The organism is Paracoccus sp. Z118 (assembly GCF_019061185.1).
GTDB lineage: Bacteria > Pseudomonadota > Alphaproteobacteria > Rhodobacterales > Rhodobacteraceae > Paracoccus.
The window spans coordinates 1-54,651 of the sequence record NZ_JAHQZU010000010.1; the positions used below are offsets into that span (position 1 = coordinate 1).

The following is a 54,651-nucleotide window of genomic DNA, read 5'->3' on the forward strand; positions in this document are numbered from 1 at the left end:
CTGAGAAACCGGCTGCCAGCGGATCGCTTCTCGCCCGTCCGACCGATCAAGCCGCCATCTCGGCGCAGCCGAACGCCTTAATCAGACGTTCCTTAGGAGCTTGCGAACAGATTATCAGAAACCCAAGCTGCTTCCCCTTGATGTGTTGTGTAACACTAGGGTGAGCAGCTGCTTGCAACAACTGCTCGCAGGCGTGCTTAACATTACATCCTTTAAGTTCCACCAGAACCGCCGAATCTTCATTTTAAACAAAGAAATCCGCCCGAATTCCTTCCGTAATCAAACAGTTATCGATGCGCCCGACGCTATGTGGCTGACGCGCGGGATTAGGAAAATTTGCGGACCTACCATGTTCTTTGACAGTTATGTTGCTGCCCTTCCGTATCTCGACACAACTCATCAAATAGTTTCCTCGACATCCAACAGCCGGCTATATTCCTCAGCCATTATATCAGAAATACCATCCAGATATTCCGAGTCTATCATCCCATCTTCATCGATAAGAGAGACAAATTCTCCGTCACGGATTGCCCACGCTGCAAGTTGATCACGGCCAATCCAGCAAGCCCGCGGAATAATATCATTTATCTCTTGATTCCTCTTTTTTCTGCGCGCAAGCTGCCCCGCTTTCAAGTACACATTCATTCTTGTCATCACATAAGGGCTGTGAGTGGTAAGAATTAGACGCCTAGATCTTCTCTCATTTAATACTGAGCTGATCAAAAAATCGAGCAGCCGGGCTTGTGCCCTCGGAAAAAGGTGCGCCTCTGGTTCTTCTATGTACACGAGATTAAATCCTGAAACCCGACGAGACCTGGCTCTGCTGTCAGGCCTTAAAGCATCATCCAGCATGATATTGTTCAGGTAGAATCAAATAGGAATAATTTCCTGCTGACCACTTGATAGAAAGGCAAATGGAACCTGCCGCCCATCTTCCATCTCGATCACTTCCGAGTCTCTCTTCGAAGAAATACTTCCTCCAAATAGATCCTTCATCGCTCGATCTCGTTCGGCATGAAAGCTCTCTCCCAGTCGGTCATAGATAAGCTGTGACCGATCACGCCAGCCTGCACACAGCCGCGCAAATCGGTGTGTAACCGGATCAAGCGCACTGCCTTGCTCAATTCCTGCCACCAATCTTCCGATGCTGGTAAAGAATGCTCGCCCCGCAGGAATAAAGGTCTGACCAGAGACAAAATCTCTACCAAGCTCCACTGTCATCTTGTTGCAAATGGTGCTTCCAATTCGCCAACCCACCTCTAACGAGTTAGCCATCCGCAGATCAAGTCCATCCTCCACGTTTGGGGCTAGCGGCTTGATATTATAAAATACCGAGAGCGCCTCTTCGTACATATCAGTGAACCAAGGAGACGTAGAAAACGAGACTTCGTCACTTAGCTCACCCGCCTTTACCCTCCTCATCACCCTGAATGTCGCGTCACCCGACCTGAAGGAAATTTGAAATTTATCCCCCCCCACGCCCCCGGCGGAAACCATGTCGTGAAACGTCTAGCAACTTCCTTTTTGTAATGCTCAAGTGGCGTCTGATCCTCTGCTGCCCGGATAAAGTCAGAAAACAAATCGCCGAAGAAGTAAATTAATTTCGTCGTGACACTTTTTCCTGAGCCCTGCTCACCAATTATGATATTGATATCAGCAATCTCCAAGTCAGCCTTTTTTATGCAGGAGAATCTTTGAATGGAGATGTACGGCACGTTTCATAAACCCTTGACTTAGGGCCTGGCTTCTCCAATCATGGAGTGCAGGCATTCGAATTTTAGACTTGCACCAGGAAGGGGTTACGATCAAGCGCTGTTACGAGCAGCAAGAGCACAGCAAGGTTTACCCTCCAATGGTGAGATTAATTCTCACCCTACCACACCATCGTATCCGCCCGCGCCGAGCACTTCTCCTCACCCAGCGGCACCCCCAGCTCGTGGCTCCTCAGCCGGGCGGCGTCGTGGCCGAGGTCCTCATATTCTTTCTGCGCCTCGCGTCAGCGCGGCTTGCGGCGCCCCCGCCCTCGGCTTCGCTTTCCCCTTCCCCGCCCCGGCCCCCCATGCCAGAACGCCCCCATGAACACCGACATCCTCATCATCGGCGGCGGCATCGCCGGGGTTTCCGCTGCCGCCGAACTGTCCGCTCACGCCTCCGTCGTGCTGCTGGAGGACGAGGAAGGCCTTGCTCATCACGCCTCGTCCCGCTCGGCGGCGCTTTATGAGCCCTATTACGGCCCGCCGCCGATCGTGGAGCTGTCGCTCGCCTCGCGCGAGGGGCTGGCGGGGGCGGATGTGCTGTCCCCGCGTGGGATCTTGCTGGTCGCCTCCCCCTCGCAGCAGGGTCTGTTCGCCGCCGAGGCGGACGCCATGCATCTTTCCCCCATCGACGCCGAGGAAGCCGCGGCGCTGTTCCCGCCTCTCGATCCTGCCAGAGTCGCGGCGGCGGCCAAGGGGGATCATGCCAGCGACATCGACACTGACCGGCTGGTCCAGCACTACGCCCGCACAGCGCGCGGCAATGGCGCCACGCTGCTGACCCGCGCGCCGGTGACGGCGATCCGGCGTCAGGGCGGTTGGGCGGTCACGACGCCGCAGGGCGAGTTCACCGCCGCCATGCTGGTCAACGCCGCCGGTCCTTGGGCTGACCGGGTCGCGGCGATGGCGGGGGTGACGCCGCTGGGGCTGCGGCCGCATCGCCGCTCGATGGCGCGGATACCGGCGCCGGACGGGATGGACCCGGCGGGGTGGCCGATGACGATGGGCGTGGGCGAGGGCTGGTATGCCAAGCCCGACGCGGGCGCCCTGATCGTCTCGCCGTGCGAGGCCGATCCGATGGACCCGCATGACGCCTGGCCCGACGACATGGTGCTGGCCGAGGGGCTGGCGCGCTACGAGGCGATGACCCGCTTTCCGGTCCAGCGGCTGCTGTCGAGCTGGGCCGGGCTGCGGACCTTCGCCCCCGATGGCGACCCGGTCTACGGCGCCGACCCGGACGCGCCGGACTTCGTGTGGTTCGCGGGACAGGGCGGCTATGGCTTCCAGTCGGCCCCCGCCGCCGCCCGCTTCATCGCCGACACGGTGCTGCGGCGCGGGACGGACGCAGCACTGGCGCGGGCGCTCTCGCCGGCGCGGTTCAGGGCCTGACCGCGCCGAGATAGGCCCGCAGCGCGGGGGGTGGATCGTCCAGCAGCGCCTGCGTGGGGCGGGGCGGATGCACCACGCCGCCATCGACGAGGATCGTCAGCTCGGCAAAGCCGCGGGCGTCCGCCGGATCATGCGTCACCATCAGCACCGTCGCGCCGCTGGCCGAGGCGATGCGGGCGACAAGCTCCAGCATCTCGGCCTTAAGCGCCGGGCCGAGGGCGGAGAACGGCTCGTCCAGCAGCAGCATCGGCCGGGCGCGCAGCAAGGCGCGGGCCAGCGCCACCCGGCCCTGCTGCCCGCCGGACAGCGAACCGGGGCGGCGCGCGCCCATCCCCGCCAGCCCCACCTCGGCCAGCGCGGTTTCGACCTGCCGGCGCTGCGGGCCGTTCAGCCGCAGGTCCGGGCGCAGGCCCAGCGCGACGTTCTGAAACACCGTCAGATGCGGAAAGAGGTTCTGGTCCTGGAACAGGACCGACAGCGGGCGGTCGCCCGGCGCCAGCGGGCCGAGGTCGCGCCCGTTCCAGCGGACCTGCCCGGCATCGGGGCGCAGGAACCCCTCGATCAGCGCCAGAAGCGTGGACTTGCCCGAGCCGGAGGGGCCGATCACCGCGACGCGCGCGCCCTTTGGCACCGTCAGGTCGGCGCTCAGGCTGAAATCGTCCTGCGTGAGGCGCAGGCTCCGCAGTTCAAGGCCGTTCTCACCTTCCGACAAGCCGCGCCCCCCGGTCGAAGACCCAGAACAGCGCGAAGCTGATCGCCATCAGCAGCACCGCCGCGCCGGCCGCGTCCTCGATCCGGTAGCGGCCCATGAGTTGCCAGATCAGCATCGGCAGGGTCGTGCGCTGGTCAGCGAACAATGTGATCACGCCCAGATCGCCCATCGCCAGCGCCGCCGAAAGACCGCCCGCGAAGCCCAACGGTCGGGCCATGCGCGGCAGGGTCAGCAGCCGCAGCCGGGCCGCGCCGCGCAGGCCGAGCGAGGCGGCGAGCCGTCCGTAATCCGCCTGAACGGTCCGCGCGGCGGGGATCAGGGCGCGCAACGCGAAGGGCAGCGCCATGACGCCGTTGATCAGGACCGTGACCGGCAGCGCGAGCGATTCCGGCCGCGCCCAGTCGCGCAGCAGCAGGTAAAGCCCGGTTCCCAGCACCAGCGGCGAGGCGACCAGCGGCAGCATCCCCGCCGCCTCGATCCAGCGGCGCGGCCGCTCGGCCAGCGCGAGCGACAGCGCCAGAGCCATCACCAGCGTCAACGCCGCCGAGGTCAGCGCCATCGACACGGACCGGGCCGTCGCCGCCCAGACCGAGCCGGGCAGACCGGCCAGCGCAGGCAGGCCGGGCAGGATCACGGCTACCATCGGCGCGATCAGGAAGGCCGCCGCCAGCCCGATCACCGCCGTATCCGCCACCACGCGCCAGCCGCGCGGGCCGGAAAGCTCGGCCGGGCGGTCCAGCCCCGCGCCGAAGCCCGCAGGCAGGGTGACGCGTGCGGCCATCGCCATCGCGGCAAGGCTGATCGCCACCTGCACCAGCCCGAGGCTCGCCGCGCGGCCCAGATCGGCGTCGAAGCGGAATGCCTGATAGATCGCCAGCTCGATCGTGGTGGCCTGCGGCCCGCCCCCCAGCGTCAGCGCGACGGCAAAGCTCGTCAAGCAGACGAGGAACGCGGCCAGCCAGACGCCCGGCAGCACCTCGACCAGCATCGGCCGCTCCAGATGGCGGGCGGTGTCGGCGGGGGCGAAGCCGAGCGAGCGGGCCAGCCGGAACCGCTCGGCCGGGATCGCCTGCCAGCCATGCAGGATCAGCCGCACCGCCAGTGGCAGGTTGAAGAATACATGGGCGAGGATCACGCCCTGCCAGCCATAGATCGACATCTGCGGCAATCCCAGCGCGCCAAGGCCCGCGTTCGCCAGCCCGGTGCGGCCGAAGATCGCGATCAGCCCCATGATCGCCACGATCACCGGCAGGATGAAGGGCGCGCCCAGCAACAGGATCAGCGCACCGCGTCCGGGGAACGCGCGGCGGGCCAGCGCGCGGGCGACCGGCACCGCCAGCGCCGCCGCCAGCGTGGCGGAAACCGTGGCCTGCCACAAAGTGAACCAGATCGCCCGCAGGTCCCAGCGGCCGAGGCCGGAAAGCCCCTCGGCCGCCCAGGCCACGGCGGCGAGCGTTCCCAGCACCAGCAGCGCCAGCCCGCCCGCGACGAGGGCGGCAAGCGCCGTGCCCGGACGCGCGGCCTTCAGCGCCGGAACGCGGTCAGCCATTCGTCCAGCGCGGGCTGGCGCAGCGCCTCGGCCTCGGCCTCTGAGTAAAGGAACGTCTTGTCCGGCCGGGGCAGGTCGCGGAACGCCTGCGGCAGCGCCTCGGGCGGCAGCTTCGCGGGCCACGCCCAGTTGGCTTCGGGGATGATCGACTGGAACTCGGGCGTCAGGATGTAGTCCATGAACGCCTGCGCCAGTTCGGGCTGGTCGCTGCCTTCCAGCTTCGCGGCGAGTTCCACCATCAGGTAATGCCCTTCCGGGAAGATCGCGGCGTGCTTGGTCAGGTCGTCCTCGGCCATGATGTGATAGGCGGGCGAGCTGGTGTAGGACAGCACCATGTCCGCCTCTCCGCTCGTGAACAGACCATAGCTTTCCGACCAGCCCGGCGTCACCGTCAGCACCTTGGGCGCAAGCTTCGCCCAGGCCTCGCCCGCGCCATCCCCATAGACCGACTTGACCCACAGCAGCAGCGCCAGCCCGCTGGCCGAGGCGCGCGGGTCCTGGATGACGATCCGCAGATCGTCCGGCGCGTCCAGCAGCGCCGCGAAGCTCTGCGGCGGGCTCGGCAGGCGCGTCTCGTCATAGACGAAGGCGAGTTCGCTGTAGTTGAAGGGCAGGAAGACATCGTCATCCCACGCGACCGGCATGGTCAGCGCCGACGTGTCCTGCCCGTGCGGCGCGAACAGGCCGGTTTCGCGGGCCCGCGCGGTCTGGTCGGTGTTGAGCCCGATCACCACGTCGGCGCGGGTGCGCCCCCGCTCGATCAGCAGGCGCGGCAGCACGTCGCCGGTGACGAAGACCAGATCGCAGCCGCAGGCCGCCTCGAACCCCTGCTCGATCTTGGGGCCGGGACCCCATTCGCTGGCGAAATAGTCGGGGGCGTAGATGGTAAGTTCGGGCCGGTCCTGCGCGGCGGCCGGCACGATCAGGAAGGGGGCCGCCAGCAGGGCGGCGGCCATGACAGTCACGGACGCTTTCATCGCGCTTCCTCCTTTGCGGGTTTCGGAAAGAAAGGAGGCGCGACCTTCCCTCCGCCGGTGTTGACCGGATCAGGTTCGACGGGTTCGCGGCTCTCCGCATCTCAGCCCGAAAGGGCACCCCGAGGTGGCGCGAAGCATACGCCGCCCCGCGCCCTTCGCAAGCGCCATCTATTGCCCGGCCCGCCCCCCCGCGCTATCCGCAACCAAAGGGCGGCAACCGGGACCAGAGAGATGAGCTTCAACACCTTCGGCCGGATGTTCCGCTTCACCTCGTGGGGCGAAAGCCACGGCCCCGCCCTTGGCGCAACGGTCGATGGCTGCCCGCCCGGCGTCGCGCTGGACGAGGCGTTCATCCAGCGCTTCCTCGACCGCCGCCGTCCCGGCCAGTCGAAGATGACCACCCAGCGGCAGGAAGCCGACGCGGTCCGCATCCTCTCGGGCGTGTTCGAGGGGCGGACCACCGGCACCCCGATCCAGCTGATGATCGAGAATACCGACCAGCGCAGCCGCGACTATGGCGACATCGCGCAGGCCTTCCGGCCCGGTCACGCCGACATCGCCTATCACCTGAAATACGGCACCCGCGACTATCGCGGCGGCGGCCGGTCCAGCGCGCGCGAGACGGCTGCGCGGGTCGCGGCCGGGGGCGTGGCGCAGGCGGTGCTGCGCGATCTGGCGCCGGACCTGCGGATCACCGGCTACATGGTGCAGATGGGCGACCGGCATATCGACCGCGCCCGCATCGACCTGGCCGAGATCGACCGCAACGACTTCTTCTGCCCCGACGCAGGTGCGGTTCAGGAATGGACCGACTACCTGACCGCCATCCGCAAGGATCAGGACAGCGTCGGCGCGGTGGTCGAGGTGGTGGTGCAGGGCTGCCCGCCGGGTCTGGGCGCGCCGGTCTATGCCAAGCTCGACACCGATCTGGCGGCGGCGATGATGTCGATCAACGCCGTCAAAGCCGTGGAGATCGGCGAGGGCATGGCGGCCGCGGCGCTGAAAGGCACCCAGAACGCCGACGAGATCCGCATGGGGCCGCACGGGCCGGAGTTCCTGTCGAACCACGCGGGCGGCATCCTCGGCGGGATTTCCACCGGACAGGACATCGTCGTCCGCTTCGCGGTGAAACCGACAAGCTCGATCCTGACCCCCCGCCGCACCATCAATGCAGCGGGCGAGGAGATCGACCTCATCACCAAGGGCCGGCACGATCCTTGCGTCGGCATCCGCGCCGTGCCGGTGGCCGAGGCGATGGCGGCCTGCGTGATCCTCGACCATCTGCTGCTGGATCGCGCCCAGACCGGCGGCGTTCGCGGCAGCATCGGCTGAAAGGCTGAAGTCCCCTAACTTGACACGCCCCCGGTGCCACGGCACCTGTGGTCGGTCACGATCGAAAGGCCTGTCCATGTCCATTCCCCAACAGGGCGGCGGCCCGATCGAGCGGCGCGAGCAACTGGCCGAGTATGTCGCCTCGGGCGAGAAGCCCGTGGCCGACTGGCGGATCGGCACCGAGCACGAGAAGTTCGGCTTCACCTGGGACGACCTGAAGCCCCTGCCCTATGACGGCCCCCGCTCGATCAACGCGATGCTGGAAGGGCTGCGCGACCGCTTCGGCTGGCGGCCAGTGCTGGAAGGCGAGCACCTGATCGGCCTGCAGCGGGGCGATGCGAATGTCAGCCTGGAGCCCGGCGGCCAGCTGGAGCTGTCCGGCGCGCCGCTGGAGACGATCCACCAGACCTGCGACGAGGTGAATGCCCATCTGGCCGAGGTCCGGCAGGTCGCGGACGATATCGGCGCGGGGTTCATCGGCCTTGGCGCGGCGCCGATCTGGTCGCAGGACCAGATGCCGATGATGCCCAAGGGCCGCTATCGGCTGATGACCGACTACATGGACCGCGTCGGCACCTTGGGAAAGCAGATGATGTATCGCACCTGCACCGTGCAGGTGAATCTCGACTTCGGGTCTGAGGCGGACATGGTCAAGAAGCTGCGCGTCGGCCTCGCCCTGCAGCCGGTGGCGACGGCGCTGTTCGCCAACTCGCCCTTCCTCGACGGCAAGCCGAACGGGATGAAGTCGTGGCGCGCCCATATCTGGCAGAACCTCGACGAGGCGCGCACCGGGATGCTGCCGTTCGTGTTCCAGGACGGCTTCGGTTACGACGCCTGGGTGGACTATATCCTCGATGTGCCGATGTATTTCGTCTATCGCGACGGCAAGTATATCGACGCGCTGGGACAGTCGTTCCGCGACTTCCTCAAGGGCCGCCTGCCCGCCCTGCCCGGCGAGGTGCCGACGCTGTCGGACTGGGCGGACCACATGACGACGGTGTTCCCGGAAGCGCGGGTCAAGAAATACATCGAGATGCGCGGCGCCGATGGCGGCCCGTGGCGGCGGCTCTGCGCCCTGCCCGCCGTGTGGGTCGGGCTGCTCTATGACGGCGGCGCTCTGGATGCGGCGTGGGATCTGGTCAAGGGCTGGGACGATGAGACGCGCGAAGGGCTGCGCCGCGCCGCCGCCCGCGACGGACTGGCCGGAGAGGCGGGGGGCGTTGCCCTGCGCGATCTGTCCCGGCAGGTGCTGGACATCGCCGAGGCCGGGCTGAAGGCCCGTGCCCGCCCCGGCGCGGGCGGGCTGATCGGGGACGAGACGCATTTCCTCGATGCGCTGCGCGAGACGGTGGAAACCGGCATCACCCCCGCGGACGAGCTTCTGGCGCGGTATCACGGCGACTGGCAGGGCGATCTGTCCCGCATCTACCGCGATTATTCCTACTGACGGAAAAAGGGCCGGGTTTCTCAGGCCCTTTCCGCAATCCGCAATGCGTCAGCCCTGCTTGCGCTCTTCCATGAACTGGTCGAACTCGGCCTTGTCGCGGGCCTCGCGGAGCTTCTGAAGGAAGTCCACGAAGGCGCGGTGCTCGTCCTCCAGCCGCTTCAGCGTCTCGTCCCGGTAAGCGTCGAAGGCCGCGTTGCCGGTGGTTTCCGGCTGGGCGAAACGGGTGCGCCGGTCGTTGAAGGAACGGGCGCGGGAATGGCAGCCTCCGAACATGCGATTGCTCCAGATCATGTAGCCGAGGATGAACAGGCCGAGCGGCCAGAACAGGACGAACCCGGCGATCATCGCCGCGATCCAGGCGAGCCGGCCGTGTTCGTCCAGCCAGTCGCGGGCGCGCAGGACAGCGCGCTTGACCTGCGAGCCGAAGCGGTTGTCGGGATAGGCGGGATAGGTGTTCAAGGTTGCCTCCGTGCTGGCGGTCTGCTGGATGTAAATGTTAATCACATTAACACAGGTTGGGGCCGGCAGGTCATCCGTCAATGCCATGCGACAAATTTTTTTTGGAGCCGGGTCAGGAGGGGATGACACCCAGCCCGCGCAGATAGATCAGCACGCCGCTTTCCAGCATATCGGCGGCGGTCACGGGCACCCTGCTGCCGGGACGGCCGCGGCCGAACAGCTCGACCACGCCATGCGACATCGCCCAGATGTGGTTCGCCACCATGATCGGCGGCGGTCGGCGATCTGCGGGGATGCGCGCGAACAGCGCCGTCGCGCCGGTCAGCAATGCCTCCTGCGCGCGGTCGGCGGCGGCGGAAAGCTCGGCATTTCCGGCGATCGACAGACCGGATTCGAACATCGCGATGTAGAAGCCGGGCTTTTCGCTGGCGAAGGTCAGATAGGCCTGCCCCATCCGCAGGAATGCCGACAGCGCCGAGGGCCGGCCGCCGCCGAACGCCGCCTCAAGCCGGGCGGCGAAGTCGAGATAGCCCTGCCGCGCCACCTCCTCCAGCAGCTGGTCGCGGCCCTCGAAATGGCGATAGGGCGCGGCGGCGCTGACGCCCGCCAGCCGGGCCGCCTCGGCAAGGGTGAAAGCGGCCGGACCCTTCTGCTCGATCAGCCCGACGGTCGCATCGACCAGCGCCTGCCGCAGATTGCCGTGGTGATAGCTGCCGCGGCTCAATGCGCCGCCCTACATGCCTTCGCCGAAGAAATCGGCGACCAGCGCCGACAGCGCCTCCATCAGTTCGGACGCCTGCGCCCCTTCGGTGGTGACCGAGATGACGCTGCCGCGCGGCGCGGTCAGCATCAGCAGGCCCATGATGGAATCGCCGCCCACCCGCTCGCCGTCCTTTTCCACCGTGGCGCTGGCGTCGAACCGCTCGACCGTCTCGACGAAGCGGGCCGAGGCGCGGGCGTGAAGCCCCTTCTCGTTGATGATCCGCAAGTCTCGGGTGATCGGGCTGGACGCCCCGGCGGGGGCGTCGTTCACCGGACCGCCTGACGAAGATCCTCGGGCTCTTCGTTCAGCGAAAGATCGTAGCTGTTGATGTATTTGCGGCCCGCGTCGCGGGCCAGCGCCACCGCCTGGGCGATGGGCAGGTGGCGGGACTTTGCCAGCTTGACCAGCATCGGCAGGTTCACGCCATAAAGGATCATCCCGTGCCGCTGCGCGCAGGCCGGGATCGACAGGTTCGACGGCGAACTGCCGAACAGGTCGGTGACGATCACGACGCCGTTGCCGTCATCGACGGCGTTGGCGGCATCGCAGATCTCGTTCTGCTTGTCGGCGCGGTCATGGTCCTCCTCCATGGTGATCGCGCGGACAGCGGTCTGCGGGCCGACCACATGCTCGACCGCAGATAGATATTCCCGCGCCAGCCCCCCATGCGCGACGATGACGATTCCGATCAAAGGTTCCTACCACATGCAGCCGCGAGCCTCATGCCGCGCCCTTCTGGCGGTCGGCTTGGGCCGACATCCACCGGGGCGCCTCGCGGCGTTCCAGTTCCCTATGCCGTTTAGACACTTGCCAGCCTGACTGTGCAAGCGCGTCGGCCATGTTTTCCGTCATTGTGACGGAACGGTGTTGCCCTCCGGTGCAGCCGAAGCCGATGGCGAGGTGGGATTTTCCCTCCTCGACCTGCGCCGGAAGGGCAAAAAGTATGAGATCGCGCACCCGCTCGAAGAATTCGGCATAGCGCGGGTCGGCCATCACGTAGTCGCGCACCGGGCGGTCGCGGCCGTCCAGGGGGCGCAGCGCATCGACCCAGTGCGGGTTCGCGAGGAAGCGGCAGTCGAACATCATGTCGATGCCGCGCGGCACCCCCCGCTTGTAGCTGAAGGATTCCACTGACAAGGTCAGCCCGGCGCCGGGCCGCGGATCGTAGAACTGCGCCAGCTCGGCCCGCAGGTCGTGGGGCGTGAGTTCGGTCGTGTCGATCAGCACGTCCGCGCGGGTGCGGATCTGTTCCAGCAGGTCACGCTCGACCCGAATGGCGGTGTCGGGCGGGCCCTCGTCCGACAGCGGATGGCGGCGGCGGGTTTCGTTGTAGCGCTGGACCAGCCGGTCCGGGCTGCAATCGATGAACAGCACCTCGCAGGCATAGGCCGGATCGCGGGTCAGCCGGTCGATCAGCTCCATCACGTTGGCGGCCGAGAAGTCGCGATTGCGCACGTCCAGCCCCAGCGCGACCGGCGTCGCCCGCGTCAGCCCGTCGAGAAGGCGCGGCACCAGCGACAGCGGCAGGTTGTCGATCACCTCGAATCCCATATCCTCCAGCGCGCGGATCGCGGTGGAGCGTCCGGCCCCCGAAGGACCGGTGACCAGCACCACCCGCTGCTGACGCTCGGCGGTGTGGTCCGGGAGATGAGGTTCGGCGTCCTTCCGCATCGTTCTGTCCTAATCGGCGCGTCCGGCCAGCAGATACTGCCGCAACGCAGCATGAAGATGTGGCCCTGCGGGCCCAAGAACAAGGGGCAGCGTCACCCCCAGCAATTCACGGCTGCGCCATGGCGGCAGCCGCCGGTCCTCGGCCATGTCGAGATCGACGATCAGCGCCACCGGCGTCGGCCCCGCGGCGGCTGCGCACAGGAGCCCGACCCCTCGCGCCTCGATCCGCCCATGCAGCGGCGCAGGCGCATCCGCCAACAGCCTTTTCCCTTCGCCTTCGCCGGCCCGCCACAGCCGCACCCGGTCGTCGGCCACCAGCAGCGCGCCGGACGCCATCAGCGCCAGGCACAGCGCCGACTTGCCCGACCCCGACGCCCCCAGCGCGAGCAGCGCCTTCCCGCCAAGCGCGACTGCCGACCCGTGCAGGATGATCGAATCATCGGCCATGCCCCAGCTTTACCCCATGATCCTTGCCGATCCATTACCCCCCGCTCGCGTCGGCGAAGATGGCGCTAACATTCTCTGGTTGCGCTAACTTGAGCTTCGTGGCGCTTCCTTCATCAAGGTGCCATGTTATAGGCAGGCGCACGGAACCCCGCCGACCAGGAGCAGCACCGATGGCCGAGACCCGCGTCAACCCCGATTTCCGCATTGAGGACCAGGGACTCGAGGGGCTGGGGCAAGTCCACTACAACCTGCTGGAGCCTGCACTGGTCGAGGCTGCCATCCGCCGCGGCGAAGGCACGCTGGGATTGGGCGGCGCGTTCCTCGTCAGCACCGGCGACAAGACCGGCCGCTCGCCCAAGGACAAGTTCGTCGTCAGCACCCCGTCGGTGCAGGACAGCATCTGGTGGGAAAACAACCCGCCGATGGAGCCGGAGGCGTTCGACCGGCTCTACGACGACATGCTCGCCCACATGCAGGGCGGCGAATATTTCGTGCAGGATCTCTATGGCGGGGCCGACCCCGAGCAGCGGCTGGACGTGCGGGTGGTCAGCGAACTCGCCTGGCACAGCCTGTTCATCCGCCACCTGCTGCGCCGGCCCGAGCCTTCGGAACTGGCCACGTTCAAAGCCGACTGGACGATCATCAACTGCCCGTCCTTCAAGGCCGATCCCGCCCGCCACGGCTGCCGGTCGGAAACGGTGATCGCCCTCAACTTCAAGCGCAAGCTGATCCTGATCGCCAACACCGAATATGCGGGCGAGAACAAGAAGGGCGTGTTCTCGCTGCTCAACTATCTCCTGCCCGAGCGGGGCGTGATGCCGATGCACTGCTCGGCCAACCACGCGCCGGACGATCCCAACGACGTGGCAATCTTCTTCGGCCTGTCGGGGACCGGCAAGACGACGCTCTCGGCCGATCCCTCGCGCACGCTGATCGGCGATGACGAGCATGGCTGGTCGGACAAGGGCGTCTTCAACTTCGAGGGCGGCTGCTACGCCAAAACCATCGACCTCTCGCCCGTGGCCGAGCCCGAGATCTACGCCACCACCTCGCGCTTCGCGACCGTGGTCGAGAACATGGTCTTCAACCCCGAGACGCTGGAGCTGGACTTCGCCGACAGCTCCATCACCGAGAACATGCGCTGCGCCTATCCGCTGGAGGCGATTTCCAACGCGTCCGAAACCGGGATGGCGGGCCAGCCGAAGAACGTCATCATGCTGACCTCGGACGCGTTCGGCGTGATGCCGCCGATCTCGCGGCTGACGCCGCAGCAGGCGATGTATCACTTCCTGTCGGGCTTCACGTCCAAGACGCCGGGAACCGAGGATGGCGTGACCGAGCCGGTGCCGACCTTCTCCACCTGCTTCGGCGCCCCCTTCATGCCCCGTCGCCCCGAAGTTTACGGGCGCCTGCTGGCCGAGCGGATCGAGAAGTCGGGCGCGACCTGCTGGCTGGTCAACACCGGCTGGACCGGCGGCCCGTTCGGAACCGGCAAGCGGATGCCTATCAAGGCGACCCGCGCCCTGCTGACGGCGGCGCTGGACGGCTCGCTCAACAATGCCGAGTTCCGCTGCGACCCGAATTTCGGCTTCGAGGTGCCGGTGTCGGTGCCGGGCGTCGATGACAAGCTGCTGGACCCGCGCCAGACCTGGGCCGACGGCGCAGCCTATGACGCGCAGGCCGAGAAGCTGAAGGGCATGTTCCGCGAGAACTTCCGCAAATACGAGGACAAGGTGACGGACGACGTCTGCGCCGCCGCCGTCTGACCGGCCTTTGCCGCGCATTATCCGGCCGCCCTTCCGGGGGCGGCCTTTTTTGCTCGTCACGCCGCAGTGCAGCGAATTGACGGCGCATCATTGTTGCGGATAGAACGGGACCAAAGGAATAATATTGCGAGACGGATTCCGATGACCGAACGCGACAAACCCTGGCTTTTCCGCACCTATGCGGGCCATTCGACGGCGAAGAAGTCGAACGAGCTTTACCGCAGCAACCTGTCCAAGGGGCAGACCGGCCTGTCGGTCGCCTTCGACCTGCCGACCCAGACCGGCTATGACAGCGACCACGTCCTCGCCCGTGGCGAGGTCGGCAAGGTCGGCGTGCCGGTCGGGCATCTGGGCGATATGCGGGCACTGTTCGACCAGATCCCGCTGGAACAGATGAACACCTCGATGACGATCAACGCGACGGCCCCCTGGCTGCTGGCGCTGTATGTCGCGGTGGCCGAGGAGCAGGGGGCGGATGTCGCCAGGCTGCAGGGGACGGTGCAGAACGACATCATCAAGGAATACCTCTCGCGCGGGACGTATATCTGCCCGCCGAAGCCCAGCTTGCGGATGATCACGGATGTTGCGGCCTACACGGCGCGGCACCTGCCGAAATGGAACCCGATGAACGTCTGCTCCTATCACCTCCAGGAAGCTGGGGCGACGCCGGAGCAGGAACTCGCCTATGCGCTGGCGACAGGGATCGCCGTGCTGGACGACCTCAAGGGCAAGGTCGCGCCGCAGGATTTCCCGGCGATGGTCGGGCGGATCAGCTTCTTCGTCAACGCTGGCATCCGCTTCGTGACCGAGCTCTGCAAGATGCGCGCCTTCACCGAGCTCTGGGACGAGATCTGCCGCGACCGCTATGGCATCGAGGAGGAGAAATACCGCCGCTTCCGCTACGGCGTGCAGGTGAACAGCCTTGGGCTGACCGAACAGCAGCCGGAAAACAACGTCTATCGCATCCTGATCGAGATGCTGGCGGTCACGCTGTCCAAGAACGCCCGCGCCCGCGCCGTGCAGCTGCCGGCGTGGAACGAGGCGCTGGGACTGCCGCGTCCCTGGGACCAGCAGTGGTCGCTCAGGATGCAGCAGATCATGGCCTATGAGACCGATTTGCTGGAATATGGCGACCTGTTCGACGGCAACCCGGCCGTCGCGCGGAAGGTCGAGGAACTGAAGGACGGCGCGCGGGCCGAACTCAAGCTGCTGGACGAGATGGGCGGCGCCATCGCCGCCATCGACTACATGAAGTCGCGGCTGGTCGAATCGAACGCCGCCCGGCTGAACCGGGTGGAAGCGGGCGAGACGGTCGTCGTCGGGGTGAACCGCTGGCAGCAGGGCGAACCCTCGCCCCTGACCGCGGGCGACGGCGGGATCATGGTGGTTGATCCTGCGGTCGAGGCCGATCAGGTGGCCCGCCTGAACCAGTGGCGCGAGGATCGCGACAGCGCGGCGGTCGCAGCGGCGCTGGACCGACTGCGCGAGGACGCGGCCGCCGGGCGCAACATCATGCCCGCTTCCATCACCGCCGCGAAGGCGGGCGCCACGACCGGCGAATGGGCCGGCGTCATGCGGCAGGTTCATGGCGAATACCGGGGGCCTACGGGGGTTTCGGCCAACCCGTCGAACCGCACCGAGGGGCTGGAGCCGATCCGCGAGGCGGTCGATGCGGTCAGCGGGCGGCTCGGCCGCCGGATGAAGCTGGTGGTCGGCAAGCCGGGGCTCGACGGCCATTCCAACGGGGCGGAACAGATCGCCTTCCGCGCCCGCGACTGCGGCATCGACATCACCTATGACGGCATCCGCCTGACGCCCGAGCAGATCGTGACGGCGGTGCGCGATCAGGATGCGCATGTGGTCGGCCTGTCGATCCTGTCGGGCAGCCACCTGCCGCTGGTGAAGGACGTGATGGAGCGGATGCGCGGCGCGGGCCTCGGCCACATCCCGGTGATCGTCGGCGGCATCATCCCCGAAGACGACGCCAGACGGCTGGCCGAGATGGGCGTGATCCGCGTCTATACGCCCAAGGATTTCGAGCTGAACCGGATCATGATGGACCTCGTGGCGCTGGTCGATCCCGCCGAACAGGCGGCGTAAGAACGGGGCGCGCGCCAGCCGCGCCCCTGCCTTGCCCCGCCTCGCCATACCGGGCACGGTGGCGCGACCGTCACAGCCGAGAGCGCCATGCCCGCACCGCACAACCCCTTCAAGTCCCGCCTCGCCGCCGGTGAGGCGCTCATGGGCGCATGGGTCGGCCTTGCCGATTCCTACGCCGCCGAGATCACCGCCTCCGCCGGGTTCGACTGGCTGCTGATCGACGGCGAGCATGCGCCGAACGACCTGCGGTCGATCATGGCGCAGCTTCGCGTGGTGCAGGCGTCGGGCAGCCACCCGGTCGTGCGCCTGCCGATGGACGAGACCTGGGCGATCAAGCAGGTGCTGGATATCGGCGCGCAGTCGATCCTGATCCCGATGGTGGAATCGAGGAGCCAGGCCGAGCGGCTGGTCCGCGCCACCCGCTATGCCCCGCAGGGCAATCGCGGGGTCGGCGCGGCGCTGGCCCGCGCGTCGGGCTTTGCCGCGGTGACGGACTACATCGCCACGGCGGGCGAGCAGATCTGGCTGGGCGTGCAGGTGGAAACCCGCGCCGGGCTGGCGGCGCTAGACGACATCCTCGCGGTCGAAGGCGTGGACGGCGTCTTCATCGGCCCCGCCGACCTTGCCGCCGACATGGGCTTCGGCGCCGATCTCGGCGCGGCCCCCGTGGTCGAGGCGGTGCTGGACGCCATCCGCCGCATCGCGGCCTCCGGCAAGGCGCCGGGCATCCTCATGACCGATCCGGCGCTGGCGCAGCAATGCCTCGATGCGGGGGCCCGGTTCGTGGCGACCTCGATCGACGTGATCACCTATGCGCTGGCGATCCGCGCCGCGGGCGAGGCGGCGCGGGCGCTGCGGGACGGCTGATCACGCCTGCCGGGGCAACCGGCCGAGCAGATAGAATTCTTCGTTGGGCGGGATCTCGGCCATGTTCACCAGCCGGTTGGACATGCCGAAGAACGCGGCGATGGCGCCGATGTCCCAGATCTCGTCGTCGGTGAAGCCGGCGGCGCGCAGATCCTCGTGGTCCTCGGGCGTCACGTTCTCGGCGTCCAGCGACACCGCCTCGGCATATTCCAGCATGGCGTATTGCCGCTCGCTGAGCGGCGCCTTGCGCCAGTTGATCGCCACCTGATCGGCGATCCGGGGGTTCTTCGCCCGGATCCGCAGGATCGCGCCATGCGCCACCACGCAGTATTGGCAGTGGTTCAGACCCGAGGTGGCGACGACGATCATCTCGCGTTCCGCCTTGGTCAGCCCCTCGTCCTTTTCCATCAGCGCGTCGTGATAGGCGAAGAAGGCCCGGAACTCGGCCGGGCGATGGGCGAGCGCCAGGAAGATGTTGGGGATGAAGCCCGATTTCTCCTGCACCGCCGCCATCATGTCCTGCATGTCCTGCGGCAGCGTGGCGACCTCCGGCACTGAAAAGCGGCTGATCGCCTGGCCAGTCCTGATTCCCTCCAAGACAGTCATGGTTCCCTCCAGAATATTGACACCTGCGCCGTGCGTGATATTGACCTTCCGATTCCCGGAAGGCCAGCCTTCCGGTCCCCGGCTGCCGGGGATCGCCCCCCGTCAGCGCGTTGCGCCCACGGGGGCGTCACTTGTTTGCTGCGGCCCAGCGATGGAGGACCCGCGATGTTCGAGAGCCTTTCCGACCGTCTTGGCGGCGTCTTCGACCGGCTGACCAAGCAGGGCGCGCTGTCACCCGAGGACGTGACCGCCGCCATGCGCGAGGTCCGGCAGGCGCTGCTGGACGCCGACGTGTCGCTGCCGGTGGTGCGCAACTTCGTCCGTTCGGTCACGTCCAAGGCTACCGGCGCCGCCGTCACCAAGTCCATCACCCCCGGCCAGCAGGTCGTCAAGATCGTCCATGACGAGCTGATCGCCATGCTGCAGGGCGAGGACGAACCCGACGCGCTGCGCATCGACAGCCCGCCCGCGCCGATCCTGATGGTCGGGCTTCAGGGCTCGGGGAAAACGACGACCACCGCCAAGATCGCCAAGCGCCTCAAGGACCGCGAGAAGAAGCGCGTGCTGATGGCCAGCCTCGACACAAACCGCCCGGCGGCGATGGAGCAGCTGGCGATCCTCGGCAGTCAGGTCGGCGTGGACACGCTGCCTATCGTGCCGGGCGAGAACGCCGTGCAGATCGCCAAGCGCGCGAAGCAGCAGGCGACGCTGGGCGGTTATGACGTCTACATGCTCGACACAGCGGGCCGCCTGCATATCGACGAAGTGCTGATGGACGAGGTGCAGGCCGTCCGCGACGTCGCCAACCCGCGCGAGACCCTGCTGGTCGTCGATGGCCTGACCGGACAGGACGCCGTCAACGTCGCGACCGAGTTCGACGGCAAGGTCGGCGTGTCCGGCGTGGTGCTGACCCGGATGGACGGCGACGGGCGCGGCGGCGCGGCGCTGTCGATGCGCGCCGTCACCGGCAAGCCGATCCGCTTCGTCGGCGTCGGCGAAAAGATGGACGCGCTGGAAGGCTTCGATGCCGAGCGCGTCGCGGGCCGCATCCTCGGCATGGGCGACATCGTCGCGCTGGTCGAGAAGGCGCAGGAAACGCTGGAGATCGAGCAGGCCGAGCGCATGATGAAGCGCTTCGCCAAGGGCCTGTTCAACATGAACGACCTGAAAGGCCAGCTTGAGCAGATGCTCAAGATGGGCGGGATGCAGTCGATCATGGGGATGATGCCCGGCATGGGCAAGATGGCCAAGCAGGCCGAGGCGGCGGGCATGGACGACAGCGCCATCCGCCGGCAGATCGCGCTCATCAACTCGATGACCAAGAAGGAACGGGCCAACCCCGAACTGCTGCAGGCGAGCCGGAAGAAGCGGATCGCGGCGGGCGCCGGGATGGAGGTGTCGGAGCTGAACAAGCTGCTGAAGATGCAGCGGCAGATGGCCGACACGATGAAGAAGGTCAGCAAGATGGGCAAGGGCGCGATGCTCAAGCAGGCGATGCGCGCCATGACCGGCAAGGGCGGCGGGCTGCCCGACATGGGCGACGTCGATCCGGCGAAGATGGCCGAGGCGACGAAGATGCTTCAGGACCCGCGCGGGCTGGGCGGGCAGCTGGGCGGGATGAACCTGCCCGGCGGGCTTTCGGGGCTGTTCGGCAAGAAATGAACGCGCCCGTGACCGAAGACATCGTGACCGACGACATCACCCGCGCCGCCAGCCTGCTCAAGGAGCATCGCGCCAGCATCGACCGGCTGGACGCGGTGCTGGTCTTCACGCTGGCCGAGCGGTTCAAGCACACGCAATCGGTCGGCCGCCTGAAGGCCGAACACGACCTTCCCGCCTCCGACCCGGCGCGTGAAGCCGCGCAGATCGAGCGGCTGGAACGCCTCGCGCGCGAGGCCGATCTCGACCCGGAATTCGCGCGCAAGTTCCTCAACTTCGTGATCGCCGAGGTCATCCGGCATCACGAGCATTTCCAATCCTGACCTCAATCCTGAACGGCGGGTTTCCCGCCAATCCCGCCATTTCACAAGGAGAACACCGAATGGCAATGAAGATCCGTCTGGCCCGCGGCGGCAGCAAGAAGCGCCCGCACTACGCCATCGTGGCGACCGACTCGCGCATGCCGCGCGACGGCCGCTTCCTGGAGAAGCTGGGCACCTACAACCCCCTGCTGCCCCGCGACAGCGAGGACCGCATCAAGATGGACATGGAGCGGGTGCAGTACTGGCTGGGCCAGGGCGCGCAGCCGACCGACCGCGTGACCCGCTTCCTGGAAGCTGCCGGCGTCAAGGAAAAGACCGAGCGCGCGAACCTCAAGAAGGGCGAGCCCGGCAAGAACGCGAAGGACCGCGCCGAGAAGCGCGCCGCCCGCGAAGCGGCTGCGGCGGAAGCCGCCAACGCTCCGGCCGAGACGACCGACGAGACCGCGCTCGACGCATCCGAAGCGACCAGCGGCACCGAGTCGCCCTGATCGCCACCACCCGGCCGGGCGGCCCCTCGCCCGGCCATCCGCAGCGTGACGGAGGAAGCGCATGACCGACCGCGTCTGTGTGGGCGCCATCGCCGGCGCCTTCGGGGTGCGCGGCGAGGTGCGGCTGAAAAGCTTCTGCACCCGGGCCGAGGACATCGCGACCTACGGCGCGCTGACCACCGAGGACGGAAAGCGCAGCTTCACCGTGCGCCTGACCCGGCCCGTCAATGGCGGGCTGGGCGCGCGGCTTTCGGATGTCGAGACGAAGGAGCAGGCGGACGCGCTGAAGGGCGTGACCCTCTGGGCCGACCGCAGCGCCCTGCCCGCCCTGCCCGACGACGAATTCTACCATGCCGACCTGATCGGGCTGGAAGTCGCGGACCCCGGCGGCGTGGTGCTGGGCCGCGTGCGGGCGATCCATGACCACGGCGCGGGGGACATCCTCGAAGTGGCGGGGCCGAAGGGTTTGCAGCTGATCCCCTTCACCCGCGTGGCGGTGCCGACCGTCGATCTGGCCGCGGGCCGGATCGTGGCCGACCCGCCCGCAACCGACGAATAGGGACCGCATGTCCGCGACGTTCAGCCCGGCCCTGATCCTGCTGACGGTCAGCATCGCAGCCGCCCTGCTCGCCGTGCGGCCCGCCCTCGTGCGCCGATGACCGACGCGCCGCGCTCTCATGGCCGCCTGCGGGTCACGCCCAGCCTCAAGCCCCGCGACATGATGGCCGAGCCGCAGGTGGCCGGCGCATGGACCGCGCAGATCATCACCCTGTTCCCCGAGGCGTTCCCCGGCACGCTGGGCCTGTCGCTGACCGGCCGGGCGCTGGCCGAAGGGCTGTGGAACCTGCGAACGATCCCGCTGCGCGAGTTCGGGGAAGGCCGCCACCGCAATGTGGACGACACCCCCACCGGCGGCGGCGCGGGGATGGTGCTGCGACCGGACGTGATGGCGGCGGCCCTGCGCGAGGCGCAGGGCGCGACGCCCGGCCTGCCGGTGGTCTATCTGTCCCCGCGCGGAAAGCCGCTGACGCAGGCCATCGCTCGCCGCCTCGCCCAGGGCCCCGGCGTCACCCTGATCTGCGGGCGGTTCGAGGGCGTGGATCAGCGCGTGCTGGATGCCTTCGACGTGACGGAAATCAGCATCGGCGACTATGTCCTGACGGGCGGAGAGATCGCCGCTCAGGTCTTGATCGACGCGGCGGTGCGGCTTATACCGCGCGTGCTGGGGAATCAGGATTCGCTGGCCGAGGAATCCTTTTCCCACGGCCTTCTTGAACATCCGCAGTATACGAAGCCCGCCCTCTGGGAAGGCCGCGCGACGCCCGAGGTTCTTCTTTCGGGCAACCACGCGGCCATTTCGCGGTGGCGGGCCGAGCAGGCCGAAAGCCTGACCAAGGAACGCCGCCCCGACCTGTGGCGGGCATATGCCGAAGGGCATGTGGACCCGACAAAGGACCGACAGCTCTCGGGCGCATCAGACCAATCGCGGGACCACCGCGAGCATGACAAGGATTGATTGCGATGAACCTGATCGCCCAGATCGAAGCCGAGCAGATCGCCGAGCTTGGCAAGACCATCCCCGACTTCAAGGCCGGCGACACCGTGCGCGTCGGCTACAAAGTGACCGAGGGCACCCGCACCCGCGTCCAGAACTACGAAGGCGTCTGCATCAGCCGCCGGGGCGGCCAGACGATCGGCGCGTCGTTCACCGTTCGCAAGATCTCGTTCGGCGAGGGCGTGGAGCGCGTGTTCCCGCTGTATTCGACCAACATCGACTCGATCGAGGTCGTGCGCCGTGGCCGCGTCCGCCGCGCCAAGCTGTATTACCTCCGCGACCGCCGCGGCAAATCCGCCCGCATCGCCGAAGTCACCAACTACAAGCCGAAGGCCGACAAGGCCCCCGATTCGGCCAGTGCCAACCAGAACGCCTGAGGGTCGCCATGAAAGCCGATATCCACCCCGACTATCACCTCATCACCGTCAAGATGACGGACGGGACGACCTACCAGACCTATTCCACCTGGGGAAAAGAGGGCGAGACCATGACCCTCGACATCGATCCCACCGTGCACCCGGCCTGGACGGGCGGTTCGTCCAAGCTGATGGACACCGGCGGGCGCGTCTCGAAGTTCAAGAACAAATACGCCGGCCTGGGCTTCTGATCCCAGCCGACGAGCCGGATACGAACGCCGCCCTTCGGGGCGGCGTTTTGCGTTCAGGCGGCGGACGGCGCCGGGAACCTGTTGGCCGGGATCTTCAGATAGCAGTTGCCGTCGGATTCCGGTTCCGGCAGCCGCCCGCCGCGCAGGTTCACCTGAAGGGCGTATAGCATCCGGTCGGGCAGGCTCAGCGTTTTGTCGCGCCCCTCGCGGGTGGCGATGAACTGCTCGCGCGTGATCCCGTCGCGGACATGGATGTTCGACTCGCGCTGCTCGGCCACCGTGGCCATGAAACCGGGCCCGGCGTCCTTGTCCGGGTAGCTATGGCCGACGAACAGCCGCGTCTGCGCCGGCAGGGCGAGGATCGCGCGGATCGATTCCCAAAGCTGCGCCGCGCTGCCGCCGGGAAAATCGGCGCGGCTCGTGCCCGATTGCGGCACCATCAGCGTGTCATGCACGAAGGCCGCGTCCCCCGCGACATAGGTGACGGAGGCCAGCGTATGCCCCGGCGACAGCATCACCCGCACCGGGATCGAGCCGACCATGAAGCTGTCGCCATCCTCAAACAGCCGATCCCATTGGCTGCCGTCGGTCCTCAGGCCGTCGTGGTAGAGTTCCTTCCACAGCCGCTGAATCCCGACCACCTTCGCGCCGATCCCGCGCGGAACGCCACCGAGCCGGTCCGACATATAAGCGGCCGCCGTGAAGTGATCCGCATGGGGATGGGTGTCGAGGACCCACTCGACCGTGATCCCCTTCTCGCGCACGAAGCGCAGAATTTCGTCCGCCGAACGAGTGCTGGTCGCGGCGGCTTTCGGGCAGAAGTTCCAGACCGGATCGACGATGGCGCCCTTCATCGTGGCGGGGTCGTGGAAGACATATTGCAGGCTGCCGGTTGCACGGTCGAAAAAATGATCGACGACGGGGCTCGGGGGCATGGCGGCGTCCTCTGCTGCGTGCGGGAAAGCATATCAAGAAGTTGCGGGCCGCGATACTCCCTGTCACGGTCGGCCGCGCCACTTCCAAGCCGGGGCGGCGGTGGCTAAACACGGGATCGCAAGGGGAATCGCGTGGCGCATATCATCGTCGTCGGCAATGAGAAGGGCGGGTCGGGCAAGTCCACGACCTCGATGCACGTGGCGACCGCGCTCGCGCGGATGGGCCATCGCGTCGGCGCGCTGGATCTGGACGTGCGCCAGCGCAGCTTCGGCCGCTATCTGGAAAACCGCGCCGCGTTCCTCGTCCGCGAGGGGATGGACCTGCCCACCCCGCAGCTCGGCGCCCTGCCGCGCGAGGCCGACGGCGATCCGCTGTCCGCCGCCGTCGCCGCGCTGGACGAGGCCAGCGATTTCGTCGTGATCGACTGCCCCGGCTCGCACACGAAACTCAGCCAGATGGCCCACGCGCTGGCCGACACCCTCATCACGCCGATGAACGACAGCTTCATCGACTTCGACCTGCTGGCCCGCATGTCGCCCGAGGGCAAGGTGCTGGGCCCGTCGATCTATGCCGAGATGGTCTGGAACGCCCGTCAGCTGCGCGGACAGGCCGGCGCGGGGCCGATCGACTGGATCGTGCTGCGCAACCGCCTCGGCACGCAGGAGATGCACAACAAGCGCAAGGTCGGCACGGCGCTGACCTCGTTGTCCAAGCGCATCGGCTTCCGCGTCGCAGCGGGGTTCGCCGAGCGGGTGATCTTCCGCGAGCTGTTCCCGCGCGGGCTGACGCTGCTGGACCTGCGCGACATCGGCACGACGCAACTGTCCATGTCGAACATCGCCGCGCGGCAGGAATTGCGCGACCTCATCACCGAACTGCGCCTGCCGGGGGTGGACGCCAAGTTCTGAAGCGCCGTCACGTCAGTTTGCGGCAGGCCTCACTGCGCCGGATTGTCGCATCGCGGCCTTGCTGCTAAACAAGATCGTCGATTCACGGGCGGTCCAGCAATGCAAGCCTCGATCCGTGTGGCGGCCCTTCTGCTCGGCACGATGCTGCCGGCCCTCGCCACCAGCCTTCCAACCGCCACCCGCGCCGAGACGGCCTCCCCCGCCCCGACGACCGGCGAAATCGTGCCCACCGTCACCGTCGCCCCGGCGCGGCGCAGCATGGTCCAGCAGCGCGAGCCTGTCTCCGGCTCGCTGGTCGCCCGGCAGGAGGTGCAGATCTATCCGCAGGTCGCGGGGTTCGAGATCACCGAAATCCTCGCCGAGATCGGCGATCGGGTCGAGGCGGGCCAACCGCTCGCCCGCCTGTCCGACGCGACGCTGCGCGCGCAACTGGCGCAGGCCGAGGCGGAACACGCACGCGCCGGCGCCAGTATCAGCCAGGCCGAAAGCCAGATCGAAAGCGCCGAGGCCGCCGCGACGCAGGCAAACTCGGTCCTGACCCGCACCCGCCAGCTGAACCAGAGCGGCAACACCGCGCAGGCCGCGCTGGACGAGGCGGTGGCCGCGCAGATCGGGGCCGAGGCTGACGCCGCCTCGGCCCGCGACGGGCTGCTGGTGGCGCGGGCGAACCTTGCGCAGGCCGATGCGGCGCTGGAGATCGCCCGGCTGAACCTCCGCCGCACCACCATCACCGCCCCGCTGGCGGGCATCGTGACCGAACGCAGCGCCGAGCTTGGCGCGCTGTCGGGCGGCTCGGCCGAGCCGATGTTCCGGGTGATCGCGAATGGCGAGATCGAGCTTCAGGGTCGGATCCTCGAAACCGCCCTGCCGGGGCTGAAAGTCGGCGATCCGGCCGAGGTCGTGGTCGCCGGGCTGGGCCAGATCGCCGGCAAGGTGCGGCTGATCCCGGCCAGTGTCGATCCGGTCACGCGACTGGGCGACATCCGCATCTCGCTTCAGCCCCGCGCCGGTCTGCGGCCGGGGCTGTTCGCCAGCGGCTCGGTGATCCTCGACGAGCGCGAGGCGATCACCGTCCCGGCGACCGCCGTGCTGGCCGATGGCAGCGGCGAGCGGGTGCAGGTGATCCGCGACGGCCGGGTGGAAACCCGGCCCGTGACGGCGGGCGTCCTGTGGGACGGCCAGCGCGAAATCCTCGACGGTCTGGCGCCGGGCGAGGTCGTGATGCAGCGGGCGGGCGCCTTCTTCCGCGATGGCGATCCGGTGAAGCCGGTGACGGCCTCCGAAGCGGAGCCGGCGGCCCCCGCCCCGCAGGGCACCGCCGCGCTGGGAACAACCCCGGCCAGCGGGGGATAGGGGAGCGCGACCATGAACCTGTCCACCTGGTCGATCCGCAATCCCGTTCCCCCCATCGCGATCTTTCTCGTGCTGCTGATCGCCGGGATGGTCAGCTTCGCCCGGCTGCCAGTCACGGCAATGCCGAACATCGACCTGCCGCTGATCGACGTGTCCATCGCGCAGCAGGGCGCGGGGCCGAGCGAGCTCATCTCGCAGGTCGCCCGCCCGATCGAGGATGCCGTCGCGTCGATTGCCGATGTCCGCCACATCACGACGACGGCCACGGACGGCTCGCTCAAGCTGACGGTGGAGTTCGAGCTGGAAACCGACAGCGATCGCGCGCTGAACGACGTGCGGGACGCGCTGTCCAGCGTCCGCTCCGACCTGCCGGCGACGATCGAGGAGCCGATCGTCCAGCGCATCGACGTCACCGGCATGCCGATCCTGACCTATGCGGTGGCCGACCGGACCCGCACAGTCGGCGCGCTGTCGAAGTTCGTGGACGACGTGATCGGGCGCGAGCTGTCCACCGTGGACGGCGTGGCCGAGATCGCCCGGATCGGCGGGGCCGATCTGGAAATCACCGTGGAACTCGACCCCGACCGGCTTCTGGCGCTGGGGCTGACGGCGGCCGAAGTCTCGCAGCAGCTTCGCGCCCGCAATATCGACATGGGCGGCGGGCGCGAGGATGTGTCGGGGCGCGAATACTCCATCCGCGCCCTCGGCTCCGCCGCCGACGTGGCGCAGCTTGCGGCGACACCGATCAGCCTGACGACCGGCAACACCGTGCGGCTGGACCAGCTCGGCACCGTGACCGAGGCCGCGAGCGAGCAGCGCAGCTTCGCCCTGCTGGACGGGCGTCCCGTGGTGGCCTTCGGCGTCTATCGGGCGATGGGCGCATCCGACCTGCTGGCGGGCGACGGCACCAAGGAAAAGCTGGCCGAGATCGCGGCCCGCGACCCGAACGTGCAGATCACGCTGATCGACGACGCCACCACCTACACGCTGCAAAGCTACCATTCCGCGATGGAGACGCTCTACGAAGGGGCCGCGCTGGCGGTCATCGTCGTGCTGCTGTTCCTGCGCAACTGGCGCGCGACGCTGATCGCCGCGACCGCCCTGCCCCTGTCGGTGATCCCGACCTTCCTCGTGATGGACCTGCTGGGCTTCTCGCTCAACGGCATCAGCCTGCTGGGGATCACGCTGGTGACGGGCATCCTCGTGGACGACGCCATTGTCGAGATCGAGAATATCGTCCGCCATATCCACACGGGCACCAGCGCCTACGAGGCCGCCGAGGAAGCCGCGACCGAGATCGGCACCACGGTCATCGCCATCAGCCTGTCCATCGTCGCGGTCTTCGCGCCGGTCAGCTTCATGGGCGGGATCGCGGGCGAGTATTTCAAGCAGTTCGGCCTGACGGTCGCCGTGGCGGTGCTGTTCTCGCTGCTGACCGCCCGCATCATCACCCCGATGCTGGCCGCCTATCTGCTGCGCAGCCGCGGCCATGCCGCCGAGCCGAAGGACGGGCGCGTCATGCGGCTGCTGATGACGGTGCTGCGCTGGACGATGCGCCACCGCGTCCTGACGCTGCTGCTGGGGATCGGCGTCTTCGCCGTCTCGATCTACTCGGCCACGCTGCTGCCGACCGAGTTCATCGCGCCGTCCGATCAGGGCCGCAGCCAGATCAAGATGGAGCTTCCCCCCGGCTCGACCGTCGAGCAGACCGAGGATGCCGGCCGCCGCCTGACCGCCCGCATCGAGGAAGTGCCCGAGGTGCAGTCGGTCTTCGTCTATGGCGACGGACAGGACGTGACCGAGGCGCGGGTCATGGTGAACTACGGCAAGAAGCACACCCGCGAACGCTCGCAGTTCGAGATCGAGGAACAGCTCAAGCACGGGCTGGCCGACGTGCCCGACATGCGGCTGAACTTCCAGAACGAGGAGGGCGCGAACGATCTGGAGGTCAGCGTGCTGGCCGACACCGAGGAAGCCGCGTCAGTTGGGGCCGACCGGCTGCTGACGGCCCTGCGGGAGCTGGACACGCTGGAGGGCGTGACCTCATCCTCGGCCATGCGCCGCCCGGAAATCCAGATCCATCCCCGGCCCGAGCTTGCCGCGCAGCTCGGCATCTCGGCCAGCACGATGGCGCAGACGCTGCTGGTGGCGACGATCGGCGATACCGAGGCGAACCTCGCCAAGTTCAACACGGGCGACGAGCAGATTCCCATCGTGGTGCGGCTGAACGACGCCACGCGGCAGGACCTGCAGCAGATCCAGAACCTGCGCGTGCCGTCGGACGCCGGGCCGATCCCGCTGGCGGCGGTGGCCGAGGTGACGCTGTCCGCCGGGCCGACGCAGATCGAGCGCTACGACCGCCGCTATCGCACCACCGTCTCGGCCAACCTCGCCGATGGCGCGGTGCTGGGCCCGGTCGCGGCGCAGGTGCAGGGCTTGCAGGGCAGCATCGACCTGCCCCCCGGAACCGAGTTCCAGAACGCCGGCGACGCCGAGATCATGGGCGAGGTGTTTTCCGCCTTCGCCCTGGCGATGGGGTCGGGCGTGCTGCTGGTCTATGTCGTGCTGGTGCTGCTGTTCCAGAGCTTCATCACGCCGGTCTCGATCCTGCTGTCGCTGCCGCTGGCGATCGGCGGCGCTATCCTTGCGCTGTTTTTCACCGGCTTCGCCATCGGGATGCCAGTGGTGATCGGCTTCCTGATGCTGATGGGCATCGTGACCAAGAACGCGATCATGCTGGTCGAGTTCGCCAATTCCGCCATGCAGCGCGGCACCCCGAAGCGCGAAGCGATCCTCGACGCCGTCCACAAGCGCGCCCGCCCGATCATCATGACCACCATCGCCATGGCGGCGGGGATGCTGCCCTCGGCCCTGTCGCAGGCGGATGGCAGCGAGTTCCGCTCGCCCATGTCGGTCGCGGTGATCGGCGGGCTGCTGCTGTCCACCATGCTGTCGATGCTGTTCGTCCCGGCGCTGTTCTCGCTGCTGGACGGGCTGCAGCAATGGCTGGGACGGGTGTTCGCGCGGTGGATCGGGCTCAACCGGAAACGCGAAACGCCCGCCGAGTAGGCGGGCGTTTGAAAGCGTGGGGTCGGACCGGATCAGGCCAGCATCGCCACCGGATGCTCAAGGTTCGACACGATGGCGTCCAGCAGCTTCGCCCCCAGAGCGCCGTCGATGACGCGGTGATCGACCGACAGCGTCATCGACATCATGTTGCGGATGACGATCTCGCCATGCTCGACTACCGGCGTCTCGATCCCCGCGCCCACGGCGAGGATCGCGCCGTGCGGGGGGTTGATGACGGCGTCGAAATTCTCGATCCCGAACATGCCGAGGTTGGAGATGGCGAAGCTGCCGCCCTGGTATTCATGCGGGGCGAGCTTCTTCGTCTTGGCGCGGCTGGCAAGGTCCTTCATCTCGGCCGAGAGCGCCGAGAGCGTCTTCACATGCGCGTCCTTCAGGACCGGCGTGAACAACCCGCCTTCGATCGCCACGGCCACCGCCACGTCCGAGGGCGTGAGCTTGAAGATGCGGTCGCCGGCCCAGACGGCGTTCGCGTCGGGCACCTGTTGCAGCGCCACGGCGCAGGCCTTGATGATGAAGTCGTTGATCGACAGTTTCACCCCGCGCGGCTGCAACTGCTTGTTCAGCGTCGCCCGGAACTCCACCAGCGCATCCAGCTTGGCCGAGCGGCGCAGGTAGAAATGCGGGATGGTCTGCTTGGCTTCGGACAGCCGCGCGGCGATGGTGCGGCGCATGCCGTCGAGCTGCACCTCCTCGATCTCGCGGCCTTCCAGCATCTTGCGGACCGTGTCGGCCGACATGCCCTGCGGCGCGGCGGCAGCGGCGGGGGCCGCGGCCTTCGGCGCTTCGGGGGCGGCCTGCGCGGCGGCGGGCTTCGCGGCGCCCGGTTTCGCTGCCTCCACATCGGCCTTGACGATCCGGCCATTCGGTCCGCTGCCGGTCACGCCGGACAGGTCGATCCCGCGCTCGGCGGCGATCCGGCGGGCGAGCGGCGAGGCGAAGAGGCGCTTGCCCCTGCCCCCGGACGCCGCCTGAGCCGGTGCGGCCTGCGCAGGCGCAGCGGCATCAGCCTTCGGCTCGTCCGTCTTCGGCTTCTCGGCCTCGGGCGCCTTCGCCTCGGGCGCGGGGCTCGAAACCTTCGCGTCGTCCGCGCTCTCGCCCTCCTCCAGCAGCAGCGCGACGGGGGTGTTCACCGCCACCCCCTGCGTGCCCTCGGCGACCATGATCTTGCCGATGGTGCCTTCGTCCACGGCCTCGAACTCCATCGTGGCCTTGTCGGTCTCGATCTCGGCGATCACGTCGCCGGACTTCACCGTATCGCCTTCCTTGACCAGCCATCTGGCCAGCGTCCCTTCCTCCATCGTGGGGGACAGGGCGGGCATCAGGATTTCCACAGCCATCTTGGCCCCCTTACCGATAGGTCACTTTGCGCACCGCCTCGACCACCTCGTCCGAGGTGATCAGCGCGAGCCGTTCGAGGTTCGCCGCATAGGGCATCGGCACGTCCTTGCCGGTGCAGTTGATGACGGGGGCGTCCAGCCAGTCGAAGGCGTTTTCCATCAGCCAGGCGCTGATGTGGTTGCCGATCGAAGCGACAGGGAAGCCTTCTTCCACCGTGATGCAGCGGTTGGTCTTCTGCACGGATTTCAGCACCGTCCCGTAATCCAGCGGGCGCAAGGTGCGCAGGTCGATCACCTCGGCCTCGATCCCGTCCGCCGCCAGCTTCTCGGCCGCCTCAAGCGCGTGGGACATGCCGATGCCGAAGCTGACGATGGTCACGTCGCCGCCCTTGCGGGCGATCTTGGCCTTGCCGAAGGGAATGGTGAAATCGTCGAGCGCCGGCACGTCGAAGGTCCGGCCGTAGAGAATCTCGTTCTCCAGGAAGATCACCGGGTTCGGATCGCGGATCGCGGTCTTGAGCAGGCCCTTGGCGTCCGCCGCCGAATAGGGCTGCACGACCTTGAGGCCGGGGACATGCGCGAACCAGGCCGCGTAGTCCTGCGAATGCTGGGCCGCGACCCGTGCCGCCGCCCCGTTCGGGCCGCGGAACACCATCGGGCAGCCCATCTGCCCACCGGACATGTATAGCGTCTTGGCCGCCGAGTTGATGATGTGGTCCATCGCCTGCATGGCGAAGTTGAAGGTCATGAACTCGACGATGGGACGCAGCCCGCCGAACGCCGCGCCGACGCCGAGACCGGCAAAGCCATGCTCGGTGATCGGCGTGTCCACGACGCGCTTGGGGCCGAAGCGGTCCAGCAGCCCCTGGCTGATCTTGTAGGCGCCCTGATACTCGCCCACCTCCTCGCCCATCAGGAAGACGCGCTCGTCGCGCTCCATCTCCTCGGCCATCGCCTCGCGCAGCGCCTCGCGCACGGTCATCTGGCGCAGTTCGGTGTCTTCGGGCCAATCGGGGGATTCGTCCGGTTCCGGGGTGCTGACCGCGTCGACCGCCGACTTTGCGGCGGCGGGGGCGCGCTCGGGAGTCTCGCCGGCTTCGTCCTTGCTGTTCTCGCCGGCACCTTGCTGGGCAGGCTCATCGGCCCGCGGCGCGGCGGCGGCTTCGGCGTCGTCCGCCGTCTCGCCCTCGGCCAGCAGCACGGCGATAGGGGCATTCACCGCCACCCCCTGCGTGCCTTCCGCCACCAGCAGCTTGCCGATGGTGCCCTCGTCCACCGCCTCGAACTCCATCGTGGCCTTGTCGGTCTCGATCTCGGCCAGGATGTCGCCGGATTTCACCGCGTCACCTTCCTTGACCAGCCACTTGGCCAGTGTCCCTTCCTCCATCGTGGGGGACAGGGCGGGCATCAGGATCTGGATTGCCATGGTCGTCGTCCCCCTCAGGCGTTCACGTCTTCGTCGGCGTAGATGTCCGTCCACAGCTCTTCCAGCGGCGGTTCGGAGCTTTCGCGGGCGAAGTCGGCCGAGTCGTTCACGATGTCCTTGATCTCCTTGTCGATGGACTTGAGATCGTCGTCCGAGGCGTGGCCCCCGGACACCAGAAGCTGGCGCACATGCTCGATCGCGTCCTTCTCGTCGCGCATCTTCTGCACCTCCTCGCGGGTGCGGTATTTCGCGGGGTCGGACATGGAATGGCCGCGATAGCGGTAGGTCATCATCTCAAGGATATAGGGCCCCTTCCCCGCGCGGCAGTGCGCGACGGCCTTCTCGCCCGCCGCCTTCACGGCCAGCACATCCATGCCGTCCACCTGCTCGCCGGGAATGCCGAACGCCTCGCCCCGGCCGTAGAACGTCGTCGATTTGGTCGAGCGCTTGATGCTCGTGCCCATCGCGTAGCCGTTGTTCTCGATCACGAAGACGACCGGCAGCTGCCACAGCTGAGCCATGTTGTAGGTCTCGTAGATCTGCCCCTGGTTGGCCGCGCCGTCGCCGAAATAGGTGAAGGTGACGTTGTCGTTGCCCAGATACTTGTCGGCGAAGGCCAGCCCCGCGCCGATCGGCACCTGCGCGCCGACGATCCCGTGGCCGCCGTAGAAATGCTTCTCGCGGCTGAACATGTGCATCGAGCCGCCCTTGCCCTTGGAATAGCCGTCGATGCGCCCGGTCAGCTCGGCCATGACGCCGCGCGCCTCCATCCCCGAGGCGAGCATGTGGCCGTGGTCGCGGTAGCTGGTGATGCGCTTGTCGCCTTCCTTGGCGGCGGCTTCCAGCCCGACGACGACCGCTTCCTGCCCGATATACAGATGGCAGAAACCGCCGATCAGGCCCATGCCGTAAAGCTGGCCGGCCTTCTCCTCGAATCGGCGAATCAGCAGCATGTCCCGGTAGAGCTTCAGCAGTTCGTCGCGCGGAATGTTGGGCGAGGCAGCGGATGACGAGGCTTCCGTCGTGTCGGCGGCGGGCTTTCTGGCCATGCGGGCTCCTCCGGCTGGCGATAGTTCAGCGTTAAACCAACGCTAGCGCGAGAGAATGGAGGCCGCAAGTCAGCGGATGACGATCTCGTCAGGACGGGCATAACCCAGCACGTCGCGCGCCCGCTCGTCGAGCAGGTCGAGGTCGAGATAGTCGTCCGAAAGCCGGTGGGTGAGGTTCTTCATCCGGTCCACCTCGGCCTGCAAGCGGTCGCGCTCGGCCAGCAATTCCACGGTTTCGGCGTCAAGCTGCACCCGCCGCAGGATGCCCGAGGGGCCCTGAACCGCCGCGATGGCGAAATACAGCCCCGCCAGCACCATCAGCGCAAAGAAGACCAGCGCGCTGATCGAAAGTCGTGACTGGTTCATCGTCGGGTCCGGCGCAGCTGTTGTCGGCGGCCATCTTGCCACGCGGCGGCGGCCAGGGGAATCCCTGACCTGCCCTTGGGGCGATGGCGGACGGATCGCGGGGGCGGTTCAGGGCCGTCCGGCGGACGTGCTTACGCCGGGTCTATCGCCTGCCGCCATTCCCTCGAACCCACGTCGGTTCCGCCCGCCCGCTGAATGGCACGCGCGCCGACCCTCTCTGCGGGAAAACGCAGGGCGCGGGCCGCAGCCCCCCCTCAGCGTTCGGCCGGTCCCAGCCGATTGGGCGGATCGCTCTCGGGCGTTGTGGCGCCGCCCAGCGGGCGCGGCATCGCTTCGCCGAAATGGGGGCGGGTGTCGCGTTCGGGCGCGTCGTCCTGCGCCGCGTCATCGCCCTGATGATCCACCAGCAGGTCGGCGTGGTCATCGTCGGCGCTGACCCGTTCGGGAACATGGGTCCGGTCGGGAACCGGCTGCCCGGCCGGGGTCTGGTTTCCCGCGGGACCGTCCGGCCAAGTCGGGGGCGGCTCGGGCGCGCGGCTCGGCTCCGCGGGTGCGGCGACCAGCGCCGCCCCATGATCTGGCGCATATTGCCGGGGGTATTCGCGCGGCAGCGCGCGGCGGAAGACCAGCACGTTGTGATAGACCGTCGTGCGGCTGGTCAGGCCGCTGCGCTCCTCGCAGGGGAGCGTTTCGGCGCGGATATATTCCCAGCCATCCGCCGCCATCCGGTTCATTTCCAGCAGCAAGGCGTAGGAGAAGCGTTCCGCCCCGGTCTTCGCGCCCCTGGCCTTCTCGCCGCGGCTCGGGGCGGGGATGACGGTGTATTCGTGGGTCTGCATGCTGTCCCCTTCGCTCGATATTGTCAGGCTTGGGGGCGAACGCCGCGGCCCCGGCCATCGTTGCACCGGAATGTGCCGCTCACAGCCCCAGCTTCTTCGCCACCATCTCGTTGACCGCCGCCGGGTTGGCCTTGCCGCCCGTGGCCTTCAGCACCTGCCCGGTGAACCAGCCGGCGAGCTTGGGATTCGCCCTGGCCTTTTCCACCTGCGCGGGGTTCGCGGCGATGATCCCGTCCACCGCCGCCTCGATCGCGCCAAGGTCGGTGACCTGCTTCATCCCGCGCGCCTGCGCGATTTCCGCCGGGTCACCGCCTTCGGTCCAGACGATCTCGAACAGGTCCTTGGCCATCTTGCCGGAAATCTCGCCCGAGCCGATCAGGTCCAGCACGCCGCCAAGCTGGGCTGCGGAAACCGGGCTGTCGGCAATCGTCAGCCCTTCCTTGTTCAGCCGCCCGAACAGTTCGTTGATGACCCAGTTCGCGGCCTGCTTGCCGTCGCGGCCCTCGGCCACGGCCTCGAAGAAATCGGCGTTCTCGACCTCGGCCGTCAGCACGCCCGCATCGTATTCCGAGAGGCCGAGTTCCTTGACGAACCGCGCCTTCTTCTCGTCCGGCAGTTCCGGCATGGACCCGGCGATGTCGTCCACCCACGCCTGCTCGATCTCCAGCGGCAGCAGGTCGGGATCGGGGAAATAGCGGTAGTCGTGCGCCTCTTCCTTGGACCGCATCGAGCGCGTCTCGCCCTTGTCGGGATCGTAGAGGCGGGTTTCCTGCACGATCTTGCCGCCGTCCTCGATGATGGCGATCTGGCGCCGCGCCTCGTATTCGATAGCCGCCTGGATGAAGCGCATCGAGTTCATGTTCTTGATCTCGCAGCGGGTGCCGAGGACCGAGAAATCGCCCGTCTCGCGGAAGCGCTCGTAATCGCCCGGTTTGCAGACCGACACGTTCACGTCGGCGCGCAGGTTCCCGTTCTGCATGTTGCCGTCGCAGGTGCCCAGATAGCGCATGATCTGGCGCAGCTTCGCGACATAGGCCGCCGCCTCCTCGGGGCCGCGGATGTCGGGGCGGCTGACGATCTCCATCAGGGCGACGCCGGTGCGGTTCAGGTCCACGAAGGACAGCGCCGGGTCCATGTCGTGGATCGACTTGCCGGCGTCCTGCTCCAGATGGATGCGCTCGATCCGAACGCGGCGGGCGACGCCGGGGGCCATGTCCACGAACACCTCGCCCTCGCCCACGATGGGGTGGTAGAGCTGGCTGATCTGGTAGCCCTGCGGCAGGTCCGGGTAGAAATAGTTCTTGCGGTCGAAGGCGCTGAACAGGTTGATGTCGGCCTTCAGCCCCAGCCCGGTGCGGACCGCCTGCTCGACGCAGAATTCGTTGATGACCGGCAGCATCCCCGGCATCGCCGCGTCCACGAAGCTGACATTGCTGTTCGGCTCGGCCCCGAAGGTCGTTGACGCACCCGAGAACAGCTTGGCGTTCGAGGCGACCTGCGCGTGGACCTCCAGCCCGATGACCAGTTCCCAGTCGCCCCTGGCCCCGGCGATGACCTTGGGTTCGGGCGCGGTATAGGTGAGGTGGTCCAGCATCTTTGCCTCCGGGGTGGGATCGCGGTTTTCTACGGCCCCGCCCCGGTTTGGGCAAGCGGCGAAGGCCGCCTCGCGCAATCGTTGCTTCACCTCGGGCCACGCGGCTTGCTATGTCGAAACCGGGATCGAGGGAGAATTAGCCAGATGCGCCAGTTGGTTGCCGCCTTTGCCGCCGCCCTGGCGCTGGCTGCCTGCGACACGCCAGCGGTGCGCAGCGCCGTCACCGCACCGACGATGGCGCCGCAGGAACGCACCGGCCTCGCCGCGCGCCTGTGGGGTGCCAATGCCCCCGCGATGGCCTGGGACGGGCAGGACCAGTCCGGCGAATGGACCGCGGCGCTGCTGGACGCGCTGGAGGCGGAGGGCGTGACGCTGATGTCCGCCATGCCGGCCGACGTGCTGGAATACTGCCCCGCCTATGCCCGCCAGACGCCCGAGTCGCGGGCGGCCTTCTGGGCCGGGTTCCTGTCGAAGCTGGCCGGACAGGAAACCGGCAGGAACCCCGGCGCGCGCAAGGGCGATGAGGTCGGGCTGCTGGCCATCGCCGCCGAGGCCGCGCGTGAGAATGGCTGCGCAGCCGGGCTGCTCGACCCCCGCGCCAACCTGCAATGCGGGGTGCGGATCATGGCCCGCAGCATCACCCGCGACGGGGCCATCGGGGCCGAAGGACCGCGCGGCTGGCGCGGCGCCGCGCGCGACATGCTGGCGCTGCGCTCGCGCTCGGACCGCACGGAACTGGCCGAGTGGACGCGGCGGCAGGATTACTGCCGCTGAGCCTTGGCTCAGCGCCCGCCGAGGATCGGCAGGTCATACTGCCGCCCCGCCTTGACGTAGCTGATCTGCCCCTTGCCGATTGAGTTGATGGTGCCGCCGTCGATCCGGTCGCCAAGCCGGACGGTGACGACCTTGCCGCTGCGCAGGCGGATCAGGCCGCGGCTGGCCTTGCCTGCCCCGACCACGCCGATCACCTGCGTCTTCGCCATGTCCAGCCCGCCGACCGTGGCGCCTTTCGTCACCGCCGTCGATTGCGGCGTGCGCGCGGTGGTTGCCGCCTCTGGCTCGTCATCCGCCTCGGGCGGGGTGTAGCGGCCGGTGGCGGCGATGGCGGCGCGCTCCTCGGCCTCGGCCTGGGCGCGGGCGCGGGCCTCGGCGGCGGCGCGGGCCTGCCGGTCACGCTCGGCGTCGGCAGCGGCCTGGGCGCTGGCGCGGGCCTCGGCCTGCGCCTGAAGCTGCGCGTCCATCGCCTGCTGCCGGGCAACCGCCGCGGCATCCGGGGCCGGCGCGCTTTGCGGCGCGGCGGCGGGGGCCGCAGCCGGAGCGTCCGGCTGCGTCGATGAGGACTGCTCAAGCGATTTCGGCCGCGCGCGCGGCGAGGGCGAACTGGCCAGCGCCGCCAGCGTGATCCCCGCTGATGTCGAGGCGGAACCGCTCGCCACCGCTGCCGCGACGGCACTTTCCACAGCCGCGTTGTCAGAGCTGGAGGGACGGCCCGGCCGCTGCGCGGGACGCCCGTTGAACGCCATCGCCGTCGAGGCGCTGGCAGACGCCACGGCGGCATCGATCGCGGATCTTGAGGCGGCGGACTTCGACGCGGGCTTGTCGCCCGGCGGCCGGGCCGACGCGGCGCTTGCCGGGGCAGCCGCCTGCTGCACGGCCGCATCGATCGCGGACCGCGAGGCATCGCCGCGCGTCTCGGGCCGTCGCGCTGGACGCATTTCAGCGTAGCGCGGCAGGTCCGCGCGGGCGAGGCGTTCGGCCTGCGGCCAATGAGCCGTTGGCAGGCCGGTGTTCGCGGCCAGCCGGATCACCTGCACCCGCGGCACCGCCAGCGAAGCAGACGGGGGCCTGCGGGCCGGGCGCGAAGAAGCGGCCGGCTCGGCCGTCGGTGCGGCCGTCGGTGCGGCTGGCGCTGCGGCGGGCGCCGTCTCCTGCCGCGCGGGGGGTCGCGGCGGCGGCGGCGCGCTGGAGCGCTGCGGCGCGGGAGCGGCCGATTCGCGCGGAGCCGGGATGGCCGCGCGGGGTGGCGGCGCGGGGGCCGGCGACGGGGCGGCCGCACGCGGGGCGGCGCCCGCCTGGCTGGCCGGCGCGGCTGCGGCGGCCGGGGCAGCGCGGCGCGCGGGCCGTGTCGCCGGCCGGTCGGAGGCACTCGGCGCCGAGCCGCTGGTGGTCGCCGCGCCGGCCGGCGGCGTGTCTGCGGTCGAGGTCGCGGGACGCGCCGGGGCGGGCCGGTCAGTGGAACTCGCCGCCGGGGCGGGCACCGGTGCGGGCGCCTCGCCCGTGGCTTCGGCAATGGCGGCCTCGATGCCGGAGCGATCGACCGCCGGCGCAGTGTCGGCGCCCGGCTGCTCGGCGGTGGCGCTCTGCGGCGCGGCTGCGGCAGGCTCCGCTTCCGTCTGCGTCGCCGGCTCGGCCGCGCCGCTGGCCTGCGCGGCAGCGGTCGGGTCTGCCGGAGCGGTGGACGGCGCTGCAGCCGCGGGTTCTGCTTGGGCGCTCGGCACGGGAGCGGCCTCGGACGGCGCGGCCTGTTCAAGCGGCGTTTCGGCAGAGGGCGTCTGCAAGGGCACGATCCGGGTCGAGACCGTCGCGGCAGAGGGTGCCTCGACCGGCGCGGCTCCGGGTTCGGGCGTGTCGGCGCTTGTCGCCGGCGCGGGCTCCGGCACCGGATATTGAGCGGCCGGAGTCGCGGCGGCAGGAAGTTGCGCGGGGCTTACGGTTGCCGGTGCGGGCGTGACCGGCAGCGGCGCTGGGGCTTCCGGCGTGGGCACGGCTGGACCCGAGGCAGCCGGCGGAGTTGCCGGGGCAGGCGCGGCGGCAACGGGCGGCGGCGCGGGAGCGGTGGGCTCCGGCGTGACCGTCTCCGCCGCGGGCGGCGGCGTCGGAGTTTCGGCGAGTTCGGGCGCAGTCTGCACCTGCGGCGGGGCCGAGGTCGAGAAGCCCCAGATCAGCGCCAGCGCCACGATCAGCGCCCCCAGCATCAAAAGGAGGCCGCCGACGCTCCCCCGCTCGCCCGGCTTGCGGGCGGGAACGGGGCGCGGATCGTCCGGCCGCTCGGCTCGCGCCTGCGCGGCACGTGCATGGATCGCCTGGGCGCGAACCGGGATCGGCTTGACGGGCCGGGCGGAGGACGGAGCCGGCGGTGCCGAGGCGGCAGGTGCCGATGCGGCGGGACCCGACGCGGCAGGCCTCGGCGCGGCAGGCGTCATTACCGAAGGCGTCGATGCGGAAGGTATCGATGCGGAAGGCGGAGAATCCGCAGGCAGGTCGGTCATGGCGTCGTGAGGGTGATCAGAGTCGCCCTCCGCAGCCGGAGGGGTCGGCGCAACATCGGACCCATCGGCGCTGCGCGGCGCCGCCGGGACCACGCCTGCCGCTGGAGCGGCGGCGGGGGTCGCCCGCTCGGGCGCTGTGGGAGTGACGATCGGCACCGGCGCTCCGGTCGCCGAGAGCCCGGTCATCATCGCGGTAGCCGCACCTGAAGCAGCGGGAGAGGTGGTGCCGTCCGTGGCGGCGCTGTCATCCGAGGAAGCGTCCTCGCTCACGTCGGCAAGGTTCTGGCCGCCCTCTGCACCGCTGTCGGGGGATGCGTCCTGAGCCTCGTTTTCAACCGCGCCAGAGTCCTCCGGCGTCTTGTCGTCCTGCGCGCCGCTTTCCGCCGCAACGCCTTCCATCGCGCCCTCTGCCGCTTCAGGGGCCTCGGGCGTGACGGCCGGCTCCACCGCGTCCGGCGCGGTGTTCAGCGGCTCGTCCGCCGTTCGCTCCGCTGCCTTGACCTCCGCCGCGCTATCCGGCGCAAGGGATGGCCCGGCCTGCACGGGGGAGCCACCCGCCTCGCTGGCAGTCTGCTTCGGATCGGCAACGACGCCAGCGGCCTCCCTCGCCGCGACGGCAGTCTCCGCCCCGCCCTCGCGCATCGCAAAGCGCGGCGCGCCGGGATAGATGCCGGCGGGCGGGTCGGCCACGAAGCCGCCGGGGGCGAAGCCGTAGCGGCGGGCGAACCCCTCGGCCTCGCGCAGGGTCTGGCGGGCCACGGCGGCGACGCGCACGCCTTCCGGGCCGTCGCTGCGCCAGTCCCAGGCAAGCTCGTCCACGGCATAGGGCGTCAGCCCGTCCAGCGCCCGTCCCACCGCGCCGCTGTCATCCGCAAGATCGGTGCCCGAAGCCGCCCCGACGGGCAGCGAGGTATAAAGGATCTGATCGTCCGGGATCACCAGCGCCACGGCCGCGGCCGAACCGTCCGGGCGGCGCGCGGCCTCGCGCAGCCGGGCGATCTGCACCCGGAAATCGGCGGCGTCGAAAAGGGCGCGGCCCCGTTCGCGCCAAGGCGCCGAACTTCCCGCTGGCGCGATGCGTTCCAGCAGGTGAACGGCGTCGGAGCTGAAGGACAGGGCGAACTCGGGCGCTGCTTGCATGGTCATGGCCGGTGCTTTTCGTTATGGCCGCCCGTCATTGTCACGCGGTGCGATCCGTTTGCTGCTCATTTCCACAATTACCGCACATCACGGGCTGTGGAAAGCGAAACACCATATCGTGAGCGGTCCATTCCCCGCTTCCTTGCGTTCTCCGGCAGCGCAATCCTGCCGCCTGACGGAAAAGCAAACTTGAGGTGATCATGCTGCCCCTGCCCCTTCATCCCCGCCGCGCCGCCGCCCTCAAAGGCGGGCTGCTGCCCCTGATCGCGCTGCTGGCGCTGGCGCCTTTAGCGGCCGAGGCTCATTCCGCCTGCGGGCCGCAGGGCGCGGCGGCGACGCTGACCACGCAGGGCGAGGGCACCGCCCAGGTGCAGCCCGACATGGCGACGGTCAGCGTCGGGGTGACGGTGCAGGCGCCCACCGCCGCGCAGGCGATGGCTGACAACGCCACCCGCCAGCAGGCGGTGATCGACGCGCTGCGCTTGCAGGGGGTCGAGGACCGGGACATCCAGACCTCGAACCTGAACCTGTCGCCGGTGCATGACTATTCGCAGGACGGACGGCCGCCGGTCGTCACCGGCTATCAGGCGCAGAACATCGTGACCGTGACGGTGCGCGACCTGACCGGCCTCGGCGCGGTGCTGGACCGTCTGGTGAGCGCGGGCGCGAACGAGGTGCAGGGCATCGGCTTCGGCCGGGACGACCTGCAGGGGACCGAGGACGAGGCCCGGCGCAAGGCGGTCGAGTCCGCGCGCCATCGCGCCGAGGTGCTGGCCGACGCGGCCGGGCTGCGGCTGGGCAGGCTGGTGTCGCTGAGCGACGGCGGCGGCCGCTCGGGGCCCGTTCCCGTGATGCGGATGGCGATGCAGGACAGCGCGGCCGCCCCGACCCCCATCGCAGCGGGAGAGTTGAGCGTCACCGCCCAGGTCGGGACGACCTATGAGCTGGTCGGCGATGCCGCGCCGGGAACGATGGGTCATTGCGGGCACGGTCCGATGCACGGCCACGGCATGCCGGGTCATCACGGCGGAATGAGCGACGGCGGGCCATCGCAAGGCGCGGCACCGGCCGCCCCTGCCCCGGCCCCCTCGCCAGCAACTCCGGCCGACGATGCCGCGACCACCCCGCCGGCGGCGGACGAGGCGACTGCCGCACCGGCACCCGACGCTCCGGCCGAGGCTACGCCGCCCGCCGCCGCGAACTGACTGCAACGGAAAGGGGCGCCGCAATCGGCGCCCCTGACCCTGCGATCCCCCGGATCAACCGGCGGCGGCCAGCGCCTGATCCAGATCCGCGATGATGTCGGCGGCGTCCTCGATCCCGATCGACAGCCGCACCAGGTCCGGCCCGGCCCCTGCGGCGATCTGCTGCGACTCGCTCAGCTGGCTGTGCGTGGTCGAGGCCGAGTGGATCGCCAGCGACCGCGCATCGCCGAGGTTCGCCACATGGCTGAACAGCTTCAGGGCGTTGATGAACCGCACGCAGGCGTCATAGCCGCCCTTCAGCTGGATATTGAACAGCGCCCCCGCCCCCTTGGGATAGAGCCGCTGCGCCCGCTCGCGCTGCGGGCTGTCCGCGAGGCCAGCATAGCTGACCGAGGCGATGCGGTCGTGCCGCGACAGATGCTCGGCCACCGTCTTCGCGTTCTCGACATGGCGCGGCATCCGAAGGCCCAGCGTCTCGATCCCCATCAGCGTGTAATGCGCCGCCTGCGGGTTCAGCGTCATCCCCAGATCGCGCAGGCCGATGGCGATGCCGAAGAAGGTGAAGGCCGCCGGGCCGAAGGTCTCGTGGAACTTCATGCCGTGATAGGCGGGCTCCGGCTGCGAGAGCGACGGGAACTTGTCGGACGCCGACCAGTCGAACTTGCCGCTGTCGACCACCACGCCGCCGGTCACGGTCCCGTTGCCGGTCAGGTATTTCGTCATGCTGTGGACGACCAACGTCGCGCCCTGCTCGATGGGGCGGCACAGATAGGGCGACGCCAGCGTGTTGTCGACGATCAGCGGAATCCCCGCCTCGTCCGCGATCTTCGCGATCGCCGGGATGTCGGTCAGATAACCGCCGGGGTTCGAGATCGACTCGACGAAGATCGCCCGCGTGTCCTTGTCGATGGCGGCGCGCAAGGCGGCCTCGTCGTCCAGATCGGCGAACTTGGCGCTCCACCCGAAGCGGCGGATGGTCTGGCTGAACTGCGTGACCGTGCCGCCGTAAAGCCGGGTCGAGGCGACGATGTTCAGCCCCGGCCCCATCAGCGGCAGCAGCGCGAGGATCTGCGCGGCGTGACCCGACGAGCAGCAGACCGACCCCGCGCCGCCTTCCAGCGCGGTGATCCGGTCGGCCAGCGCGGAAACCGTGGGGTTGGTCAGGCGGGAATAGATGTAACCCACTTCCTGCAACCCGAACAGCTTGGCCGCGTGTTCGGCGTCGCGGAACTGGTAGGCGGTGGTCTGATAGATCGGCACCTGCCGCGCGCCCGTTGCCGGGTCCGGTTTGGCCCCGGCATGGACCGCCAGCGTGTCGAAGCCCTGCTGCGCGGCGTGATCTTGTTCGCTCATGTCTCATCCCCTTGAATCAGTTGGGCGGGAGGCTAGGGCGGCAACCCGCCGCGCGCAATCGCCGGGGACGAACCGCCGCCGCCCCGCCGCGACAGCGGAAGATCGTCCGCGCTGGCCGTTTTCGCCAGGGCCGTTTTCCGCCGCCGCCTTGAACAGCCCGGTGCGAGACGTCAGATGTTGCCCCATATTGCCAGCCGAAAGGAACCGCCGATGAACCGCGAGCCACTCCGCGACGCCGAACGCCCCGCTGCGGGCCATGCCACCGGAGCCGCGCCGCTCGGCGACCTGCCGGAGTGGAACCTGACCGATCTCTACCCCGCGCCCGACGCCCCGGAATTCGCCCGCGATCTGGCCGATCTGGAAGCCGGCGCCGCCAGCTTCGCCGCCGATTACGAGGGGCGGCTGGCCGAACTTGCTCCGGCCGAGATGCTGGAAGCGGTCGAGCGTTACCAGAGGCTTGACATCATCGGCGGCCGGCTGATGTCCTATGCCGGGCTGCGCTACTACCAGAACACCACGGACGCAGGCCGCGCCAAGGCCCTCGGCGATTTGCAGGCGAAGGTCACCGACATCACCACGCCGCTGGTCTTCTTCAGCCTCGAATTCAACCGCATCCCGGATGAGATTTACCAGCGCCAGTTCACCGCCCCGGACGGCCCTGCCCGCTACAAGCCCGTCTTCGACCGGATACGCGCCCTGCGCCCCTATCAGCTTTCCGACGAGCTGGAGCGGTTCCTGCACGACAACTCGGTCGTCGGCGCCGCTGCCTGGAACCGGCTGTTCGACGAAACCACCGCCGCCCTGACCTTCGACGTGGACGGCGAGGAACTGGGGCTGGAAGCGACGCTGAACCTGTTGACCGATCACGACCGCACGAAGCGCGAGGCCGGGGCGAAGGCGCTGGCGCAGGTGTTCGGCGACAACGTCAAGCTGTTCGCGCGCATCCACAACACCCTCGCCAAGGAAAAGGCGGTCGAGGACAAGTGGCGCAAGATGCCGACGCCGCAGACCGGGCGGCACCTGTCGAACCATGTCGAGCCCGAGGTCGTGCAGGCCCTGCGCGATGCCGTGGTCGCCGCCTATCCGCGCCTCTCGCACCGTTATTACCGGCTCAAGGCGAAGTGGCTCGGGCTCGACAAGCTGCAGGTCTGGGACCGCAACGCGCCGCTGCCCACCGAAACCCCGCGGACGATCGGCTGGGACGAGGCGAAGGCGATGGTGCTTGACGCCTATGCCGGGTTCGATCCGAAGCTGGCGGAACTGGCCGAGCCGTTCTTCGACAAGGGCTGGATCGACGCGGGGGTGAAACCGGGCAAGGCGCCGGGCGCGTTTGCGCATCCGACGGTGACGACGGTGCATCCCTATGTGATGCTCAACTACCTCGGCAAGCCGCGCGACGTGATGACGCTGGCGCATGAGCTTGGCCACGGCGTCCACCAGTGCCTCGCGGCGGATCAGGGGGAACTGCTGGCCTCGACCCCGCTGACGCTGGCGGAAACGGCGAGCGTGTTCGGCGAGATGCTGACCTTCCGCGCGCTGCTGGCGAAGACGGCCGATCCGGCACAGCGCAAGGCGCTGCTGGCCGGCAAGGTCGAGGACATGATCAATACCGTTGTCCGGCAGATCGCCTTCTACGACTTCGAATGCCGCCTGCACGCGGCCCGCGCCGAAGGGGAACTGACCCCCGACGACATCAACGCGATCTGGATGCAGGTCCAGCATGAATCGCTGGGCGACGCCTTCGACTACATGCCCGGCTATGAGACCTTCTGGACCTATGTGCCGCATTTCGTGCACTCGCCCTTCTACGTCTATGCCTATGCCTTCGGCGACGGGCTGGTGAACGCGCTCTATGCCGCCTACGAAGACCAGCCGCAGGGCTTCCAGGAGAAATACTTCGACATGCTCCGCGCCGGCGGCTCGAAACACCATTCGGAACTGCTGGCCCCCTTCGGCCTGAACGCGGCCGATCCGGCCTTCTGGGACAAGGGCCTGTCGATGATCGAGGGCTTCATCGACGAGCTTGAGCGGATGGAGGGCTGATGGCCCGCCGCGACCCGTTCGGCCGCCGCCGCCCGCGCAGGCTGCGGCGGGCGGTCCTGACGCTGCTGGGGCTGGTCGCTGTGGCCGGGCTCGCGGTGGCGCTGTTCGGGCCGCGGATCGTCGCGGGACAGCTGAACCCGGTCACGGCCGACGAGCCGTGGCCTGTCTCGGCCGAGGCGCAGGCGCTGCATGACCGGCTGGTGATCGGCGACCTGCATGCCGACCCGCTGCTGTGGGACCGCGACCTCTCGCGTGAGCGGTCCGAAGGGCATGTGGACCTGCCCCGGCTGGACCGGGGCAATGTCGCCGTGCAGGTCTTCACCACGGTCACGAAAAGCCCGAGCGGCCAGAACTACGACGAGAACACTGCCGAAAGCGACAACATCACCCCGCTGGTGATCGGTCAGCTTCGGCCCGTGCAGACGTGGTTCAGCCTGAAGGAGCGGGCGCTGGATCAGGCCGCCCGCCTGAACAGTCTGGCCGAGGAGAACCCCGAGCAGCTTCGCGTGATCCACGACCGCGCCGAGCTCGACGCGCTGCTGGACGAGCGGGCGGCGGGCAGCCGCGTGATCGGAGGCATCCTAGGCTTGGAGGGCGCGCATCCGCTGGAAGGCGAGATCGCCAACCTGACCGTGATGGAGGGCGCGGGATTCCGGTTGATCGGGCTGACGCATTTCTTCGACAACGAACTCGGCGGCTCGCTGCACGGGCAGAGCGGGGCGGGGCTGACCGGCTTCGGCCGCGAGGTGGTGCAGGAGATGATCGCCCGGAATATGGTGATCGACCTCGCCCATGCGTCGCCGCAGATGGTCACGGACGTGCTGGCGATCCCCGGCGCGCACCCGCTGCTGAGCCATACCGGCATCCGCAGCACCTGCGACAACCACCGCAACCTGCCCGACGGGCTGTTGCGCCGGATCGCGGCGCAGGGCGGCATCGTCGGCATCGGCTTCTGGGAGGAAGTCACCTGCGACGACTCCCCCGCAGGCATCGCCCGCACGATCGTGGCGGCGATCGACCTGCTGGGCGAGGACGCGGTCGCGCTCGGGTCGGACTGGGATGGCTCGGTCGGCACCCCCTTCGACGCGGCGGGTCTGCCGGCGCTGACGCAGGCGCTGATGGACGAAGGCTTGAGCGAGGAGCAGATCGCCAAGGTCATGGGCGGCAACATGGTGCGCTATCTGCGCGAGGTGCTGGGCTGAGCGCTGAAAAGGCAACGCTTCGCCGGGCTGAACCGCCGTATGGGTATTTGGGCCAGAAAGAAGCCCTTTGGCCGGATCTCAGCGGCGGATGATACGGTTGACGTGGCCCATCTTGCGGCCCGGCTTCACCTCGGCCTTGCCATAGAGGTGGACCTGCGTGTCGGGCTGCGCGAGCCACTCCGGCAGGCGGTCCATGTCGTCGCCGATCAGGTTCTCCATCACCACATCCGCGTAACGCTTGCCGTCGCCCAAGGGCAGGCCGGCGATGGCGCGGACATGCTGCTCGAACTGGTCCACGGCGCAGCCGGCCTGGGTCCAGTGGCCGGAGTTGTGGACGCGCGGGGCGATCTCGTTCACGATCAGGCCGCGCGGGGTGACGAACAGCTCGACCCCCACTACGCCCACGTAGTCCAGCGCCGAGACGATGCGCGAGGCGGTCAGCACCGCGTCGGGGATCAGCCGCGACGGCAGGCCGCAGGGGACGGTGGTGTTGCGCAGGATACCGTCGCGGTGGACGTTCAGGCCGGGGTCGAAGGCGGCGACCGACCCGTCCTGCCCGCGTGCGACAATGACGCTGATTTCGGCGGTGAAATCGACGAAGCCTTCCAGCACCGAGGGCGCGTTCACCTGCGCCCATGCGGCGGCGGTGTCGTCGCCCGCCGACAGCCGCACCTGTCCCTTGCCGTCATAGCCGAGGCGGCGCGTCTTGAGGATCGCGCGGTCCTGCCCCTGCATGGCCGCCGCCAGTTCCTCGGCGGAATCGACGCGGGCATAGGGGGCGGTGGTCAGGCCGAGGCCGGTCAGGAAGTCCTTCTCGTCCAGCCGGTCCTGGCTCACCGCCAGTGCGCGGCGGTTCGGGCGGATCGGGACGATGCTCTCGATCACGTCCAGCGAGGCGGCGGGGACGTTCTCGAATTCGTAGGTGACGACATCGACAGAGGCGGCGAAGTCGCGGAGCGCGGTCTCGTCCTCATACGGCGCGTTCGTCAGCCGGTGCGCCACGTCGGCGGCGGGGGCGGCGCCGGGTTCAAAGATGTGGGTGCGGTAGCCCATCCGGCTTGCCGCGACGGACAGCATCCGGCCGAGCTGGCCGCCGCCGAGGATGCCGATGGTGGCGCCGGGCTTCAGGGGTTCAGTCATCGGAAGGCTCCTCGGGGATGGAGGCGGACAGCGCCGCGCGCCAGTCGTCCAGCCGCCGCGCCAGCGCCGCATCGCTCAGCGCGAGAATTCCGGCCGCCATCAGCCCGGCATTGGCGGCTCCCGCAGCGCCGATGGCCATCGTGGCGACGGGGTAGCCCTTGGGCATCTGCACGATGGAATAGAGCGAATCGACCCCGGACAGCGCCTTGGTCTGGACCGGAACGCCGATCACTGGAATCCGGGTCTTCGACGCCATCATCCCCGGCAGATGCGCCGCCCCGCCCGCGCCCGCGATGATGACCTGAAGGCCGCGCCCGGCCGCCTCGCGCCCATAGGTCCACAGCCGGTCCGGCGTGCGGTGGGCGCTGACGATCCGCGCCTCGTGGGCTACGCCAAGCTCGTCCAGAACCTGCGCCGCCTCGCGCATGGTGGCCCAGTCGGACTGGCTGCCCATGATGATGCCGACGGGAACCGTCATCCCTGCCCCCCGTTGAGGAAAGCCGGCATAATACCGACGCGCGGCGGGCGCGCAATCGGGGCCGCGCAATCACGCGATGATGTCGGGCGTCAGCTCGTCTTCCAGCCGGGCGATCTGGTCCTTGAGCGCCAGCTTCTGCTTCTTCATCCGGCCCAGCGTCATCTGGCAGACCACCCCATCCGAGGCCATCTTCGCGATCGCCTCGTCCAGTTCGCGATGCTCGCGCTTGAGGGCGGACAGTCGGGTGCGGAGGATTTCCTCATGCGACATCTCGTAATGCGCGTTCATCTTGGGTCCGCTGTTCCTGCCGGGCTGTCGGGTGGGTGGGCGCTCGCATCCTACATCCGCTTTGCGGAAAACGTGAACGAAATCTTGGCTCCCTTGCGCCGCGCGCATGGCAATCCCATATCGCTGGGACCGGGTCGCCGCAGCTGGGGCCCGGCACGATGAAGTCGCTTCCTGTGCAGAGGGCTTGTCAGATGTCGAAGACGGGACTTGGAACTCACCCCTATCTGCTGGGGTTCGACCAGCTGGAACGGCTGGCCGAACGCGCCGCGAAAGGGGCTGAAGGTTATCCGCCCTACAACATCGAGCATCTGGCCCCCGACCATCTGGGGCCCGACGGGTTCCGCATCACCCTGGCCGTCGCCGGGTTCGCCGAGGCCGATCTGTCGATCACCATCGAGGATCGGCAGCTCGTCATCCGCGGCCGGCAGGCCGAGGCGGCGGAGGAGCGGGTATTCCTGCATCGCGGCATCGCCTCGCGCGCCTTCCAGCGCAGCTTCGTGCTGGCGGAGGGGATCGAGGTCGAGGGCGCGGCGCTTGAAAACGGCCTGCTGCATGTGGACCTGCGCCGCCGTGCGCCCGACAGCATCGTGAAAACCATACCGATCAGCCGCAATTGAAAGGGGATCGCAATGAACATGAAACATGAGTTTCCGCAGATGAGCGACGGCAACATCGTCTATGTGCGCCGCGTCGATCTGGACGAGTTGCCCGACGAAGTTCGCGAGCAGGTGCCGGAGCTGGATTCGCTCTATGCCGTGCACGGCGTCGATGGCCAGCGGCTGGCGCTGGTGCGCGACCGCAACCTGGCCTTCGTGCTGGCGCGGCAGAACGAGTTGGAGCCGGTCAGCGTGCACTGACCTTTGCCTGCGCCTCCAGATAAGGCGCGACGAACCGGCTCTGCATCAATGCCGCGACCGCCACCTGGTCGCGGTATTTCTTTCGTCCCATGAGCAGGCCTATCGCCACCCGGCGGTTCCGGTTCAGCGCCGACAACCTCGCTTTCCATGACAGCGGCGGCAGCGGCGGCATGAAAGCGGCGATGCGGTCCGCATGGAAGCGCCAGATCCCGCCCATGTGGGGCCGCGCCCGCCACGGCTTCTGGTTCACTACGTAATGCGCCACAGCCAGCCGCTGCGGGAGCGTCTCTGACGTCCACGCCGCCGGATCGGTGAACACGTTGCAGGCAGGATCAAGCATGAGGATGCGCCCCCGCGCGACGATGTTCAGCGCCGACTGGTCTTCGTAGAGGAGCGGGCGGGCGGGGTCGGACAGACGCTCGATGCAGGCGACCGCCGTCTGCTCGCGTCGCCACAGCGGAAGGTTCATCACCAGAAGCCCGGCATTTACGTAGTCGCCGCGAGCGATCCCCGTCGCAGCCAGTTCGCGGGCATCCGGGCTCGGGTCCGCCACGGCGGCGATGATGTTGTCCCCCAGCGGCATCCCGGCCAGCACGTCCAGCCTGTCCGTCACCGCCATGTCGCAGTCCATATAGACGACGCGGTCCTCGTCCGGCATCAGGTCGGGGATCAACAGCCGCAGATAGGTGCTGCGGGTCAGATGCGCCCGCGTCACCGGAATCGAGGCGAAATGGTCCGCTCCGATCTCGATACGGGCGACCGGCACACCAAGGGCGGGGCCCAGCCCGTCGATCCGCCCTCGATTTCCGGGCGAAATACCCATATCCAGCACGGAAAAACGCGCGCCGGGGTTGTGCCACGCGGCCGAGGCGATCAGCACCAGCACGCCCGGCGCATAGTTGTCGTCCGCGCCGGTGACGATGTGGAGGGTCATGGTCGGCCCTCCCATGCGGCTTTCAGCCAGCCGATATCGCCAACGCGCCGATACCAGCGCCCCCCTTTTCCGGCCAGCACGTCCGCCATCTTCGGACTGCCCGCAAACAGGACGATTCGCGCATCCGGGGGACAGGCGGGGTCGCGCAGGTAGCTGGCGAGGCCGCGCCCCACGCAATCATTCTTGAAGCTGACGCACCAGCCGGGCGGCCAGTAGCTCAGCGACCCCTGTGCGTTCAGGATATCGCTGACCATCTGCTGCTCATGCTCATACCGTTCCGCCGCGCCCTTGGGATCGGCAAGGTAACGCTCCAGCACCTCGGGATGACTGCCGATGCGGAGGCGGAAGACCGACGTGTTCCCGACCATGTGCAGGAAGCGGTCACGCTTTGGATTGATGCGGCGCAGGGGCTTGGGGCGGAACAGATCGTCGTCACGGATGATGCAGACATCGCCCGGATGATCGAAGAAGGCGTCCAGACCGCCTGTGATCACAAGGTCGAGGTCGAGAAACAGCGCAGTGCCGGACAGCCCACCCAGATCGGCGCGGAACAGCGCGAGCTTGCGCCAGCGCGTGTCGCCACTGCCCGGCGGCAGGCCGAGTTCGGGCAGCGGCAGCGCCTCTATCTCGGGGTCCAGCCCGGAGGAACCATCCGTGAAGCAGATGAAGCGATGCGGCCGCTTCAGATGCCGCCGTACGCCGCGCGCGAGGTTGTTCACGTCCCGCGCCCCATAAAGCGTGCCCCACTTCATCGTGAGGATCAGGACGGGGTCGGTCATGGGCAGCCCTGGAATGAAAGCGTCCCCCGGTTTGTCCGGGGGACGCGGCGGTGTCAACGGGGGACGGCGGGGCTCACTTCAGCCCGACGAGCCCCATCTGCTCCAGCTTCAGCAGCACCTGATGGGCGGCATTGTCCACGTCGATGTCGCTGGTATCGACGCGAAGCTCGGGCGCCTGCGGCTCCTCGTAGGGGTCCGAGATGCCGGTGAACTCCTTGATCTTGCCCTCGCGCGCCAGCTTGTAGAGGCCCTTGCGGTCGCGGCGCTCGCATTCCTCCAGCGGGGTCGCGACGTGGACCTCGCAGAAGGCGCCGTATTGCTCGACCATCTCGCGCACGGCGCGGCGGGTGGCCGTATAGGGCGCGATCGGGGCGCAGATGGCGATGCCGCCGTTCTTGGTGATCTCGGACGCGACATAGCCGATGCGCTTGATGTTGATGTCGCGGTGCTCCTTGCTGAAGCCGAGCTCGGACGACAGGTGCTTGCGGACCACGTCGCCGTCGAGCAGCGTGACCGGGCGGCCGCCCATCTCCATCAGCTTGACCATCAGCGCGTTGCCGACGGTGGACTTGCCCGAGCCGGACAGCCCGGTGAAGAACACCGTGAAGCCCTGCTTGTCGCGGGGCGGCGAGGTGCGGCGAAGCTGCTTGACCACCTCGGGGAAGCTGAACCACTCGGGGATCTCCAGCCCTTCGCGCAGGCGGCGGCGCAGTTCGGTGCCCGAGATGTCGAGGATCGTCACGCCTTCCTCGACCTCGTCGCGCGGCTCGTATTGCGCGCGTTCCTGCACATAGACCATCTGCTTGAAATCGACCATTTCCACGCCGATCTCGTCCTGATGCTTGCGGAACAGCTCCTGCGCGTCATAGGGGCCGTAGAAATCCTTGCCCTGGCTGTTCTTGCCCGGACCGGCATGGTCGCGGCCGACGATCATGTGGGTCAGCCCGTGGTTGCGGCGGATGATGCCGTGCCACACCGCCTCGCGCGGGCCGCCCATGCGCATGGCGAGGTTCAGCAGCGACAGATGCGTGGTCGCGGCCGGATACTTGTCCAGCACCGCCTCGTAGCAGCGCACGCGGGTGAAATGGTCCACGTCGCCCGGCTTGGTCATGCCGACGACCGGGTGGATCAGCAGGTTGGCCTGCGCCTCGCGCGCAGCGCGGAAGGTCAGTTCCTGATGGGCCCGGTGCAGCGGGTTGCGGGTCTGGAACGCCACGATGCGGCGCCAGCCGAGCTTGCGGAAATGGGCGCGCAGTTCGTTGGGCGTGTCGCGGCGGCCCTTGAAGTCGTAATGCGTGGGGGCTTGGATGCCGGTGATCGGACCGCCCAGATAGACGGGACCGGCGACGTTGTGCAGATAGTTCACCGCCGGATGCGCCACGTCATCGGCGCCGAACACCCCTTCGGCCTCGCGGCTCTTGTTCGGGGTCCATTTGTCGGTGACGGACATGATCGCGAGGATCACCCCTTCCTGGTCGCGCAGCGCGATGTCGGTGCCGGGCTCGATCCCGTCCGCGAATGCCTCGCTGACATCCAGCGTCACCGGCATCGGCCACAGATCGCCCGAGGTCGTGTGCATGTTGTCCACGACGCTGTCGTAGTCGGCCTCGGTCAGGAAGCCCTTCAGCGGATGGAAGCCGCCGTTCATCAGCAGTTCCAGATCGCAGGTCTGGCGCTGGGTCAGGTCCCAGGACGGCATGTCGCCGGCCGCCACCTTCAGCTTCTGCGCCGAATCGGCGTTGACGTAGAGTTCCGGGATCGGGGCAAGGTTCGACTGCGGCATCTGTTGCACTTCACTCGCTATGGGTGGCGCCTTCCGGGGGATGGTCGCGCAGGGTGCCCGCCCCTTACGCCCCGAGGCTGGGGGGCGCAACCTCACCGGGAATATCCGCCAGCCTTGCGGCGAAGGTGTGGCGCAAGGGCGCCAGCGGCGTCAGCCCGCCACGATCTCGGCCATGCTCGGCGCGTCGGGGCCGGCCTGGGCCTCGCCCTGCGACGCGAGCCATTGCTCGGCGTCCAGCGCCGCCATGCAGCCCATCCCGGCGCTGGTGACCGCCTGGCGATAGACGTCGTCGGTCAGATCGCCCGCCGCGAAGACGCCCGGAATGGCGGTGCGGGTGGTGCCCGGCTCGACCTGCACATAGCCGCCATCGCGCAGCGGCAACTGCCCCTTGACCAGTTCCGAGGCGGGGCTGTGGCCGATGGCGATGAAGACGCCGTCGGCTTTCAACTCGCGCAAGCTTCCGTCAACGGTCGAGCGCAGCCGCGCCCCGGTCACGCCCAGCGGCGTGTCGCTGCCCAGCACCTCGTCGATCTCGTGGTTCCAGACGACCTCGATCCGGGGGTTCTTGAACAGGCGGTCCTGCATGATCCGCTCGGCCCGCAGGCTGTCGCGGCGGTGGACCAGCGTGACCTTGGTGGCGAAGTTGGTAAGGAACAGCGCCTCTTCCACGGCGGTGTTACCGCCGCCGACGACGATCACCTCGCGGCCGCGATAGAAGAACCCGTCGCAAGTCGCGCAGGCGCTGACGCCGAAGCCCTGGAACCGCTCCTCGCTCGGCAGACCCAGCCAGCGGGCCTGCGCGCCGGTGGCCAGGATCACCGCCTCGGCCGTCCAGCGCGCGCCGCTGTCGCATTCGGCGGTGAACGGGCGTTGCTGCAGGTCGAGCTTCGTCACGATGTCGGTGACGATCTCGGTTCCCATCTCGCGGGCGTGATCCTCCATCCGCTGCATCAGGGCCGGGCCGCCGACGGCGGTGTCGCCGGGCCAGTTCTCGATGTCCGAGGTGATGGTCAGCTGCCCGCCCGGCTGCATCCCCTGGATCAGCACCGGCTGCAGCATCGCCCGCGCGCCATAGACGGCGGCAGTATAGCCTGCCGGCCCCGAGCCAATGATGAGCAGGCGGACATGACGGGGTGCGGGATCGGACATCGGCGGCCTCTTGCGTCGGATGGGTGTTCTGCGTCAGGTATGCGCCCCGGCCGCCGCGCGCAATGCAGCGCCCACCTGCGAAATATTATTGCGCATTCGATGCGCGGCGGGTAGCTTCCGGCAAGTTTTGAACGGCCGGAGGACATATGGCGGGTGCCAAGCTGGATGAGATCGACCGGAAGATCCTGGCCGAACTGCAAGCCGACGGCCGGATGACGAATGTCGAACTGGCGCGGCGGGTCGGCATCTCGGCCCCGCCCTGCCTGCGCCGCGTCCGCACGCTGGAGGAGCACGGCTACATCCGCGGCTATTACGCCGACATCGACCCCCGCACGCTGGGATTCGAGGTGCAGGTCTTCGCGATGGTGCGCCTGCACAGCCAGTCCGAGCGGGACCTGTCGGCCTTCGAGAACAAGGCCCGCAGCTGGCCGCTGGTCCGCGAATGCCACATGCTGAACGGCGAGGTGGATTTCATGCTGAAATGCGTCTCGCCCGACCTCTCGACCTTCCAGAAATTCCTGACCGAGGAACTGACCGCCGCCCCCAACGTCGCCAGCGTCAAGACCAGCCTCGTGATCCGGGGCGCCAAGGACGAGCCGGGGGTGCCGTTCGACATCGTCGAGGCGCGGGCGAAGGCCAGCGCCTGATGGCTAAAGCGCGATGGCCGAGATCAGGCGGCCGTAATCCACCTCGCGCAGATGGGTGCTGCGGCGATAGCTGAAGAAGCGGTCCGGGTCGGAATAGGTGCAGTGCCCCGACCACTCCGCCTCGACCCCCAGATCGCGCAGCCGCGCGAGGCCGAAGCCCGGCAGGTCGAACATCGGCCGCCCGTTCGGCCCGCCCGAGAAGAAGCGGCCATAGGCCGGGTCCTCGATCAGGAAGCGGTCCATGAAATCCTCGCCGACCTCATAGGCGCGCTGGCTGATCGTCGGGCCGATCACGGCGGTGATCTCTCTGGCGCCAAGCGCCCGCATCGCATCGACGGTGGCGTCGAGGATGCCGTCCAGCGCCCCCTTCCATCCCGCGTGGGCCGCGCCGATGACGCCGGCCTGCGGGTCGGCCAGCAGCACCGGCTGGCAGTCGGCGGTCAGCACCGCAAGCGCGATGCCCGGCATCGCCGTGACCAGCGCGTCGGCGCGGGTCGCGGCGAGCGCCTCGGGCGTGTCGGCGTCCGTCACTGTCGCCACATCGGCGGAATGGACCTGATGAACGGTCGCGAGCCGGCCGGCCGGAACCCCCATCGCCTCGGCGACGCGGGCGCGGTTGACGTTCACCGCGTCCTGCTGGTCCGACGAGCCCCGCCCGCAGTTCAGCCCCGCGAACAGCCCCGAGGACGCCCCGCCCTTGCGGGTGAAGAAGCCGTGGCGCACCGCGCCCAGCGCAGGATGGGTCAGGATTTCAAGCGTCGTGTGCATGATTCCTCGGTGCAACATCCCTCAGGGGCGCGAAGCCCGGCGGCGGCGGGGCTTGGCGCGGCCAGATCGCCATCGCCTTGAACAACTGTCCCATTGCGGCCGGGTCGGTCAAGCGGTGAAGCGCCGCCGCCGCGCCCGCGTCCCCCGCCGCTGCCAGCCGCTCGGCCCGCGCCGCGATCCCCAGCGAAAGCAGCCAGTCCCCCTGCGGCACGGGGGCGGACACCGCCGCCCCTTCGGCCAGCGCCGC

The 54,651-nt window shown here is 68.4% G+C and carries 54 protein-coding genes and 1 riboswitch (1 of these 55 only partly in view); of the genes, 23 read left to right on the forward strand and 31 right to left on the reverse strand.

Annotation, left to right across the window (positions count from 1 at the left end):
* Positions 1–399: 399 nt before the first annotated feature.
* From KTN05_RS09985 to KTN05_RS09995, 3 genes are read right to left on the reverse strand one after another with little or no spacing between them, the layout of a single operon-like run.
* On the reverse strand, positions 400–852 hold the full coding sequence (locus KTN05_RS09985; RefSeq protein WP_217329260.1) for an AAA family ATPase: 453 nt from the start codon (positions 850–852) through the stop codon (positions 400–402).
* Positions 853–870: 18 nt separating this feature from the next.
* Positions 871–1,422: a hypothetical protein gene (locus KTN05_RS09990; protein WP_217329261.1), complete on the reverse strand. Its 552-nt coding sequence runs from the start codon at positions 1,420–1,422 to the stop codon at positions 871–873.
* Positions 1,422–1,715: an AAA family ATPase gene (locus tag KTN05_RS09995; protein WP_217329262.1), complete on the reverse strand. Its 294-nt coding sequence runs from the start codon at positions 1,713–1,715 to the stop codon at positions 1,422–1,424. Before KTN05_RS09995 ends, KTN05_RS09990 begins: the two co-directional genes overlap by 1 nt.
* Before the next feature lie 360 nt (positions 1,716–2,075).
* Between KTN05_RS09995 and KTN05_RS10000 the strand changes: the two genes are divergently transcribed.
* Positions 2,076–3,143, forward strand: coding sequence for an FAD-binding oxidoreductase (locus KTN05_RS10000; protein ID WP_217329263.1), 1,068 nt, complete (start codon positions 2,076–2,078; stop codon positions 3,141–3,143).
* On the opposite strand, the gene KTN05_RS10005 is transcribed toward KTN05_RS10000, so the two are convergent.
* Genes KTN05_RS10005 through KTN05_RS10015 form a run of 3 tightly spaced genes read right to left on the reverse strand, consistent with a single transcriptional unit; the run spans position 3,133 to position 6,381 of the window.
* Positions 3,133–3,855 (reverse strand): ATP-binding cassette domain-containing protein, encoded by a 723-nt coding sequence (locus tag KTN05_RS10005; RefSeq protein ID WP_254368113.1) that lies wholly within the window; start codon positions 3,853–3,855, stop codon positions 3,133–3,135. The genes KTN05_RS10000 and KTN05_RS10005 overlap by 11 nt on opposite strands.
* Positions 3,842–5,404, reverse strand: a complete 1,563-nt coding sequence (locus KTN05_RS10010) for a thiamine/thiamine pyrophosphate ABC transporter permease ThiP (protein ID WP_217329264.1) — start codon at positions 5,402–5,404, stop codon at positions 3,842–3,844. Before KTN05_RS10010 ends, KTN05_RS10005 begins: the two co-directional genes overlap by 14 nt.
* Positions 5,380–6,381 (reverse strand): thiamine ABC transporter substrate binding subunit, encoded by a 1,002-nt coding sequence (locus KTN05_RS10015; RefSeq protein ID WP_217329265.1) that lies wholly within the window; start codon positions 6,379–6,381, stop codon positions 5,380–5,382. Before KTN05_RS10015 ends, KTN05_RS10010 begins: the two co-directional genes overlap by 25 nt.
* 29 nt (positions 6,382–6,410) lie before the next feature.
* Positions 6,411–6,513: riboswitch (TPP riboswitch) on the reverse strand.
* 99 nt (positions 6,514–6,612) lie between these two features.
* Here KTN05_RS10015 and aroC point away from each other — a divergent pair.
* Positions 6,613–7,713 (forward strand): chorismate synthase, encoded by a 1,101-nt coding sequence (gene aroC / locus KTN05_RS10020; RefSeq protein WP_217329266.1) that lies wholly within the window; start codon positions 6,613–6,615, stop codon positions 7,711–7,713.
* A gap of 76 nt (positions 7,714–7,789) precedes the next feature.
* A complete protein-coding gene (locus KTN05_RS10025; protein ID WP_217329267.1) occupies positions 7,790–9,160 on the forward strand; it encodes a glutamate--cysteine ligase in 1,371 nt (456 codons plus the stop codon).
* 48 nt (positions 9,161–9,208) lie between these two features.
* On the opposite strand, the gene KTN05_RS10030 is transcribed toward KTN05_RS10025, so the two are convergent.
* From KTN05_RS10030 to KTN05_RS10055, 6 genes are all read right to left on the reverse strand, one after another.
* Entirely contained in the window at positions 9,209–9,619 is a 411-nt protein-coding gene (locus KTN05_RS10030; protein WP_254368114.1) for a DUF2852 domain-containing protein, read from the reverse strand.
* 112 nt (positions 9,620–9,731) lie between these two features.
* Entirely contained in the window at positions 9,732–10,343 is a 612-nt protein-coding gene (locus KTN05_RS10035) for a TetR/AcrR family transcriptional regulator (protein WP_217329269.1), read from the reverse strand.
* Between the two features lie 9 nt (positions 10,344–10,352).
* Positions 10,353–10,652 carry an HPr family phosphocarrier protein gene (locus KTN05_RS10040; RefSeq protein ID WP_371823331.1) on the reverse strand — a complete coding sequence of 100 codons (300 nt, stop codon included), beginning with the start codon at positions 10,650–10,652 and terminating at the stop codon, positions 10,353–10,355.
* Positions 10,649–11,074 (reverse strand): PTS sugar transporter subunit IIA, encoded by a 426-nt coding sequence (locus tag KTN05_RS10045; RefSeq protein ID WP_217329270.1) that lies wholly within the window; start codon positions 11,072–11,074, stop codon positions 10,649–10,651. The genes KTN05_RS10040 and KTN05_RS10045 overlap by 4 nt, the downstream gene beginning before the upstream one ends.
* A 28-nt stretch (positions 11,075–11,102) precedes the next feature.
* A complete protein-coding gene (rapZ, locus tag KTN05_RS10050; RefSeq protein WP_217329271.1) occupies positions 11,103–12,053 on the reverse strand; it encodes an RNase adapter RapZ in 951 nt (316 codons plus the stop codon).
* Between the two features lie 9 nt (positions 12,054–12,062).
* Positions 12,063–12,500, reverse strand: a complete 438-nt coding sequence (locus KTN05_RS10055) for an HPr kinase/phosphorylase (RefSeq protein ID WP_217329272.1) — start codon at positions 12,498–12,500, stop codon at positions 12,063–12,065.
* Positions 12,501–12,670: 170 nt separating this feature from the next.
* Between KTN05_RS10055 and KTN05_RS10060 the strand changes: the two genes are divergently transcribed.
* The 3 genes from KTN05_RS10060 (at position 12,671) to KTN05_RS10070 (ending at position 17,233) form a co-directional block, all read left to right on the forward strand.
* Entirely contained in the window at positions 12,671–14,266 is a 1,596-nt protein-coding gene (locus KTN05_RS10060) for a phosphoenolpyruvate carboxykinase (RefSeq protein WP_217329273.1), read from the forward strand.
* Positions 14,267–14,407: 141 nt separating this feature from the next.
* Positions 14,408–16,366, forward strand: a complete 1,959-nt coding sequence (locus KTN05_RS10065; RefSeq protein ID WP_217329274.1) for a protein meaA — start codon at positions 14,408–14,410, stop codon at positions 16,364–16,366.
* Between the two features lie 87 nt (positions 16,367–16,453).
* A complete protein-coding gene (locus KTN05_RS10070) occupies positions 16,454–17,233 on the forward strand; it encodes an HpcH/HpaI aldolase/citrate lyase family protein (RefSeq protein ID WP_217329275.1) in 780 nt (259 codons plus the stop codon).
* On the opposite strand, the gene KTN05_RS10075 is transcribed toward KTN05_RS10070, so the two are convergent.
* Complete coding sequence (locus KTN05_RS10075) at positions 17,234–17,839, reverse strand: peroxidase-related enzyme (protein WP_217329276.1); 606 nt, start codon at positions 17,837–17,839, stop codon at positions 17,234–17,236.
* Positions 17,840–18,004: 165 nt separating this feature from the next.
* On the opposite strand from KTN05_RS10075, the gene ffh reads away from it, so the two are divergent.
* The 7 genes from ffh (at position 18,005) to rpmE (ending at position 22,471) form a co-directional block, all read left to right on the forward strand.
* Complete coding sequence (gene ffh, locus KTN05_RS10080) at positions 18,005–19,501, forward strand: signal recognition particle protein (RefSeq protein WP_217329277.1); 1,497 nt, start codon at positions 18,005–18,007, stop codon at positions 19,499–19,501.
* A 23-nt stretch (positions 19,502–19,524) separates the two neighbouring features.
* Positions 19,525–19,821 (forward strand): chorismate mutase, encoded by a 297-nt coding sequence (locus tag KTN05_RS10085; protein WP_217329378.1) that lies wholly within the window; start codon positions 19,525–19,527, stop codon positions 19,819–19,821.
* Positions 19,822–19,880: 59 nt separating this feature from the next.
* The gene (gene rpsP / locus KTN05_RS10090) at positions 19,881–20,309 is read left to right on the forward strand and encodes a 30S ribosomal protein S16 (protein WP_217329278.1); all 429 of its coding nucleotides are present in this window, start codon (positions 19,881–19,883) and stop codon (positions 20,307–20,309) included.
* A gap of 61 nt (positions 20,310–20,370) precedes the next feature.
* Positions 20,371–20,868 carry a ribosome maturation factor RimM gene (rimM, locus tag KTN05_RS10095; protein ID WP_217329279.1) on the forward strand — a complete coding sequence of 166 codons (498 nt, stop codon included), beginning with the start codon at positions 20,371–20,373 and terminating at the stop codon, positions 20,866–20,868.
* Positions 20,869–20,964: 96 nt separating this feature from the next.
* Positions 20,965–21,825 (forward strand): tRNA (guanosine(37)-N1)-methyltransferase TrmD, encoded by an 861-nt coding sequence (gene trmD / locus KTN05_RS10100; RefSeq protein WP_217329280.1) that lies wholly within the window; start codon positions 20,965–20,967, stop codon positions 21,823–21,825.
* Positions 21,826–21,830: 5 nt separating this feature from the next.
* The gene (gene rplS / locus KTN05_RS10105; RefSeq protein WP_217329281.1) at positions 21,831–22,241 is read left to right on the forward strand and encodes a 50S ribosomal protein L19; all 411 of its coding nucleotides are present in this window, start codon (positions 21,831–21,833) and stop codon (positions 22,239–22,241) included.
* 8 nt (positions 22,242–22,249) lie between these two features.
* Positions 22,250–22,471, forward strand: a complete 222-nt coding sequence (gene rpmE, locus KTN05_RS10110) for a 50S ribosomal protein L31 (protein ID WP_217329282.1) — start codon at positions 22,250–22,252, stop codon at positions 22,469–22,471.
* Between the two features lie 53 nt (positions 22,472–22,524).
* Here the strand turns inward: rpmE and KTN05_RS10115 are convergent, their stop codons facing one another.
* Positions 22,525–23,406, reverse strand: coding sequence for an MBL fold metallo-hydrolase (locus KTN05_RS10115; RefSeq protein WP_217329283.1), 882 nt, complete (start codon positions 23,404–23,406; stop codon positions 22,525–22,527).
* A gap of 132 nt (positions 23,407–23,538) precedes the next feature.
* On the opposite strand from KTN05_RS10115, the gene KTN05_RS10120 reads away from it, so the two are divergent.
* The 3 genes from KTN05_RS10120 (at position 23,539) to KTN05_RS10130 (ending at position 28,737) form a co-directional block, all read left to right on the forward strand.
* Positions 23,539–24,315, forward strand: a complete 777-nt coding sequence (locus KTN05_RS10120; RefSeq protein ID WP_217329284.1) for a division plane positioning ATPase MipZ — start codon at positions 23,539–23,541, stop codon at positions 24,313–24,315.
* A 99-nt stretch (positions 24,316–24,414) separates the two neighbouring features.
* A complete protein-coding gene (locus KTN05_RS10125) occupies positions 24,415–25,668 on the forward strand; it encodes an efflux RND transporter periplasmic adaptor subunit (protein WP_217329285.1) in 1,254 nt (417 codons plus the stop codon).
* Between the two features lie 12 nt (positions 25,669–25,680).
* The gene (locus KTN05_RS10130; RefSeq protein WP_217329286.1) at positions 25,681–28,737 is read left to right on the forward strand and encodes an efflux RND transporter permease subunit; all 3,057 of its coding nucleotides are present in this window, start codon (positions 25,681–25,683) and stop codon (positions 28,735–28,737) included.
* 32 nt (positions 28,738–28,769) lie between these two features.
* Here the strand turns inward: KTN05_RS10130 and KTN05_RS10135 are convergent, their stop codons facing one another.
* The 6 genes from KTN05_RS10135 to gatB form a co-directional block, all read right to left on the reverse strand.
* Entirely contained in the window at positions 28,770–30,095 is a 1,326-nt protein-coding gene (locus KTN05_RS10135; RefSeq protein WP_217329287.1) for a pyruvate dehydrogenase complex dihydrolipoamide acetyltransferase, read from the reverse strand.
* A gap of 10 nt (positions 30,096–30,105) precedes the next feature.
* A complete protein-coding gene (locus KTN05_RS10140; RefSeq protein ID WP_217329288.1) occupies positions 30,106–31,521 on the reverse strand; it encodes a pyruvate dehydrogenase complex E1 component subunit beta in 1,416 nt (471 codons plus the stop codon).
* A 14-nt stretch (positions 31,522–31,535) separates the two neighbouring features.
* Positions 31,536–32,570 (reverse strand): pyruvate dehydrogenase (acetyl-transferring) E1 component subunit alpha, encoded by a 1,035-nt coding sequence (gene pdhA, locus KTN05_RS10145; RefSeq protein ID WP_217329289.1) that lies wholly within the window; start codon positions 32,568–32,570, stop codon positions 31,536–31,538.
* A 69-nt stretch (positions 32,571–32,639) separates the two neighbouring features.
* The gene (locus tag KTN05_RS10150) at positions 32,640–32,936 is read right to left on the reverse strand and encodes a septum formation initiator family protein (RefSeq protein WP_217329290.1); all 297 of its coding nucleotides are present in this window, start codon (positions 32,934–32,936) and stop codon (positions 32,640–32,642) included.
* A 254-nt stretch (positions 32,937–33,190) separates the two neighbouring features.
* On the reverse strand, positions 33,191–33,775 hold the full coding sequence (locus tag KTN05_RS18105; RefSeq protein WP_254368115.1) for a DUF4177 domain-containing protein: 585 nt from the start codon (positions 33,773–33,775) through the stop codon (positions 33,191–33,193).
* Between the two features lie 79 nt (positions 33,776–33,854).
* Complete coding sequence (gene gatB, locus KTN05_RS10160) at positions 33,855–35,369, reverse strand: Asp-tRNA(Asn)/Glu-tRNA(Gln) amidotransferase subunit GatB (protein WP_217329291.1); 1,515 nt, start codon at positions 35,367–35,369, stop codon at positions 33,855–33,857.
* A 144-nt stretch (positions 35,370–35,513) separates the two neighbouring features.
* On the opposite strand from gatB, the gene KTN05_RS10165 reads away from it, so the two are divergent.
* Positions 35,514–36,143 carry a lytic transglycosylase gene (locus KTN05_RS10165; RefSeq protein WP_217329292.1) on the forward strand — a complete coding sequence of 210 codons (630 nt, stop codon included), beginning with the start codon at positions 35,514–35,516 and terminating at the stop codon, positions 36,141–36,143.
* Between the two features lie 8 nt (positions 36,144–36,151).
* On the opposite strand, the gene KTN05_RS10170 is transcribed toward KTN05_RS10165, so the two are convergent.
* A complete protein-coding gene (locus KTN05_RS10170; protein ID WP_217329293.1) occupies positions 36,152–39,784 on the reverse strand; it encodes a hypothetical protein in 3,633 nt (1,210 codons plus the stop codon).
* Positions 39,785–39,978: 194 nt separating this feature from the next.
* Here KTN05_RS10170 and KTN05_RS10175 point away from each other — a divergent pair, with 194 nt between their 5' ends.
* On the forward strand, positions 39,979–40,983 hold the full coding sequence (locus KTN05_RS10175; RefSeq protein ID WP_217329294.1) for an SIMPL domain-containing protein: 1,005 nt from the start codon (positions 39,979–39,981) through the stop codon (positions 40,981–40,983).
* 54 nt (positions 40,984–41,037) lie between these two features.
* Here the strand turns inward: KTN05_RS10175 and KTN05_RS10180 are convergent, their stop codons facing one another.
* Complete coding sequence (locus tag KTN05_RS10180; protein WP_217329295.1) at positions 41,038–42,336, reverse strand: O-acetylhomoserine aminocarboxypropyltransferase/cysteine synthase family protein; 1,299 nt, start codon at positions 42,334–42,336, stop codon at positions 41,038–41,040.
* Positions 42,337–42,546: 210 nt separating this feature from the next.
* Here KTN05_RS10180 and KTN05_RS10185 point away from each other — a divergent pair, with 210 nt between their 5' ends.
* Together KTN05_RS10185 and KTN05_RS10190 are read left to right on the forward strand one after the other, a co-directional pair.
* Positions 42,547–44,379, forward strand: a complete 1,833-nt coding sequence (locus KTN05_RS10185; protein ID WP_217329296.1) for a M3 family oligoendopeptidase — start codon at positions 42,547–42,549, stop codon at positions 44,377–44,379.
* A complete protein-coding gene (locus KTN05_RS10190; protein ID WP_217329297.1) occupies positions 44,379–45,581 on the forward strand; it encodes a dipeptidase in 1,203 nt (400 codons plus the stop codon). Before KTN05_RS10185 ends, KTN05_RS10190 begins: the two co-directional genes overlap by 1 nt.
* 78 nt (positions 45,582–45,659) lie before the next feature.
* Here KTN05_RS10190 and KTN05_RS10195 read toward each other — a convergent pair whose 3' ends face one another.
* From KTN05_RS10195 to KTN05_RS10205, 3 genes are all read right to left on the reverse strand, one after another.
* Positions 45,660–46,721, reverse strand: a complete 1,062-nt coding sequence (locus KTN05_RS10195) for a 5-(carboxyamino)imidazole ribonucleotide synthase (protein ID WP_217329298.1) — start codon at positions 46,719–46,721, stop codon at positions 45,660–45,662.
* Positions 46,714–47,199 (reverse strand): 5-(carboxyamino)imidazole ribonucleotide mutase, encoded by a 486-nt coding sequence (gene purE, locus KTN05_RS10200; protein WP_217329299.1) that lies wholly within the window; start codon positions 47,197–47,199, stop codon positions 46,714–46,716. The genes KTN05_RS10195 and purE overlap by 8 nt, the downstream gene beginning before the upstream one ends.
* Before the next feature lie 69 nt (positions 47,200–47,268).
* Complete coding sequence (locus KTN05_RS10205) at positions 47,269–47,487, reverse strand: YdcH family protein (protein WP_217329300.1); 219 nt, start codon at positions 47,485–47,487, stop codon at positions 47,269–47,271.
* Positions 47,488–47,678: 191 nt separating this feature from the next.
* Between KTN05_RS10205 and KTN05_RS10210 the strand changes: the two genes are divergently transcribed.
* A complete protein-coding gene (locus KTN05_RS10210; RefSeq protein ID WP_217329301.1) occupies positions 47,679–48,104 on the forward strand; it encodes an Hsp20 family protein in 426 nt (141 codons plus the stop codon).
* A gap of 12 nt (positions 48,105–48,116) precedes the next feature.
* Positions 48,117–48,344: a DUF1150 domain-containing protein gene (locus KTN05_RS10215; protein ID WP_217329302.1), complete on the forward strand. Its 228-nt coding sequence runs from the start codon at positions 48,117–48,119 to the stop codon at positions 48,342–48,344.
* On the opposite strand, the gene KTN05_RS10220 is transcribed toward KTN05_RS10215, so the two are convergent.
* From KTN05_RS10220 to trxB, 4 genes are all read right to left on the reverse strand, one after another.
* Positions 48,331–49,278 (reverse strand): glycosyltransferase family 8 protein, encoded by a 948-nt coding sequence (locus KTN05_RS10220; protein WP_217329303.1) that lies wholly within the window; start codon positions 49,276–49,278, stop codon positions 48,331–48,333. The two genes, KTN05_RS10215 and KTN05_RS10220, sit on opposite strands and share 14 nt — an antisense overlap.
* On the reverse strand, positions 49,275–50,057 hold the full coding sequence (locus tag KTN05_RS10225; protein ID WP_217329304.1) for a hypothetical protein: 783 nt from the start codon (positions 50,055–50,057) through the stop codon (positions 49,275–49,277). The genes KTN05_RS10220 and KTN05_RS10225 overlap by 4 nt, the downstream gene beginning before the upstream one ends.
* A gap of 73 nt (positions 50,058–50,130) precedes the next feature.
* Positions 50,131–51,840, reverse strand: coding sequence for a bifunctional sulfate adenylyltransferase/adenylylsulfate kinase (locus KTN05_RS10230; protein ID WP_217329305.1), 1,710 nt, complete (start codon positions 51,838–51,840; stop codon positions 50,131–50,133).
* Positions 51,841–51,990: 150 nt separating this feature from the next.
* Positions 51,991–52,989 carry a thioredoxin-disulfide reductase gene (trxB, locus tag KTN05_RS10235; RefSeq protein WP_217329306.1) on the reverse strand — a complete coding sequence of 333 codons (999 nt, stop codon included), beginning with the start codon at positions 52,987–52,989 and terminating at the stop codon, positions 51,991–51,993.
* A 146-nt stretch (positions 52,990–53,135) separates the two neighbouring features.
* On the opposite strand from trxB, the gene KTN05_RS10240 reads away from it, so the two are divergent.
* Complete coding sequence (locus KTN05_RS10240) at positions 53,136–53,636, forward strand: Lrp/AsnC family transcriptional regulator (protein ID WP_217329307.1); 501 nt, start codon at positions 53,136–53,138, stop codon at positions 53,634–53,636.
* A gap of 3 nt (positions 53,637–53,639) precedes the next feature.
* On the opposite strand, the gene pgeF is transcribed toward KTN05_RS10240, so the two are convergent.
* Both pgeF and KTN05_RS10250 read right to left on the reverse strand, forming a co-directional pair.
* A complete protein-coding gene (pgeF, locus tag KTN05_RS10245; protein WP_217329308.1) occupies positions 53,640–54,404 on the reverse strand; it encodes a peptidoglycan editing factor PgeF in 765 nt (254 codons plus the stop codon).
* Positions 54,388–54,651, reverse strand: the 3' portion of a protein-coding gene (locus KTN05_RS10250) for a class I SAM-dependent methyltransferase (RefSeq protein ID WP_217329309.1). Its footprint extends 810 nt past the window's final position; the window shows 264 of its 1,074 coding nt (coding positions 811–1,074); its start codon lies off the right edge, out of view; its stop codon occupies positions 54,388–54,390. Before KTN05_RS10250 ends, pgeF begins: the two co-directional genes overlap by 17 nt.

Bases quoted from the DNA above. Each gene is read 5' to 3' on its own strand.
- pdhA (WP_217329289.1), bottom strand. From the start codon at position 32,570: ATGGCCAGAAAGCCCGCCGCCGACACGACGGAAGCCTCGTCATCCGCT.
- KTN05_RS10130 (WP_217329286.1), top strand. From the start codon at position 25,681: ATGAACCTGTCCACCTGGTCGATCCGCAATCCCGTTCCCCCCATCGCG.
- KTN05_RS10070 (WP_217329275.1), top strand. From the start codon at position 16,454: ATGCCCGCACCGCACAACCCCTTCAAGTCCCGCCTCGCCGCCGGTGAG.
- purE (WP_217329299.1), bottom strand. From the start codon at position 47,199: ATGACGGTTCCCGTCGGCATCATCATGGGCAGCCAGTCCGACTGGGCC.
- KTN05_RS10240 (WP_217329307.1), top strand. From the start codon at position 53,136: ATGGCGGGTGCCAAGCTGGATGAGATCGACCGGAAGATCCTGGCCGAA.
- KTN05_RS10210 (WP_217329301.1), top strand. From the start codon at position 47,679: ATGTCGAAGACGGGACTTGGAACTCACCCCTATCTGCTGGGGTTCGAC.
- KTN05_RS10000 (WP_217329263.1), top strand. From the start codon at position 2,076: ATGAACACCGACATCCTCATCATCGGCGGCGGCATCGCCGGGGTTTCC.
- KTN05_RS10195 (WP_217329298.1), bottom strand. From the start codon at position 46,721: ATGACTGAACCCCTGAAGCCCGGCGCCACCATCGGCATCCTCGGCGGC.
- KTN05_RS18105 (WP_254368115.1), bottom strand. From the start codon at position 33,775: ATGCAGACCCACGAATACACCGTCATCCCCGCCCCGAGCCGCGGCGAG.
- KTN05_RS10165 (WP_217329292.1), top strand. From the start codon at position 35,514: ATGCGCCAGTTGGTTGCCGCCTTTGCCGCCGCCCTGGCGCTGGCTGCC.
- ffh (WP_217329277.1), top strand. From the start codon at position 18,005: ATGTTCGAGAGCCTTTCCGACCGTCTTGGCGGCGTCTTCGACCGGCTG.
- KTN05_RS10065 (WP_217329274.1), top strand. From the start codon at position 14,408: ATGACCGAACGCGACAAACCCTGGCTTTTCCGCACCTATGCGGGCCAT.
- rapZ (WP_217329271.1), bottom strand. From the start codon at position 12,053: ATGCGGAAGGACGCCGAACCTCATCTCCCGGACCACACCGCCGAGCGT.
- KTN05_RS10220 (WP_217329303.1), bottom strand. From the start codon at position 49,278: ATGACCCTCCACATCGTCACCGGCGCGGACGACAACTATGCGCCGGGC.
- KTN05_RS10125 (WP_217329285.1), top strand. From the start codon at position 24,415: ATGCAAGCCTCGATCCGTGTGGCGGCCCTTCTGCTCGGCACGATGCTG.
- KTN05_RS10025 (WP_217329267.1), top strand. From the start codon at position 7,790: ATGTCCATTCCCCAACAGGGCGGCGGCCCGATCGAGCGGCGCGAGCAA.
- KTN05_RS10060 (WP_217329273.1), top strand. From the start codon at position 12,671: ATGGCCGAGACCCGCGTCAACCCCGATTTCCGCATTGAGGACCAGGGA.
- KTN05_RS10015 (WP_217329265.1), bottom strand. From the start codon at position 6,381: ATGAAAGCGTCCGTGACTGTCATGGCCGCCGCCCTGCTGGCGGCCCCC.
- KTN05_RS10140 (WP_217329288.1), bottom strand. From the start codon at position 31,521: ATGGCAATCCAGATCCTGATGCCCGCCCTGTCCCCCACGATGGAGGAA.
- KTN05_RS10170 (WP_217329293.1), bottom strand. From the start codon at position 39,784: ATGACCATGCAAGCAGCGCCCGAGTTCGCCCTGTCCTTCAGCTCCGAC.
- KTN05_RS10075 (WP_217329276.1), bottom strand. From the start codon at position 17,839: ATGACTGTCTTGGAGGGAATCAGGACTGGCCAGGCGATCAGCCGCTTT.
- KTN05_RS10190 (WP_217329297.1), top strand. From the start codon at position 44,379: ATGGCCCGCCGCGACCCGTTCGGCCGCCGCCGCCCGCGCAGGCTGCGG.
- KTN05_RS10115 (WP_217329283.1), bottom strand. From the start codon at position 23,406: ATGCCCCCGAGCCCCGTCGTCGATCATTTTTTCGACCGTGCAACCGGC.
- rpsP (WP_217329278.1), top strand. From the start codon at position 19,881: ATGGCAATGAAGATCCGTCTGGCCCGCGGCGGCAGCAAGAAGCGCCCG.
- KTN05_RS10180 (WP_217329295.1), bottom strand. From the start codon at position 42,336: ATGAGCGAACAAGATCACGCCGCGCAGCAGGGCTTCGACACGCTGGCG.
- KTN05_RS10150 (WP_217329290.1), bottom strand. From the start codon at position 32,936: ATGAACCAGTCACGACTTTCGATCAGCGCGCTGGTCTTCTTTGCGCTG.
- rplS (WP_217329281.1), top strand. From the start codon at position 21,831: ATGAACCTGATCGCCCAGATCGAAGCCGAGCAGATCGCCGAGCTTGGC.
- rimM (WP_217329279.1), top strand. From the start codon at position 20,371: ATGACCGACCGCGTCTGTGTGGGCGCCATCGCCGGCGCCTTCGGGGTG.
- gatB (WP_217329291.1), bottom strand. From the start codon at position 35,369: ATGCTGGACCACCTCACCTATACCGCGCCCGAACCCAAGGTCATCGCC.
- KTN05_RS10055 (WP_217329272.1), bottom strand. From the start codon at position 12,500: ATGGCCGATGATTCGATCATCCTGCACGGGTCGGCAGTCGCGCTTGGC.
- rpmE (WP_217329282.1), top strand. From the start codon at position 22,250: ATGAAAGCCGATATCCACCCCGACTATCACCTCATCACCGTCAAGATG.
- KTN05_RS10215 (WP_217329302.1), top strand. From the start codon at position 48,117: ATGAACATGAAACATGAGTTTCCGCAGATGAGCGACGGCAACATCGTC.
- KTN05_RS10225 (WP_217329304.1), bottom strand. From the start codon at position 50,057: ATGACCGACCCCGTCCTGATCCTCACGATGAAGTGGGGCACGCTTTAT.
- KTN05_RS10185 (WP_217329296.1), top strand. From the start codon at position 42,547: ATGAACCGCGAGCCACTCCGCGACGCCGAACGCCCCGCTGCGGGCCAT.
- aroC (WP_217329266.1), top strand. From the start codon at position 6,613: ATGAGCTTCAACACCTTCGGCCGGATGTTCCGCTTCACCTCGTGGGGC.
- KTN05_RS10175 (WP_217329294.1), top strand. From the start codon at position 39,979: ATGCTGCCCCTGCCCCTTCATCCCCGCCGCGCCGCCGCCCTCAAAGGC.
- KTN05_RS10205 (WP_217329300.1), bottom strand. From the start codon at position 47,487: ATGAACGCGCATTACGAGATGTCGCATGAGGAAATCCTCCGCACCCGA.
- trxB (WP_217329306.1), bottom strand. From the start codon at position 52,989: ATGTCCGATCCCGCACCCCGTCATGTCCGCCTGCTCATCATTGGCTCG.
- KTN05_RS10010 (WP_217329264.1), bottom strand. From the start codon at position 5,404: ATGGCTGACCGCGTTCCGGCGCTGAAGGCCGCGCGTCCGGGCACGGCG.
- KTN05_RS10230 (WP_217329305.1), bottom strand. From the start codon at position 51,840: ATGCCGCAGTCGAACCTTGCCCCGATCCCGGAACTCTACGTCAACGCC.
- KTN05_RS10135 (WP_217329287.1), bottom strand. From the start codon at position 30,095: ATGGCTGTGGAAATCCTGATGCCCGCCCTGTCCCCCACGATGGAGGAA.
- pgeF (WP_217329308.1), bottom strand. From the start codon at position 54,404: ATGCACACGACGCTTGAAATCCTGACCCATCCTGCGCTGGGCGCGGTG.
- KTN05_RS09985 (WP_217329260.1), bottom strand. From the start codon at position 852: ATGCTGGATGATGCTTTAAGGCCTGACAGCAGAGCCAGGTCTCGTCGG.
- KTN05_RS09990 (WP_217329261.1), bottom strand. From the start codon at position 1,422: ATGAGGAGGGTAAAGGCGGGTGAGCTAAGTGACGAAGTCTCGTTTTCT.
- trmD (WP_217329280.1), top strand. From the start codon at position 20,965: ATGACCGACGCGCCGCGCTCTCATGGCCGCCTGCGGGTCACGCCCAGC.